Annotated in this window: 33 protein-coding genes and 1 riboswitch (1 of these 34 running past the window's edge); of the genes, 8 read left to right on the plus strand and 25 right to left on the minus strand. The window is 73.6% G+C overall.

The window, feature by feature from the left end; translation table 11 throughout:
* Nucleotides 1-1258: cellulase family glycosylhydrolase (locus tag ACWEQL_RS09350; protein WP_452149590.1), on the minus strand; the 1258-nt coding region annotated here is incomplete at its 3' end.
* A gap of 403 nt (nucleotides 1259-1661) precedes the next feature.
* Here ACWEQL_RS09350 and ACWEQL_RS09355 point away from each other — a divergent pair.
* A complete protein-coding gene (locus ACWEQL_RS09355) occupies nucleotides 1662-2510 on the plus strand; it encodes a class I SAM-dependent methyltransferase (RefSeq protein ID WP_452149591.1) in 849 nt (282 codons plus the stop codon).
* A 66-nt stretch (nucleotides 2511-2576) separates the two neighbouring features.
* Here ACWEQL_RS09355 and ACWEQL_RS09360 read toward each other — a convergent pair whose 3' ends face one another.
* Complete coding sequence (locus ACWEQL_RS09360) at nucleotides 2577-4025, minus strand: DUF6777 domain-containing protein (protein ID WP_452149592.1); 1449 nt, start codon at nucleotides 4023-4025, stop codon at nucleotides 2577-2579.
* Nucleotides 4026-4410: 385 nt separating this feature from the next.
* Here ACWEQL_RS09360 and ACWEQL_RS09365 point away from each other — a divergent pair, with 385 nt between their 5' ends.
* Nucleotides 4411-5811, plus strand: coding sequence for a streptophobe family protein (locus ACWEQL_RS09365; RefSeq protein WP_452149593.1), 1401 nt, complete (start codon nucleotides 4411-4413; stop codon nucleotides 5809-5811).
* 41 nt (nucleotides 5812-5852) lie between these two features.
* Here ACWEQL_RS09365 and ACWEQL_RS09370 read toward each other — a convergent pair whose 3' ends face one another.
* The 7 genes from ACWEQL_RS09370 to ACWEQL_RS09400 all read right to left on the minus strand — a co-directional run bounded on the left by ACWEQL_RS09370 (nucleotide 5853) and on the right by ACWEQL_RS09400 (nucleotide 20330).
* A complete protein-coding gene (locus ACWEQL_RS09370; protein ID WP_452149627.1) occupies nucleotides 5853-6851 on the minus strand; it encodes a serine/threonine-protein kinase in 999 nt (332 codons plus the stop codon).
* 311 nt (nucleotides 6852-7162) lie between these two features.
* The gene (locus ACWEQL_RS09375; protein ID WP_452149594.1) at nucleotides 7163-7732 is read right to left on the minus strand and encodes a hypothetical protein; all 570 of its coding nucleotides are present in this window, start codon (nucleotides 7730-7732) and stop codon (nucleotides 7163-7165) included.
* A gap of 21 nt (nucleotides 7733-7753) precedes the next feature.
* Nucleotides 7754-10096: an FHA domain-containing protein gene (locus tag ACWEQL_RS09380; RefSeq protein WP_452149595.1), complete on the minus strand. Its 2343-nt coding sequence runs from the start codon at nucleotides 10094-10096 to the stop codon at nucleotides 7754-7756.
* A 105-nt stretch (nucleotides 10097-10201) separates the two neighbouring features.
* Nucleotides 10202-12532 (minus strand): UvrD-helicase domain-containing protein, encoded by a 2331-nt coding sequence (locus tag ACWEQL_RS09385; protein WP_452149596.1) that lies wholly within the window; start codon nucleotides 12530-12532, stop codon nucleotides 10202-10204.
* On the minus strand, nucleotides 12529-19269 hold the full coding sequence (locus ACWEQL_RS09390; RefSeq protein WP_452149597.1) for a DEAD/DEAH box helicase: 6741 nt from the start codon (nucleotides 19267-19269) through the stop codon (nucleotides 12529-12531). The genes ACWEQL_RS09385 and ACWEQL_RS09390 overlap by 4 nt, the downstream gene beginning before the upstream one ends.
* 306 nt (nucleotides 19270-19575) lie before the next feature.
* Entirely contained in the window at nucleotides 19576-19857 is a 282-nt protein-coding gene (locus ACWEQL_RS09395) for a hypothetical protein (RefSeq protein WP_452149598.1), read from the minus strand.
* Nucleotides 19854-20330, minus strand: a complete 477-nt coding sequence (locus ACWEQL_RS09400) for an ATP-binding protein (protein ID WP_452149599.1) — start codon at nucleotides 20328-20330, stop codon at nucleotides 19854-19856. The genes ACWEQL_RS09395 and ACWEQL_RS09400 overlap by 4 nt, the downstream gene beginning before the upstream one ends.
* Before the next feature lie 285 nt (nucleotides 20331-20615).
* On the opposite strand from ACWEQL_RS09400, the gene ACWEQL_RS09405 reads away from it, so the two are divergent.
* The 3 genes from ACWEQL_RS09405 (at nucleotide 20616) to ACWEQL_RS09415 (ending at nucleotide 21984) form a co-directional block, all read left to right on the plus strand.
* Nucleotides 20616-21452, plus strand: coding sequence for a helix-turn-helix domain-containing protein (locus ACWEQL_RS09405; protein WP_452149628.1), 837 nt, complete (start codon nucleotides 20616-20618; stop codon nucleotides 21450-21452).
* A complete protein-coding gene (locus ACWEQL_RS09410; protein WP_452149600.1) occupies nucleotides 21449-21655 on the plus strand; it encodes a DUF397 domain-containing protein in 207 nt (68 codons plus the stop codon). Before ACWEQL_RS09405 ends, ACWEQL_RS09410 begins: the two co-directional genes overlap by 4 nt.
* A 119-nt stretch (nucleotides 21656-21774) precedes the next feature.
* Complete coding sequence (locus ACWEQL_RS09415; RefSeq protein WP_452149601.1) at nucleotides 21775-21984, plus strand: DUF397 domain-containing protein; 210 nt, start codon at nucleotides 21775-21777, stop codon at nucleotides 21982-21984.
* 83 nt (nucleotides 21985-22067) lie between these two features.
* Here ACWEQL_RS09415 and ACWEQL_RS09420 read toward each other — a convergent pair whose 3' ends face one another.
* The 5 genes from ACWEQL_RS09420 to ACWEQL_RS09440 form a co-directional block, all read right to left on the minus strand.
* Nucleotides 22068-22721, minus strand: a complete 654-nt coding sequence (locus ACWEQL_RS09420; protein WP_452149602.1) for a hypothetical protein — start codon at nucleotides 22719-22721, stop codon at nucleotides 22068-22070.
* Complete coding sequence (locus ACWEQL_RS09425) at nucleotides 22718-24010, minus strand: AAA family ATPase (protein ID WP_452149603.1); 1293 nt, start codon at nucleotides 24008-24010, stop codon at nucleotides 22718-22720. Before ACWEQL_RS09425 ends, ACWEQL_RS09420 begins: the two co-directional genes overlap by 4 nt.
* Nucleotides 24007-29454: a hypothetical protein gene (locus ACWEQL_RS09430; protein WP_452149604.1), complete on the minus strand. Its 5448-nt coding sequence runs from the start codon at nucleotides 29452-29454 to the stop codon at nucleotides 24007-24009. The genes ACWEQL_RS09425 and ACWEQL_RS09430 overlap by 4 nt, the downstream gene beginning before the upstream one ends.
* Nucleotides 29454-32597, minus strand: a complete 3144-nt coding sequence (locus ACWEQL_RS09435) for an SNF2-related protein (protein WP_452149605.1) — start codon at nucleotides 32595-32597, stop codon at nucleotides 29454-29456. Before ACWEQL_RS09435 ends, ACWEQL_RS09430 begins: the two co-directional genes overlap by 1 nt.
* Before the next feature lie 141 nt (nucleotides 32598-32738).
* Nucleotides 32739-33860, minus strand: a complete 1122-nt coding sequence (locus ACWEQL_RS09440) for a serine/threonine-protein kinase (protein WP_452149606.1) — start codon at nucleotides 33858-33860, stop codon at nucleotides 32739-32741.
* A 289-nt stretch (nucleotides 33861-34149) separates the two neighbouring features.
* On the opposite strand from ACWEQL_RS09440, the gene ACWEQL_RS09445 reads away from it, so the two are divergent.
* On the plus strand, nucleotides 34150-37815 hold the full coding sequence (locus ACWEQL_RS09445; RefSeq protein ID WP_452149607.1) for a tetratricopeptide repeat protein: 3666 nt from the start codon (nucleotides 34150-34152) through the stop codon (nucleotides 37813-37815).
* A 33-nt stretch (nucleotides 37816-37848) separates the two neighbouring features.
* On the opposite strand, the gene ACWEQL_RS09450 is transcribed toward ACWEQL_RS09445, so the two are convergent.
* The 4 genes from ACWEQL_RS09450 to ACWEQL_RS09465 all read right to left on the minus strand — a co-directional run bounded on the left by ACWEQL_RS09450 (nucleotide 37849) and on the right by ACWEQL_RS09465 (nucleotide 44573).
* Nucleotides 37849-39282 carry a leucyl aminopeptidase gene (locus ACWEQL_RS09450; RefSeq protein WP_452149608.1) on the minus strand — a complete coding sequence of 478 codons (1434 nt, stop codon included), beginning with the start codon at nucleotides 39280-39282 and terminating at the stop codon, nucleotides 37849-37851.
* The gene (locus ACWEQL_RS09455) at nucleotides 39279-41648 is read right to left on the minus strand and encodes a hypothetical protein (protein WP_452149609.1); all 2370 of its coding nucleotides are present in this window, start codon (nucleotides 41646-41648) and stop codon (nucleotides 39279-39281) included. Before ACWEQL_RS09455 ends, ACWEQL_RS09450 begins: the two co-directional genes overlap by 4 nt.
* Before the next feature lie 454 nt (nucleotides 41649-42102).
* Nucleotides 42103-43302, minus strand: coding sequence for an aminotransferase class V-fold PLP-dependent enzyme (locus ACWEQL_RS09460; RefSeq protein WP_452149610.1), 1200 nt, complete (start codon nucleotides 43300-43302; stop codon nucleotides 42103-42105).
* On the minus strand, nucleotides 43299-44573 hold the full coding sequence (locus ACWEQL_RS09465) for an MFS transporter (protein WP_452149611.1): 1275 nt from the start codon (nucleotides 44571-44573) through the stop codon (nucleotides 43299-43301). Before ACWEQL_RS09465 ends, ACWEQL_RS09460 begins: the two co-directional genes overlap by 4 nt.
* A gap of 282 nt (nucleotides 44574-44855) precedes the next feature.
* Here ACWEQL_RS09465 and ACWEQL_RS09470 point away from each other — a divergent pair, with 282 nt between their 5' ends.
* Nucleotides 44856-46172 (plus strand): YhgE/Pip domain-containing protein, encoded by a 1317-nt coding sequence (locus ACWEQL_RS09470; RefSeq protein WP_452149612.1) that lies wholly within the window; start codon nucleotides 44856-44858, stop codon nucleotides 46170-46172.
* Nucleotides 46173-46239: 67 nt separating this feature from the next.
* On the opposite strand, the gene ACWEQL_RS09475 is transcribed toward ACWEQL_RS09470, so the two are convergent.
* From ACWEQL_RS09475 to ACWEQL_RS09485, 3 genes are all read right to left on the minus strand, one after another.
* Entirely contained in the window at nucleotides 46240-46962 is a 723-nt protein-coding gene (locus ACWEQL_RS09475; RefSeq protein WP_452149613.1) for an ABC transporter ATP-binding protein, read from the minus strand.
* 4 nt (nucleotides 46963-46966) lie between these two features.
* Nucleotides 46967-49840, minus strand: coding sequence for an FtsX-like permease family protein (locus tag ACWEQL_RS09480; protein ID WP_452149614.1), 2874 nt, complete (start codon nucleotides 49838-49840; stop codon nucleotides 46967-46969).
* 684 nt (nucleotides 49841-50524) lie between these two features.
* Entirely contained in the window at nucleotides 50525-51937 is a 1413-nt protein-coding gene (locus ACWEQL_RS09485) for a phytoene desaturase family protein (protein ID WP_452149615.1), read from the minus strand.
* 304 nt (nucleotides 51938-52241) lie between these two features.
* A riboswitch (SAM riboswitch) is annotated at nucleotides 52242-52354 on the plus strand.
* A 353-nt stretch (nucleotides 52355-52707) separates the two neighbouring features.
* Between ACWEQL_RS09485 and ACWEQL_RS09490 the strand changes: the two genes are divergently transcribed.
* Nucleotides 52708-53592 (plus strand): glutathione S-transferase C-terminal domain-containing protein, encoded by an 885-nt coding sequence (locus tag ACWEQL_RS09490; RefSeq protein WP_452149616.1) that lies wholly within the window; start codon nucleotides 52708-52710, stop codon nucleotides 53590-53592.
* A gap of 55 nt (nucleotides 53593-53647) precedes the next feature.
* Here the strand turns inward: ACWEQL_RS09490 and ACWEQL_RS09495 are convergent, their stop codons facing one another.
* The 4 genes from ACWEQL_RS09495 to ACWEQL_RS09510 form a co-directional block, all read right to left on the minus strand.
* The gene (locus tag ACWEQL_RS09495; RefSeq protein WP_452149617.1) at nucleotides 53648-54070 is read right to left on the minus strand and encodes a MerR family transcriptional regulator; all 423 of its coding nucleotides are present in this window, start codon (nucleotides 54068-54070) and stop codon (nucleotides 53648-53650) included.
* A gap of 31 nt (nucleotides 54071-54101) precedes the next feature.
* The gene (locus ACWEQL_RS09500; RefSeq protein ID WP_452149618.1) at nucleotides 54102-55184 is read right to left on the minus strand and encodes an MDR family NADP-dependent oxidoreductase; all 1083 of its coding nucleotides are present in this window, start codon (nucleotides 55182-55184) and stop codon (nucleotides 54102-54104) included.
* 112 nt (nucleotides 55185-55296) lie between these two features.
* Nucleotides 55297-56454 (minus strand): hypothetical protein, encoded by a 1158-nt coding sequence (locus ACWEQL_RS09505; RefSeq protein WP_452149619.1) that lies wholly within the window; start codon nucleotides 56452-56454, stop codon nucleotides 55297-55299.
* Nucleotides 56455-56521: 67 nt separating this feature from the next.
* Nucleotides 56522-57671, minus strand: the 3' portion of a protein-coding gene (locus tag ACWEQL_RS09510; RefSeq protein WP_452149620.1) for an amino acid aminotransferase. 53 nt of this gene lie beyond the right edge of the window; 1150 of the gene's 1203 nt are visible here — the last part of the coding sequence; the start codon falls outside the window, past its right edge — the gene reads right to left on this strand; the stop codon is at nucleotides 56522-56524.

Genomic DNA, 57671 nt, shown 5'->3' on the forward strand with positions numbered 1-57671 from the left:
CGCAGGAGCGGCTGTTCTCCCAGCCCCAGCCGTCGCCGTCGGGGTCGGTGGCGCTCCCGTTCGCGCAGTACGGGTAGCCGTTGGGCGCGGTGCCGCCGGTGGAGCCGGTGTCGGCGGCGCTGCCGCGGACGACGCAGGAGCGGCTGTTCTCCCAGCCCCAGCCGTCGCCGTCGGGGTCGGTGGCGCTCCCGTTCGCGCAGTACGGGTAGCCGTTGGGCGCGGTGCCGTCGTCGTCGCCGCCACCGTAGACACCGGCGGTCTTCGAGGTGGTGGAGATGCCGTTGGCGCCGTGGAGGAAACGGTTGCCCCAGGCGGTCAGGGAGTTCCGGTCGAAGCCGTTGACCATGTCGAGGTACTCGACGCCGCCCCCGTTGCCGCTCCACGACCAGCCGAGGTAGCCCACCCGCAGGGACTGCGCGTTGGACATGATCGCGTCCTCGTCCGGGTTGCCGTCGCTGTGCTGGGCGCCGAACTCCCCGACCACGATGGGCAGGTGGTTGTTGACGAAGTGGTTCAGGTAGCCGCTCACCTCGGCGGCGGTGTCGTAGACCCCGTACATGTGGATCGAGAAGATCGTGTTGCGGTCGGGATCGGAGGCGAAGACCGAGGCGGCGTTGTCGCGCATGGTGTTGGACCAGTCCTGGCCCCAGTTGGGGGCGTCCACCATCAGGGCGTGGTGGATGCCGGCGGCGCGGAGCTTGCCGATGGCGCCCTGGGTGGCGGCGGTCCAGCCGGTGTAACCGGTGTTGCCGAAGGGCTCGTTGCCGATGTTGACGACGACGTACTTCTCCTGGCCCTCCAGCGCGCTCCTGACGCTGATCCAGTACTGCGCGGCCCGGTCGAGGGTGGTCGCGGCGCCGTCCTCGCCGTAGCCGGTGGTGTCGTGCACCTCCAGCACGCAGATGAGCTTGCTGGCCTTGCACTGGCCGATGATGGCGGAGACCTGGTCGGTACCGGTACGGGTCCACCGGTCGCCGCTGGCGAGGACGACGCGGACGGTGTTGGCACCCTTGGCGGCGATGTCCGCCAGCGCCGTCGGGGTCCGGTCCGGGTACCAGGCGTGCGCGTGGTTGACCCCGCGCATCACGAACTCCTTGCCGTCGGCCTCGTACACACGCCCGTTGCTGACGTGGATGCCGGCGGTGGCGGCCGCGGCCGGGGCGGTGGCCGGGCCGAAGACGGACACCAGCAGACCGAGGACCACGGTGAGCACAGTTCCTGCGGCTCTGAGCACACGCTTGTTCAGCGGGTCTCGCATGACTCTCCTTGAACGGGGAAGTGGGGGACGGCCCGTCCGGACCCGTCGTCACGTCGTGGCAGGACGCCGCGTGGAGGGGCGCGCGCCGACGGAGGGGAGCGTGACGGGGGAGGGGGAGGGGCCGCATCGGTCGCACGCCCGGCGTGCCGCGCCCCCCACGGGGGTGGGGTGGGGAGCGGGGAGGGGGCGGCTTGCTGCGGCGCGCCCCGGCCGATCGTCCGGGGCGAAGCCCTGCGTGTCGATGCTGGCATGCCGTCAGACCCCCGTCAACGATTCTGCTTAACCGATTAATCTCCGCATGCCACCCGACCGGACGCACCGCTGCGCGCGCCGCCCGGACGCCCGGAGTGGCGCGGGTAGCTTGATCGAGGATCCGAGGCAGTCGACGACGGGACGGACGCGCATGAACGGCGGGGAACTCGATCTCACCGGACTCCGGCGGGTGTACGGCCGCCCGGGCAGCCGGCTCTTCTACTCGCTGGTGTGCCGCAGGGCCAGGCACTGGGGCTGGACGGAACCCGGCCAGTCCAGGTGGCGGTGCTGGCGGGCGCAGCGCCAGCTCCAGGACGTCCTGGGGCGCAAGCTGGCGCTGCCGGTCGGGTCGTCGGTCCTCGACGCGGGCTGCGGTTCCGGGGTGGTGGCGCGGGCGATGGCCGCGCGCTTCGGCCTCGTGGTGACCGGGGTGGACGTCCTCGACTTCCACCTGCGCCAGGCCCGCCGACTCAGCGCCAGGGCGGCGCTGGAGGAGCGGACGCGGTTCTCCTGGGGGGACTACCACGACCTGGACTTCCCCGACGGGTCCTTCGACGGGGCGTACTCCATGGAGACGCTGGTCCACTCGTACGATCCCGCGCGGGCGCTGGCCGAGTTCCACCGGGTGCTCCGTCCGGGCGGCCGGCTGGTGCTGCTCGGGCCGGTGGGCAGTCCGCCGGAGACCATGACGCCCCAGGGGCGGGCCGTGATCGAGCGCTTCCTCGACGACATGTCGTTCCCGGGCGCCAAGCAGTACCACACGGGGAACCTGGGGCAGCTGCTGAAGTCGGCGGGCTTCCAGGTCGAGGAGGAGCTCGACGCGACCGCGAACTACCTGCCGACCGCCCACGCGCTCCACGCGTACTTCCGCGTTCCGTACACCGCGCTGAAGGCCGTCGGACAGGCGGACCGCTGGTTGAACCTGCGGTCCGTGGTGGAGATGTACCATGTCAGGGAGTACGTCTCCTGGTTCGTCCACACCGCCGTCAAGCCGGCGTGACGTCCGTCGCCCCGCCGTCCGCGACCGGGTGGCGGCGGACGGACGGGGGCGGCGGACGGCGCCGGGTCAGGCCGAGCCGTCCGAGGCGGTCGGGCAGGGTGGCAGGGTGGCCTCGGTCGCGCACGTCGGGGCGGCCGAGCGGGCCGTCGTCGATGTCGTGGTCGTGGTCGTGGTCGCGGTCGTGCTCGTGGCGGCGGACGTGGTCGTGGTCGCGGACGTCGTCGCCGACGTCGTCGCGGTCGTGGTGGTCGGGCCCGTGGTCGTGGGCGTGCCGGGTTTGGCCGTCGTCGTGGACGCGCTGCCGGTAGGCGTGGTCGGCCCCGAGGACCCGGGCGACGACGGTTTGGCGGACGACGTCGAGGCGGAGGCGCTGCCGGACGACGGGCCGGTCGAGGTCGCGCCGGAGGTCGATCCCGACGGGGAGCCGGAGCCCGTGGTGGTACCGGTGGCGGACGTGGAGCCGGAGCCGGACGTGGTGCCGGACGCGGAGGCCGAGGGCCCGATGAACGCCATCGGTGCCGCCGGGGGGATGCCGGGGGCGAGCCCCTCCTTCGGCGCCGGGACGGTCTTGTCGGCCACCTCGACGGTCGCCGTGACGCGGGCGAAGTAGCCGCCGGTCTCGACGTTCACCAGCACCAGCGCCTTCGCCGGTTCCGGTGCGGGCGTCACGATGACCAGGGCGGTGGGCTGGAACGACGTCCAGGCCTTGCCGGTGTACTTGGCGTCGGCCACCAGCTTGGGCGGCTGGAGCGGATTGCCGCACCCGCAGCGGACCCGCGGCACCCCCTGGGCGTCGACCAGGACGGCGGTGCCGGCCTCCAGGGCGGCCTGGTAGCTGGTCAGCGCGCCGTTCTTGTACCCGTGGTTGGTGACCCTGGTGTCGACCCGGAGGTTGGCCGAGGTGAGCGACCGCAGGTAGCCGGGGACGGCGCCCTGCTCGATGCCCTGCGCCGAGGCCCAGGCCTTGCCCTTCTCGCCGGTGGAGGTCATGCCGACCAGCCGTTCGACGTCACAGCTCGGCTTCTGCTCGGCGCCCGCGTAGAGCCCGGCGGAGGTCCCCTGGACGGTGCGGATGGCCGTGGTCGTGGGGGCGACCGTCGTCCTGGGGGTGTTCGGCTGGGGATTGCCCGTCTGGGCGCCGCCGGTGGCGGTCGGCTGGGCCGGCTGGGCGGATGCCACCGCCACCGTCTCCACCGACGGGGTGAACGGGTCGGGCCCCGCGTCCTGGGAGCTCTGCAGGGCGATCTCGTTGGCGGCGGGGACCGCGTCGTCGTCGTGGCCGCTGTTGACGATCAGCACCGTGGCCACGGCCGCCAGCGCGGCGACCGCGCCGACCGTGGCGATCCAGCGGGGGGAACGCCACCAGGGCGTCCGTCCGCCGGGCCCGCCCGGCGGCGGAGGGCCACCGGTCGGCGGCGGGCCGGATCGGGGGCCCGACGGCGGGCCGGACAGCGGCCCTGAGGGCGGGCCGAACGGCGGCCCGGACGGCGGCCCGGACGGCGGTTGGGAACTCATCGGGTCTCCGTTCCACGGACGGTCGGCAAGCGGCCGGTCGGCAAGCGGATGTCGGCAGCGGGCGGTCGGCGGGCGCGACCGGCACCGGATGCGTCGGGCAGATCCATTTCCGCCCCCGGGGGCCGGGGGCCGCAACAGCAGGCCGGGACCGGTGGGCCGCCCGGTGCCGTCGGCCGCCCGGGCGGCCGATCGCGTCCCGGGGACGGCGGCGCGGGCCCGCAGGAGCGAAAGGGTGCGCCCGAATGGCCCTCCGTCGGGGCGCGCGGGCCTCCCGCGGACCGCGCGTCGGCCCGCCGTGGGTGAGGCTGGGACGCGAGGGGGCCGAGCGGAATCAGGAGCCGGTATGCGCCATGAGCGGCCACACGACGCGGGTCGGGGCGGCGGAGTGCCCACGCCGGGACACCCCGGCCGGTCCGCCCCCGGCACCCCGGGCCCGCCCGGGATGCTGCGCGGCTGGCTGGACGCGCTGACGGTGGTCGCCGCGGCGTGGGCGGCGATGGCCGCGGTGGCCGCGCTCGGCCTCTGGCTGGCCCACGCCGACCGGCTGCCGGACGGCGCGTTCCCGTCCGTGCTCGCGGCCACCCTGGCGCTGGCGGTCGGCGGTTCCGTCGAACTGGACGGCGGGGCGGGTTTCCTGGCCCAGGTGGACGCCGGGATCACCGTGATGCCGCTGTCGGTCGGCCTGGTCGGCGCCCTGGTGACGGTCGAGCTGTTCCTGCGGCAGCTGCGGTTCCGGGCGGTGGCCGACGGCGCGGAGCTGCTCGGCCGGGTCCTGCGGATCGCGGTGCTCTGGCTCGTGGTGCTGGCCCTGGTCACCGCGGGTGCCCGGCACACCTTCGTGGTGGAGCTGGGCACCGACCTGCTCGACATTCCCGGCGCCGTGTTCGGGCTGACCCCCGAGGTCGGCTTCCACGCCGACGCGGCGACCACCGTCGGCCTCGGCCTGTTCTGGCTGCTGGTCGTCCTCGCCATGGCCTTCGCCGTCTCCCGGCGGGCGCCGCTGCCGCCCCGGCTGCTGCCGTACCAACAGGTCGTCCGGCCGGCGGCGTTCGCGATGCTGGCGGTGCTGCTGGCGTACGTGGCGCTCGCGGTGGTCGCCGCCCTGGTGACGGCCGGGGTGCGGGGCAACGTCCGCGAGACCATGGCCGTGGTGCTGCTGGCCCTGCCCAACCTGGCCTGGCTCGGCTTCGGGCTGGGTCTCGGTGCCGAATGGCACGGCCACCTCAACGGCGCGATCGGCCTGCCGATGCCGCCGGCCCTGGCCGAGGTGCTGCGCACGCCGGACGGCGAGGACGTCACGGTCAGCCTGGGCACCCTGGCCGAGCACGACGTCCGGGCGTGGTGGCTGCTGCCGGTCGCGGCGGTGCTGATGGCGGCGGCGGGGTTCCTGGCGGCCCGCCGCTCGTCGTCGGGGGTGCCGCTGTGGCAGCACGCCCTGCGGCTGGGGGTGGCCGCGGCGGTCACCGTGCTGCTGGTGGGTGTCTGGTCGCGGGTCTCGGCGGACTACGGCCTGTCGGTGCTGGGCGTCGGTACGGACGAGGACGGACTCGGCGACCTGCTGGGCCTGCTGCCGGGAGGCGGTACGGCGACCGGGCTGGTCAACGGCTCGCTGTCGCTCCAGCCCGAGCTCTGGGTGGCGGTGCCGCTGGCGGCGGGCTGGGGCGCGGTGGCCGGGGTGCTCGGCGCCGTCGTCGCGGCCCGGACCGGGCGTCGCGGCGAGGTCCCGGCCGAGGCACCCGAGGCACCTGCGGCGGGCGGGGGCACGGGAGGGCCGGGGGACGGCTGAGCGGGCCGCGGGCGTCCCCGGCGGCCGGGCGGGCCCGGGTCTCACCAGGCGGGCAGGCTGCCGTGGCGCAGGGCGATCGGGTCGACCACCGGGACCGCCCAGTCCGGAGGCGCGGGCACGCCGCCCGCCCGGTCCTCGGAGGCCGTGCGCGGCACCACCGCGGTCGCCGGGCCGGACGACTGCCACGGCTCGGCCGCCGTACGCCCGGAGGCCAGGACGGCGCGCAGGTCGTTGACGAACTGGAGGCAGCTGTCGTACCGGTGCTCGGGGACCGTGGCGAGGGCCCGGGTCACCACCTCGTCGACCGCGGCGGGAAGATCGGGCCGGTGGGTGCGCAGCGTGGGCGGGGGCTCGTTGACGCGGGCCCAGATCAGCGCGAGGTCGCTCTCGCGCTGGAACGGCGGAGCCCCCGCCATCATCTCGAAGACCACGCAGCCGAGGCTGTAGACGTCGCACCGGCCGTCCACCGGGCGGCCGGAGATCTGCTCGGGGGCCGCGTAGTCGAGGGTGCCGACGATCTGGCCGACGGTGGTGAGGCCGCTGAGCGACAACGACTTCTTGGTGAGGCCGAAGTCGGTCAGGTAGAGGTGCTCCGGGTGCTCGCTGTCGGTGCCCTCGGCGACCAGGATGTTGCCCGGTTTGACGTCCCGGTGGACCAGCCCGTGGAGGTGGGCGGCGTCCAGTGCGGAGGCGACCTGCACGGCGAGGCGGGCGGTCCGGTCCGCGCTGAGCGGGCCCTCCCGGCGGATCAGGGCCCGCAGGTCGTGGCCGTCCACGTAGCGCATGGCGATGAAGAGGATGCCCTCGCTCTCGCCGGCCTCGAAGACCGGGATGATGTGCGGGTGGTCGATGGCCGCGGCGGCCTCGGACTCGTGGACGAACCGCTGGCGGAACACCTCGTTGCGGGCCAGCTCGGGTGCCAGCAGCTTGACCGCGACCGTGCGGCCGAGCCGCAGGTCCTTCGCCCGGTAGACCACGGCCATGCCGCCCCGGCCGATCTCGGCCTCGAGGCGGTAGCCGGCGATGCGGCGGCCCACCATGCCGGACGGCAGCCCGGAGGCGGGCTGCGGTTCGGTGGCCGGAGTGGTGGGGGGCGCCGGATCCGAGGCGGCGGGCGGATCCGAGGTGGCGGGCGGATCCGAGGTGGCCGTCGGGGGCGTGACGGTCGGCGGGGTCGCCGCGGACGGCTCCGGCGCCGGGACGACCTGGGTGGGGGGCGGCGGCTCCGGCGCTCCGGAGGGGGTGACGATCTGCGTGGGAGGCGGCGGCTCCGGCGCGCCGGGCGGTCCCGCGGCCCGGGGCGGGCCGGCGTCGGGCGGGCCGGTCGGGTTGGCCGAGGGGTCCGGGCGCATCACGGCTCACCGGCCTGGGTGGGCTCGTTCGAATGCGGGACCGCTCGGTTCGGCGTGTGCGGCCGGCCGTCCGTCCCGGGCCCGGACCGGGAGGCGGTCGGCCGCGCCGTGGCGGCGTACGTCTGGAGCTGGAGCCCGTCGCAGTAGCACCACCGGTCGTGCACCGGGTCGTACACCCACAGCGATTCGCCGTCGACGGCCAGGCCGATCCGCAGGCCCCGGGTGCGCTCCTGGAAGCTCTCCAGGTCGGTGCCGCCCGCGACCAGGTCCTCCAGCAGCGTCCGGTAGCGGCCGAGCGCCCGCTCGACCTCGGCGAGGGCCGGCCGGGGGTCGGCGGTGCGGCTGAGCGGCTGGGTGGGTGCCCGGGGCTCCTCGGGGAGCGCGACGAGCAGCCGGCCGTCCACCCAGGCCGACCAGCCGTTGGCGCACATGACGTGACCCCAGTCGCCCTGGCGGCCGATGAGCTGGACGGGCAGCAGCGGGTCCAGCCTGGCCGAGGGCTCGGACAGGTCGGGCACCGTCCACGTGGGGAGGCCGTCCTGCGGCGCCACGTGGGTCGGGCGGAACACCAACGCGACCATGGTTCCCCGTCACTTCCGCATGATCGCGGGCTCGTGGCGGCGCAGCAGACGGAGGATCACGAAGCCGAGGGCCGCCGAGATGCCCACGAGGATGGCCATGCCCCGCAGCCAGAGCGTGCGGTCGTGGCGGAAGAACGGATCGGCGGTGATCGAGTTCGGCAGGATGGCGTGCAGGTCGATCGTCCCGGCCATGGCGCCCAGGCCCCAGCGGGACGGCACCAGCCAGGCGAACTGCTCCAGCCCGGGCACGCCGTGCAGCTTGAGCATGGCGCCGCTGAAGACGATCTGGACCACCGAGAGGAGGACCAGCATCGGCATGGTCGCCTCCTCCTTGGAGACGAGGGCCGAGACCAGCAGGCCGACCATCATCGCGCTGAAGGAGAGGAGGGCGACCGCGATGGTCAGCTCGGCCAGCGGGTGCATGATCACCCCGTTGTCGACCGCCACGGTGAGGTCCACCCCGAGCAGGCCGACCGTGGTGAGCACCGCCGCCTGGACCACCGTGATGACGCCGAGGACCACCACCTTGGAGCACAGGTACGCCGATCTGGACAGACCGACGACCCGTTCTCGCTGGTAGATGGCGCGTTCCTTGACGATCTCGCGGACCGCGTTGGCCGATCCGGTGAGCAGGCCGCCGATGCAGAGGGTGAGCAGGCAGTTCAGGGCGTTCTCGGGGGTGAGCCGGGTGCCGGCCATCGCCCGGCACATGGCGCCGACGATGAACGGCAGGGCGATCATGACGGTCAGGAACAGCTTGTCGGCCGCGAGGACCGCCGAGTACCGGCGGATCAGGGTGCCGAGCTGGGATCCCCAGCTCTGCGGTTTGGCCGGCTTGACGTAGGCCTCGGCGGGCTGGTCCTGCCGGGGCCGCGGGGGCTCCAGGGCGGCGGCCGCGTACCGCTCGTGCAGGGGGGACTCGCGGTAGCGGCGCTGCCAGGCCGCGTGGTCCTCGTTCTCGAAGGCCTCGAAGGCCTGCGGCCACTCGTCGAACCCGAAGAACGCCAGCGCCTCGTCGGGCGGTCCGTAGAAGGCGGTACGGCCTCCGGGGGCGAGCACCAGCAGCCGGTCGCAGACGTCCAGGCTGAGCACGCTGTGCGTGACGACGACCACGGTGCGGCCGTCGTCGGCCAGGCCCCGCAGCATCTGCATCACGGAGCGCTCCATGCCCGGGTCGAGGCCGGACGTCGGCTCGTCGAGGAAGAGCAGGGACGGCTTGGTGAGGAGTTCGAGGGCCACGCTCACCCGCTTGCGCTGGCCGCCGGAGAGGCTGGAGATCACCAGGTCGGCCCGCTTGTCGAGGCCGAGCTCGTGGATCACCTCGGTGACCCGGGCGGCCCGCTCGGAGGCGGAGGTGTCCCCGGGGAACCGCAGTTCGGCGGCGTAGGTGAGGGCGCGGCGGACGGTCAGCTGGGTGTGCAGGATGTCGTCCTGCGGCACCAGCCCGATGCGCTGGCGCAGTTCGGCGTAGTCGCGGTAGAGGTCGCGGCCGTCGTACAGGACGGTGCCCTCGTCCGCGGGCCGCAGGCCGGTGAGGGCGTTGAGCAGGGTGGACTTCCCGGCGCCGCTGGGGCCGGCCACCGCGAGCAGGGTCCGCTCGGCGAGCGGGAAGCTGACGTCGTCCAGCAGGACGCGGCGGTCCTTGCCGACCCGGACGAACAGGCGGTGGACGTTGAGCGAGATCTCGCCGGTGTCGACGTACTCGACGAGCTGTCCGCCGACCAGGCAGAGCGCCGCGTGCCCGATGCCGACGATGTCGGTCGGGCCGACGGCGGCCCGGTCGACGGGAGCGCCGTTGACGTAGGTGCCGTTGTGGCTGCCCAGGTCGACGATCTCGTGGCCGCCGTCCGGCAGGGTCCGCAGCTCGGCGTGGTGGCGCGAGACCACCAGGTCGTCGAGGACCAGGTCGTTGTCGTCCGCGCGGCCGATCCGCACGGTGGCGGTGGCCAGCGGCAGGACCGCGGTCGGCTGCCGGAAGATCCCGGAGCTCTGCGGCGCCACCAGGGACGGCCGGTCGGCCAGGGTGGGCTCGGGCAGGAGGGTGAAGCTGGCACTGGGGCCGTTGGCCGAGTTGCCGAAGCGGATGAGGCTGCCCGGGCGGACGTCCTCCTTCTGGATCCGGTGCCCTTCGGAGAAGGTGCCGTTGGTGCTGCCGACGTCCTCCAGCAGCCAGTGGTCGGCGGCCGTCCGCAGGACGGCGTGGTGCCACGAGACCCGGGGATCGTCGAGGACGATCTCGCTGGTCGGGTCACGGCCGACGTGGTACGCCCGGCTCGGCTCGATCAGCTGCGAGTCGTGGTCGGTGATGAGAACCAGTGGCGGCGCGACGGGCGCGCCGGTGCGCTCTCCCATAACTGGCATCTTATCGCCGGGCGCCCGCCCCGGCCGGGCGGGCCGGTCGGCCCGGCCGGGGCGGGCGTCGACGTGATCAGGGAGCCGGAGGACCCGCCGGCCGGGTCAGCCCGGAAGGAACCGGCTGGGCTCGCCGTGCCAGGAGATGGCGAGGGAGTCGCGGGCCCGGGTGGTCGCGACGAAGAGAAGGGCCCGGGCCTTGCGGAGTTCGCGCTGGTAACGGGCGCTGTCGGTGTCGCGGAACTGCTCGATGACGGCGCGGGGGAGGATGCCGTCGCTGACGGCGGCGATGGCGAGCCGCTGGTACTCCAGGCCCTTGAAGCGGTGCATGGTCCCGACATGGACCTCGCCCTCGCCGCGGGCGCCGTCCTTGGTGAGTTCGGCGCAGGTGATGCCCGCGGTGGTGGTCAGGTGGTACATGACCTCGTTGACCTTGTTGCGGTCCGCGACGCAGACGGCGATCAGGCCTCGGGCGTCGCGTGTGGTGCGGCCGGTGTCGTCGGTGGTGAGCTCGGTGCGCCAGGCCCGGAGGGTCTCGGCCAGGGCGGAGAGCTCCTCGGACCAGGTCGGGTGTCCGGTCAGGACGGGCTCGGGCCCGCTGAGGACCGAGCGGAAGCCCGCGAGGTTGTCCTTGCCGTCGTCGAGGTCGTCGAACTCGACGTCCCGGCCGGTGACGACGGTGATGGCCCGGTTGAGGATCTCCTTGGTGGTGCGGTAGCTGAGGGTGAGCCGGCTGGCGCGGCCCCGGATGTGGATCCCGACCGCGCCGAGCGAGACCTGGTTGTCGTAGATCCGCTGGTGGGTGTCGCCGGCGATGAAGAGGTCGTCGGGGCCGTCGGCGACCATCGCGCGCAGCATCTTCCAGTGCGCGGGGCTGAGGTCCTGGGCCTCGTCGACGACGATGTGCCGGTAGCGGTGGCGCAGGTACTGCATGCCCGATCCGGCGTCGCGGTGGATGAGGTCCTGGGCGCCGATCTCGTCCTTGTAGTCGGCGCGGGCACGGATCTTGGCGGCACGCCCGATCTCGAAGCGGGCCGCGCGTTCGGCGGCCTGGCTCCAGGTCTCCAGGTTCAGCTTGTCGAGGCGGGCGGTGTACTGCTCCAGCAGCTTCCAGACGGCGCCGCGCTCCGCGCGGTTCAGCGGCCGGCCGCGGCCGGCGCGGCGGGCCTGGAGGTAGGCGGTGCGGGTGGGCACCGCCTGGCCGAGCACGACCTGCTCCCACTCCTCCAGCAGGAACTCGGGCTCCCAGGTGCGTTCGTCGAGTTCCATGAGGAGGTCCCGCAGCTCCCGCAGCGCGACCTGGTTGTCCACGCGGTTGCGGGTGCGGCCGGAGAGGCTGTTCTCGGCCAGCACCCGTGCGGTGAGCTGGTCGATGTGGGCGACCTCGACGCGGGCGAGCCGCTCGGGTTCCAGCAGGGAGGCGAGCCGGGCGCGCAGGTCGGTGGTGAGGTTCTTGGTGAAGGTGGTGAGCAGGATCGGCTTGTTCTCGCCGGGCGGCAGCTTGCGGGCGAGGTGGGCGACCCGGTGGAGGGCGACGACGGTCTTGCCGGTGCCCGGTCCTCCCGAGACCCTGGCCGCGCCGCTGTAGACCCGGTTGACCAGACGGGCCTGGGTGGGGTGGAGGAAGACCCGCCAGGCGCGGAAGTCGCCCTCCTCGATGGCGGCGCGCAGCACGTCGTCCGAGGTGACCACGGTGACGGTGGTGCGGGCCAGGGCCGCGTCGAAGTCCTCGGGGTTGGGCTGCCGGTCCAGCCGCACCGGGGCGGTGATCTCCCGGCGGACGTCGTCCAGCGGGATGCCGGCGGCGAGGCCGTAGAGCACGTCCTTGGTGAGCAGCGGGGCACCCTGGACGAGCTGGTCGAGCTCCTCGCTGGTGGTGACGAGCAGGGCCAGCTCGACCAGGGCCTCGGTGACGCCCAGTTCGCGGAGCAGTTCGGCGTCGTAGGCGGCCAGCAGTGGGGCGGCCTGCTCCGCCGAAGGAGCGGCCGGGGTTGTGGGGGCGGCCGCGGGCACGGCAGGGGGCGGGACCTCGTCCGGTTCCGGCTCGGGCTCGGCAGGTGTCAGTTCGATGCCGGCGCGGCGCAGCGCGCTCTCGCCGACCACCGACAGGTCGACGAACTCGATCTCGCCGGTGACCCGGTTGACCGCCACGGACAGCTGCTCGTAGACGTCACGGCGGTGCCGGACGGCGATGGCCAGCCAGCTCTCCTCGCCGTCGGCGCCCACGCCGGTGCGGGTGAGCAGGACCCGGTAGGAGGCGTTGAGGCGGGCGGAGAAGATCCGGCCGTCGCCCTTCAGCGGCTTGAGGCGGAGCTCGGTGTGCCAGGGGTTCTGCCGGAAGAGCCGGCTGAAGTCGTAGAACTTTCCCTTCACCTGGTGGTCGAGCTTGTAGAGCTCCTGTTCGGCCTTCTGGTACAGGCTGAGCCGGGCGGTCATCGGGAGGAGCCTTCCAGGTCGTGCGGCGCACCGGTCGACGGTGCGTCGGGGAGCAGGGCGATCAGGGTGTCCAGGTGGTCGAGCCAGTCGGCCGCGGTACGGGCCTTCCAGCCCTCCGCCCGGTACGCGGCGAGGGCGCGTTCGGTCTCGTCGTGTACGGCCTGGTCGGACCCGGCGGCCTCGTCGGTTCCCTCGCCGTCGTCGTCGCCGTCCGGTGCGGCCGGCGGCGGGACGGGCAGGACGGCGACCTTGACGGCCTCGTCGGCCCAGACGAAGTCCGCGGGCCAGCGACTGCTGCCGAGCTCGTACCCGAACTCCGTCGGGGCCTGCTTGCCGTGGTCGGCGATCCGGGTCGCCAGGTCGAGCAGGGCGGCCTCCTCTCCGGCGTCGATCTCGGGCAGGAAGTCGCTGTCCCAGGCGCGGTCCCGCAGCAGGCCGGCGATGTGCTCCTCGAACGGGGACTCGGACGGCTCCGCGGCAGCGCTGCACACGGTGAGCGCTTCGAGTGGGTAGCCGCCGGCGAGGCCGGTCGTGAGCTGGACCGCGTCGCCCGTGGTGCGGGGCAGGAACTGGAGCAGGTTGGACCAGTACAGCCAGCCGCGCCACCGCAGCCGGTGCTCCTCGGTGCCGAGCGCCGCGGTGTCGTCGTCGAGGCAGGCCAGCACCGTCCAGGCGGGGGCCTCCCGCCCGTCGTCGCGTACGGCGAGCACCAGGTTCACGCCGTTGCTGTCGGTGCTGCGCAGGACGTGCGCGGGCACGATCGGTGCGTCGTCGTCACTGCCGGGCTTCGACGGCGGCACACCGAGCGCCGTCCGCAGGGTGTCCAGGAGCGGGCCGCGCCGGTCGGCCGATCCGGCGAGGGCGGTGCGGGGGTGTGCGGTCAGGCCGCTGACGAGCGCGGTGGCCCGGCGCGCCCAGAGTTCGGGTGAGGGGTCGCGCAGGTAGCCGATCAGCGTGTCGACCGGGTTGGCGAACATCGTGCCCATCAAGTGGTGCCGGCTGCCGCCCAGTTCCTCGTAGACGCCCTTGGCCGCCTCCTGGGCGGCCCATTCGTAGGGCGGCCAGACGGGGACGCTGCGGGTGGTCCGCTTCTCGAACAGGTCGATGTCGTCCCAGGTCAGCTGGAAGGCGAGAGCGCCGTCGGCGCGCAGCCCGTTGCGGATGGCGGCGTCCTCGGCGAGGCGGTTGCGGTCGTCGCTCGCGTGGTTGCGGCGCCCGTCCATGTACACCTTCACCGTTCCCGGGGGCCCGCCGACCCGGGTGAAGGTGAAGTCGGTGCGGGTGCCGACGAGCCTCTGCTGGGCGGTGAGCCGCCAGTGGAGCCGCTCCTCGCCGCCGCTGAGCTTCAGTTGCCCGCTGGCGCGGCCGTCCTCCTCCAGGACGGCGTCCTCGCTCTGCTCGCTCCAGGTCCGCAGCGCGGCGAGGAAGCGGGCCTCCAGGTCGGACTCGATCTGCCCGTCCAGCCCGATCAGGGCGGTGGAGGTCACCTCGGTGGTCTCCCACGCGTCGGCGCCCTCCCGGTCGTAGAGCAGCGACTCCAGCAGGGCCAGGGCCTGGGCGCGGGAGACCTTGGACTGGTACCGCTCGGCGGTGTACCGGTACAGGCAGCGGTGGCAGGCGCGCCGGTGCTCCTCGTCCTTGCAGGGGCACTCCAGCAGCGCCTCGCGGGCCTTGAGGAGGGTGGCCCTGAACACGTCGGGGTCGGTCAGCCGGTGCAGGTAGCCGGTGCCGCCGGGCAGGCCGTCGAACAGGACCAGGTACCACCGCCGTTCGCCCGCCCTGGCGTCCGGCTTCGAGGTGAGGGTGTGTTCCAGGTGCTGGGGGTCGCCGCCGAACTGCTTGTCGACGCCGAGGCGCAGCGCCGCCCGGAAGGAGTGGATCTTCTCCTCGACCAGGACCGTCGCGGCGGGCAGCAGGACGCGCAGTGCCTCCGTGCGCAGCTCGTGCGCCAGCAGGACGGGGAGCTGATCGGCCTCCGCGGCCTTCCCGCGCCGCACCGGGCACCACGGCCGGTGGTGCTTGAGGCGGGGGTCGCGGGCGGCGGAGGCGCTGAGTTCGTCCGTGTCGTGGTCGAACACCGGCTTGCCGTCCGCGGTCGCCGCGCCGCAGCCCGTGCACACGTGGAACGGGTTGAGCCGGACGGTGTGCCCGGCGAACTCGTCGGTTGCCGGGCTGTCGTAGCGGGCCGGCCCGACGTTGACCGTGCGGATCACGGCGTTGCGGGAGAAGTCCACGCCGAAGGTCTCGGTCCCGTGGCGCCAGGAGCCGCGCTCCAGGGACTCCTCCGGGATGTCGACCGCGTGGACGATCTCGTAGGAGCGGTGGTCGCGTTCGTCCCGGTCGTCGCGGATCCTGGCGTCGTCGCGCTTGTCCCGGGCGGTGACCAGGCGCGGCTGGACGATCCTGAACAGGCAGGACCCGTCGTCCGCGATCGCGCCGGTGCGGCAGCGCGGGCAGGGGCCGCGGTCGTTCTCGGCGTCGGTGGTCCGGACGTAGCCGCACTGGGGGCAGACCCGCCAGGTCTGCCAGCCGGGCTGCGAGGCCGTGCCGATGTCGATGCCGGTGATCTCGTGGCGGTACCGGTTGACGTAGAAGGTGTTGCCCGGCGCCAGTTCGCTCAGGGCGAGGCGCTGGGGCCGCTCGTACGGGCGCAGCTCGGAGTCGTACCGGGGCCGCTCGCCCGCCGCCCGCTCCTCGGGCCAGTAGAGGGTGGCCTCCAGCACGGTGGTGGCGTCCACCAGCGCGTAGTTGGGCAGCAGTCCGAGTTCGACCAGGGCGCCCTGGCCCGGGGTCTCGTCCAGCAGCTTGCTGAGCTGCCGTCCGACGCCGCGCCGCTCGGCCTCCAGCTCGGCCTTCTGCCGGGCCTCCTCGGGGTCCGCGTCGTGCAGTTCGCCGACGGCGGCGTTGATGTGGCGGATCCGGGCGCGCAGGGTGTCCTCGCGCGCCGCCCACTCCCGTTCGGCCTGCTCGACCGTCCCCTGCAGACCGGCGGTGGCGTAGGCCCGGAGGTCGTCGGCGGCCTGCTCGCTCACCCCGGTGGGGAAGAGCTCCAGGAACGCGGAGACGGCCGCCCCGCCGTGGGCGAGGGCCGCCTCGACGAGGTCGGTCAGGTAGCCCTCCGGCCCGAAGACGTCCTTGGCCTTCCGGGGCAGGGCCGGGAGCACGCGCCCTCCGGCGCCGGTCAGCCGGCCGCGGGCGGCGAGGTCCAGCAGGTGGGCCAGGTACTGGCGGCGCAGGATCTCGACCGCCGAGAGGTGGCAGCCCGGCGGGGTGATCGGCCCGGCGATCAGGTCCTTGGGCCGGTCCAGGTAGTACAGGTCCCGCTTGCGGCGCTCGGGGATGGTGAGCAGGAAGGCGTTGCCGGTGCGGCGTCCGGCCCGGCCGACCCGCTGGGCGTAGCTCGCGGCGTTGCGGGGCAGGGAGGCGAGCACCATGGCGGACAGGTCGCCGATGTCGATGCCCAGTTCGAGGGTGGGCGTGCAGGACAGCACGTTCGGGTCGTTGAAGGCCCGGCCCTCGCCGGGGCCCCGGCGGAAGGCCGCCTCGACCGACTCGCGCCGGTCGCGGTCCAGCAGGCTGGTGTGCTCGGCCGTGACCACCTGGTACGGGCCCGCGCGGTGGTACAGCCGGCGGTAGTAGTCGTCCCGGAACTGCCGGTCCCGGGCGTGGACGTCCGACTCGCGCGCGTGGGTGCCGGCGATCAGCCGCCCGGAGGTGCAGCGGTAGGACGGGCAGGGCGCGTCGTGCCACTGCTCCAGCAGGGAGGGGTGGACGGTCTGTTCCCAGAAGCAGACCCGGCAGCGCACGTACGCCGTCTCCACGTCCTCGTCGGAGAGCAGCAGCGCGTCGATCGCCCCGGGCTGGAGGCCGTGGATGCGGGTGGCGCCGTCCTTCGCGGTGCGTGCGGAGAGCAGTCCGGCGTCGTGCAGGGCGGGCAGCAGCCGGCTCCAGAACTCCGGCGACTGCTCGCGCGGCAGACCGAGGGTGCGTCCGGCCCAGCGCTCGTGCCAGGCCAGCCGGCCGGTCACCGCGTCGAACTCGCTGCCCTCCTTCGGGCTGGACAGCAGGAAGACCGGGGCCGCCACGCCCTTGGGGAACGCGGGCATCCCGGACGGGCGCTGCCCCCAGACGAAGTAGCGGCTGGTGCCGGTCTCGGAGAGGTACTTCTCCAGCCAGCGGTGCTTGATCGCGCCGCGCCAGCGCAGCCGCTCCAGGAAGATCCGCAGGAACGCCAGGTACCTGGCGTCCTCGACCGGCTCCAGCATCTCGCCGCGCACGCTCTCCAGGTGTGCCCGGCGGACGAGCGCGACGGCGGCCGCGGGGTCGGCGAGGCGGACGTGCGCGGCGGCGGTGCGGGTCAGCTCCAGGGTGCGGCCCTGCCGGGCGCGCAGGCCGAACTCCAGCAGCGTCTGGAACGCCAGCCGTTCGCCGATCAGCTCCCAGGTGGCCCGGTCGCCGCCGCGGGACTTCCCGGACAGCAGGCGGGCGACCCCTCGCAGGTCGTGCAGGTCCGGCGGGACGACGGCGGCCAGCGTCCGGGTCGAGGTGCTGTCCGCGATCACCTCGGCGATCAGGTCGTTGAGCGCGGTGGGGCGCTCCTCCGACAGGTGCGCGACCAGCAGGGCGCGCAGCGAGAAGGTGTACGAGCGGTTGGCGACGAACCCGGCCCGGTGCGCGGCGTCCTGCACCGAGTCGTTGAACATCAGCGTCTTGCACTCGCCGGTCTCCTCGTCCAGCTCGCCGCCGGTGAACAGCCGGGTGATGGACGCGGCGGCGAGGGCCGCCTGGCCGGTGCCCAGGTAGCGGATGGCGTTGCGCTCACCGCAGGCCGGGCACCAGTCCTCCTTGGCCGCGGTGTTGGCCGTGGCGCCCTGGTTGACCAGGACGAAGGCGGAGTCGGGCACGCCGATCCGCGGCTCGCCGGTGGCGGGGTCGAAGTCCTTCACCGGGTCCGGCAGGCGCAGCCGGCGCCGGGTGCCGTCCAGCACCATCAGGTCGCCGCCCGCCCCGTGCAGCTGCCCGCCCCGGGAGTCCCGGGCGGAGGCCGGCACCGGCGCGGTGGCCGAGGCTCGCCGGGCCTCCTCGTCGGTCGCGGCGATGAGGTTGCGCACCCGGATCCGGTCCTGGCTGGTGGAGGCCCGCCGGATCTTCGCCGGGTTGACCTCCACCTCCAGGTCGTCGCTCTCCGGGGTGAAGACCGCCCAGCCCGAGCGGCCGCAGTCACGGCAGTAGACGGCCGGCAGGAAGAGGTTGGCCGCCTCCCCGCTGGTGGCGGTGGTCACCGGGGCGCTGCGGACGTTCTCCGGCCCGCCCTCCTGCGGGGCGTCGCCCGCGTCCCACTGGAACTGCGCCTTCGGCCAGGGCAGCACCCCGCGCAGCACCCGGGACACCGAACGCGCCCACTGGTGCACCTCGATCTGGACCAGCGGCCGGGGCCTGGTGTCCCTTGACTCCGGGGCGCGGGCGGCCGACAGCACGGCGACGAACCGGGCCAGCGCCTCGGCGGCCAGCTCCGGCTGCCGGGTGATCGCCTGGCCCCAGGAGTACGCGCCCGCCCGCCACAGCACCGCGAGGATCTCGTCGACGGACTTCAGCTCGCCGCCGAGCGCCAGCATCACCGCCTGGGTGAGGATGTGCTCCTTGAGCTTCGCCCCGAGCGCGTACGGGTCGAGCCCGCGCTCGCCGGTGAACGCCTCCACCAGGGCCTCGAACGCCTCCTCGCTCAGCGCCGGGTCGGCCATCGCGGCCAGCTTCTCCGGGGTCGGCACCGGCAGCAGGTCGATCTTCTCGGAGGGGATGAACTCCTCCGGCGTGAGCCGCTGTTCGCCGACCACCGCGTCCGCCGTGAACGGCGTGCCGAACACCTCGCCGGCGACGCGCAGCATCTCCTCCGCGCTGTTCGGCCCGGCGTCGGAGGAAAGGGTGGCCGAGGTCGCGACCGGGCAGATCGGGCCGAGCGGGCGGGCCCGCTCGGAGACGCCGAGCGCGGAGGCGAGGCGGCGCAGCAGCATCGCCACGTCGGTGCCCTGCGCGCCGTCGAAGGTGTGGAACTCGTCGACCACGACGTACCGCAGGTCGGCGTCGTTCCAGAGCGGGGCGTCGTCGCTGCGCTGGAGCAGCAGGTCGAGCATCTTGTAGTTGGTGATCAGGATGTCGGGCGGAGAGGTCTGCATGTTCGCCCGGTTGGTCTCCACCCGCTCGTAGCGGGTCTTGGAGACGTCCCCGATGTAGAGGCCGGCGGTCACACCGCCGAGGGCCTCGTCGTTCCCGAGGAGGTAGTCGTTGATGCGCAGCGCCTGGTCGGTGGCCAGCGCGTTCATCGGGTACAGCAGGACGGCCTTCACACCGCGACGGCCGGCGGCCTTCTCCCGGCGGCAGTGGTCGAGGACGGGGATCAGGAACGACTCGGTCTTCCCGGACCCGGTGCCGGTGGTCACCATGGTCGGCTGCGGCGCGTGCCCGTGCGCGGAGGACAGCCGGGCGAAGGCCTGGGCCTGGTGCGCGTACGGCGTCCAGCCGTCGCCGGGTGCCCAGTCGAGGTGGTCGCGCCAGCCCGGACCGGCCTGGATGAAGGGGGTGCGGATCCGCAGGAACGGGCCGCGGAACATGCCGGAGGTCTCGTCGCCGAGGAAGCTGTGCAGCGCGAGCCTGGCCCCCTCGTCCGTGAGCGCGTACGTGGTCGAGAGGTACTGCAGCAGGCTCTCCTTGAGCGCCCGCGCCTCCAGCGTCGGCCTCACGGTGTGACGGTCCCCCTCGTGGTTCTTCCCCGGGCTCCCCGTCAGGTGCTCGGGTGGTGATCGCGGAGTGAAGTGTACGGTCGGCCACGGACAGTCGCCGTGGCCGACCCCGGCGGGCCCGCCGTCGGCCGCGCTGGGGGCGCCGAAGGATCACCTGTCGGGCCCCCGAGCCTACTGCGTGGCGTGGCCTGTTACGGGCCGCTTGCCGGGGTCGTAGCGGGGTCGTAGCGGAACCGGAATCGATGGTTCGTGCCGGTGCGGGGTGGCCTGGCCGCCGGACGGGCGGCTGCTCTTCCCCGTCGGCTGCTACCGGGGGTGGGCGCTGACGCTGACGCAGTGCAGACGGTCGCCGAGGTGGACGGTGAGGTGGAGACCGCCGTCGCGGTCGAGGAGGCTGCGGACGTGCTCGGCGGCGTTCGGCCGGGTGAGGAAGTAGCGGAAGGCGGCCGCCTGGTCCGGGGTGAGCGGGAGGGTGCGGAGGGTGCGCCAGAGCGTGGCGAGGGCCTCGGGCAGGTGCTGGTGGTGGGTCGGCGGGGAGACGCCGTCGATGTGGACGACGATGGGCCCGGCGTCGACGGTCGCGTTCACGCGGAGTCGGCCCGGTCGGTGGGCGCGACCGTGCACCACACGGCTTTTCCGATGCCGCCGGGACGGGGGAAGTGGCCCCAGCTGTTCGCAAGGTACTGGACGAGGTAGAGCCCGCGGCCCGACTCGGCGTCGTGGTCGGGCGGTTCGGCGGTGGTCGCGGTCGCGGTCATGGATGCGGGGAGGATGCCGCCGGCGTCGTGGACCTCGATCCGCAACTCGTCGGCGGAGAGGGTGAAACGGACGAGGATGAGCCGGTCGGACGGCACCCGGGGGTGCTCGATCGCGTTGCTGACCAGCTCGCTCAGCAGCAACTCGCCGACCTCGGCGAAGCGTTCACTGTGGGTGGGCTGGGCGGCGAGGAAGTCGCGAAGCAGCCGCCGGGCCGCCCCGGCGGACCGGCGGCGCTTGGGGAGCCACGTCGACTGGTCGGCCGTGGTGGTGGACGGGGGCATGCCGGTGCAGGCTTCGGGCATGGCTGATCACCCTTCGGTGGTGCGTGTGGTGGAGACGGTCGGCGGGCTGGTGTGGGCGCCCGGGGACCGTGAATCGGGCATGGGGATGCCCGGGCAGCGGAGCCGATTGATCACCTTGTGTCGAGCTTCCGACTACTGCGAGTAGCATGCTCCGAGGCGAGACTCTCTGCAAGTGCTTCGGCCATGCAATTGCACGAATTGATGAACGTTCGACTTTGCTGAGGGGGTGGCAGACTGTGTATCTACGCGAGCAAGCAGGGAAGGTGACGGGTGGACAGTCCGACTGTGCTGCGGCGTAGGTTGGGCGGTGAGCTGGGCAAGTTGCGCACAGCTCGCGGTATGGCCGCCAAGGATGTGGCCGCCGCACTCGGCTGGTCGGCGTCTAAGCTCAGCCGCATCGAGAGCGGGAGTGTTCCGCTCCAGGATCGTGACGCCTCCAAGCTGCTCGCCCACTACGGGGTTGACGACCCCGCGCAGGTCAAACAGTTCATCAACCTGACGCGCCAAAGCCGCCAGCAGGGCTGGTGGCACGCGTACGGCGACGCGCTGCCGGAATGGTTCCGCGCGTACATCGGCCTCGAAGCCGACGCGACGAAGATCGAGACCTTCCAGTGCGAGCTGGTACCTGGTCTGCTTCAGACCGAGGACTACGCCCGTGCGGTCATCCGTGCGACCAACCCTGAGGAGCCCGCAGAGGACATCGACCGGCGGGTCGCGCTGCGGATGGAGCGACAGCAGATCCTCGATCGGTCGCAGCCGCCGCGATTCTGGGCGATCATCGGCGAGGCCGTCATGAAACGGGTGGTCGGATCGCCCTCGGTCATGCGCAGCCAACTCGATCACATCGCACGCATGGCCGACGAACGGCCGAACATCACGATCCAGGTGCTGCCGTTCTCGGCCGGCGCTCACGGCGCGATGGGCTCCTCCTTCTCCATCCTGTCCTTCAGTGACATTCCCGGACGCGTGGCCTACTCGGAGGTCACCACCAGCAGCATCTACACAGATCGCCCGCTGGAAATCGCGCGCCATGAGGACACCTTCCGCCGACTCACGGCGTCATCAGTCCAACCCGAGCGCTCCGTTTCGTGGTTGAGGGAAGCGGCAGAGGAGTACAGATGAAGCACGAGATCGTCGCTGTCCGGTGGCGCAAGAGCAGCTACAGCAACGGCCAGGGCGAATGCGTAGAGGTGGCAGACGGCGTCCCCGGCGTGCTGCCGGTGCGTGACTCGAAGGACCCCGAGGGGCCGACGCTGCTGTTCACTGCCGATGCGTGGGCGGCGTTCGTCGTGGGGATCAAGTCGGGTGAGTTCCCGGCCGCTTGAGTGGTGGGGAGTTTCTTCGCGAGTGCAGGTTGTGAGTGCAATGGCTGGCACCTGGCCATTCGAGAAGTCAGTTGGCTTCATCGGTTCGTAGAAGCGGGAGAGGGCATATGGAGAGCCTTGTGTCACGCATCACCGATCCGGAGCTGTTGTGGCGCGCGAGCAGTTACAGCGGGCCCGACAACGAATGCGTTGAAGTGGCCGACGGCGTTCCCGGAGTCATGCCGGTGCGCGACTCGAAGGACCCCGAGGGGCCCACGCTGCTGTTCGCCGCCGCTGCGTGGGCGGCGTTCGTGGCGGGCGTCAAGGTGGGGGAGTTCCCGACTGGTTGAGCTGTGAGGCACTGCCTTGTCGGTGCAGGCCGGAGCTGCACGGCCTGCACCGCTTTCAACTGGGTCGGGCCCCTGCGCGGGGCCTACCAGGTGCTCAGGTCGTCGAGGAAGTCGCGGTACGAGCGATTTCTTCCGGTTGCTCCCGAGGGGGCGTGGCCGAGTCGTACGGCAGCATGGACGACCAACTGGCTGTCGCTTTCCCGATAGCGCGGCGCGCCGAGTCGGCGCTGCAACTCTTCCTTCGGATTTCGAATCTGCGTGGTGTCCCGGTTTCGGAGCTGTTGGGGGACCTTCCAGGCTGTGTGAACCTCGGGGAACGCGTCGGGGAAGAGCAGCAACCAGCCTTCGGTTTCCCAGACTGCCAGGGCCAGGGCGAGCCGGGCGGGGCAGCGAATGTCGAACTCGGCCTGGAGCTTGGCGCGAACGGCGTCGTAGTGGTCGTTCGACACGTCGTCGAGGTCGAGGTGTACCGCGAGGCCGTACAGATCGGCCTTCTCCTTGGTTGCCACCGCATTGGCCTTCTGGACGATCTTCGTGACCCGGGACGAGAGGTTCGTCCCGGTGGCGTCCTTCAGGGCGACCGGGTCATTGATGGACGCGATCTTGCCGGTGAAGCTGCTCAGCTGGGCCCTGACGAGGTGAGTGATGGCCTCGCGGTCGTTCGAACTCTCGCCTGCCACAACGATGATCCGCGCTTTGCCGCCGCCACCCTTCGCCCCTTTTGACGGTTTGCTCACAGGCCGCCGCCCAGGGCGCCGGAGAACCACAGCTCGCCGAGCGGGAGTCCCTCGCTTGCCGCTCTGATCTCGCGGACCTCTTCTGCGCTCAGTGACGGGATGAGCGATGCGCCGTACCGGTCACGCTCGCAGACCACGAACTCTTCTGGTTCGAGCCGGTCGACCAGAGCTGGGGAGTGCGTCGTCACGATGAACTGGCTACGCTCGCTGGCCTCCCGTAGACGCTCCACCAGCAGTTCGAGTGCCTGCGGGTGCAAGCCGTGGTCCAGCTCCTCTACACAGGTTAGGGCCGGCGGCGTCGGGTCGTACAGCATGGCAAGCAGGCTCAGGAGACGAACCGTGCCGAAGGATGAGTCGGCAAGGAGGGTCGGCCGACGCAGTCCCCGCTCGACCAGCGCAACGGAAACATGTTCGGCCGCACCGCCGAACGTGACGAAAATGATGTCCTCCACACTGGGAAGCACTGTGCGAGCATCCTCGATCAGCCTCGCCCAGAGGGCTTCGTCCGTGGACAGCTGGGCCAGGAACAACGCCAGATTGCCCGCGTCGTCGGCCAGTTCGACCAGTCGGCTGCGCCTAGTGTGCCGGGTGGATCGAGGCCTGACCCACCGGTGGAGCTCTAGGTCTGCTTCTGGGCGGGCGAACCGGCTTGGGCGCCGGGCAGCAGCGACGTCCACGTCGAACACGCGGAAGGATGACAAGCCCCGGGCCATAGTGGATACCTCCTCGCCGCCCTCCGCAGGGGCCAGCCTTGGAAGCGTTGACAAACCACTGCTGAGCTTGCTGATGCCGAGGCTACGCTCTGCCGAGTCGTCCGGATCGCCAGCCCTGGCACCTGCCGGAGTGTCTGTGACCAGTGCCTCTTCACCCGAAACGGTGATTCGCCGCCCTCGCCCCTTCGTCCGCTTGAACCGGAACGACTCGCTGCGGGAGATTGTGAACCCCTCGACGGCCCGCTTGTCGCTCCGCCGGCGAATGGTCAGCTCGTACTCGTCGGGGGCGGCGACAGACGCGTGGGAGGTCCAACGTGCCTGCAAGCCGATTCGCATGGTCGTCGGCGGTCGATCGCCGCCCCAGAAAGCCAGTTCGTCGAATCCGCCCCGCGCGGCCAGGGCCGGGTCGAGGTCGGAATTGATGATGTCTGCCAGGAATCGGAACACCTGTAGGACGTTCGACTTACCGACCCCGTTCGGCCCGACCAGAACAGTGAGATCGCCGAGGGGCAGAGAGATCCGCTGAAGGCTGCGGAAGTTCTCCACGTCGAGTCGAAGGAGTCGGCGGTCTGTCATGGCCTGACCTTACTGTTGTCCGTGGCGGCGCGAGAAGCACCCGGCGCCTCCTGCCGCACCGGATCCCACTTGCCGCGGGCCACCTCCGCGTCCAGGCGGGCCTGGAAGACGGCGTGCGCCTCCCGCATCTCGCGCTCGCGGTCGGCCTTGTAGAACGGCGCGGTGTAGCCGTCGGGGACTGGCGTGGTGTCCGGGTTGGCCAAGTGCTTCTGCAGTTGCTCGAAGTGTTCCTTGGTCTGGCCATGGCCGAAGGTGTGGCGGTTGCCCGCGATCTTCCGGCCGTTGGCATCGAACCATGTGACGGCGTCGAAGTCCTGCGTGATGGGGAACCGGGCACGGTACATCGCTGCTAGCGCATCGGCACTGACGCCGAGCCATACGGCCACGAGTGCGTCGATCTCCACGAGCGCCGCCCGGCGAGCCTGTTCACCGCGAAGTGGGGTCTCGTATTGCCACTGTGGAGTGACCTCGTGCAGTGGCTGCAAGTTCGGCCAGTCGAGAGCCCACGGCTCGTAGCCTGGCCACCTTGAGTCGTACAGCTCAGCCCAAAGATCTGCATAGGCGGAAGTCAGGCAGTTCAGGCGCAAGGTGCGGAGGAGTAGCGCAGGGGCAAGGGGATTTCCTGAAACGGGCGCTGGCATAGAGCGTGCGCCAGAGCTTTGCAGGTCGCTTTTTCCGGTTGTGCGAATCAGGTAGTCGATGGGGATCGAGGACCAGAAGCCAGCCGTCAAACAAGTTCGCCGGGCATCGTACGCAGTCAGACTGTGAATGGCATGCACGTGGCTTGCTCCGGGTGGAATGATCGCGCTGTACAAGCTCCGCTCGCTATTGGGGGCGATCTGGCGACGCCATGCAAGTCGATAGAATTCCGTGTACGGCCTACGAGATTTCTCTCCAAGGAATACTCTAACTTCTTTGGCCGTGACAAGGTTGGGTGCGACTATCTTTTCCAGGGCCACGGCGGCTCGCGCCGCCTCAAATTCGGTGGGGTCGGCAAAAGGTCGATCACGTTCCGTGCAGTCAATCCAACGGTCTTGAGTGCTGCGGAATTTATCGTTATCGCAGGCGCGGATATACTCGGTTTCTGGTACGGCATCTATGGCGGCCTTTTCCAGATCGATACCAAGAACCTCGCCGTGTCCCTGGCTGGGTTGCTTTCCCAGGGGTGTAGCAACGCTGATCTGAGAGCCCTTGAGAATCACTTCGGACCATCGAGTAGGAAGTTGGGCTGAGTCATCCCGTGCGTCGATTTGGTTATACCTGATGAGGCCGGAGCTCTTTGCGGTTGCTTCATTGTAGCCGCTGGAAATCTGCGGCTCCAGCGTGGACAGTTTTACCGGATAGAGTGCGAGCGCAGAGATTGCAGCAGCTTCCGCTGTGCTTACGGGGGAGAGGAGGCGGGTCTGTGTGACTGGCTGATCCTCATTGCCCGTCAGCTGTTGCCAGCGTGCGAGGGTTGTCTCATTGACTCGGACAATCCGCCGAGGATCGGGCCGCTCGTCCCAAGTGCTGCCGAATCGTACGCCTGGTGCTGGCGTAGCAGGGCTGGGAAGGGCTGAAGCAGATGCCTGAAGAGTTGCGGCCGAGAACAACCACGAAAGATGGTCGAATCCGATTTTTCCGGGGCTTCCATAAATATGTACACCGAAGTGGCTGGCGCGCCCAATGGGCGGTGGAAAGAAGCGGTTTCCTGCGTTGACGAAATCAGCATGGACGCGTAGACGCTGGTAAGCCGCCTCTCGGAGAATTGCCTCTTTATCCCCGGCGAAGTGAGTATCTGGGTGGATGAGTCCTACGACGCCGCTCTGTGAGGCGTGCGACCAGGTCTGACACATGAATGCTCGGTACAGGTCCGGGCGAGTTCCCTCTAGGAAAGGATAAACTGCCCGGGACCCCAGGAACGCGACAGTGGCGCTGGTCGACGTTCTCTCCTGGAGGTAGAACGGGCGCGCGGCTGGCATCGAAAGGATGCTTGCCTTTCGCTGTGCCCACTCTTCCATCGATGCCTTTTCCGTCAGCTTGAACCACGGCTCGTGCTCCGCAAGCACAGCTGGCTCGTCCCAATCCGGCCGTACCCACGGCGGGTTGCCAACCTGGAGGTCGAAGCCGCCGTGGCGGGCGAAGATCGCACCGAAGTCCAGCTCCCAGTGCAGGAAGCCCTGTCGCTCCGCGATCCCCTGGGCGACGGTGAGCCAGGGATAGCGCTCCTCCAGCCTGGACACGGAGTCCATGCCCATGAAGCCGGGCAGGCTCTCCTCGTACGCCTCGATGCGGTCAAGTGAGTCGAAGTCGGAGACGAGCGTGCCCTCACGCTGGTCGTACGTGCCGAGAAGGGACTCGGCGAAGTCGAGCCAGTCCGCGAGGTCCGCCAGCGGGATGACCGATCGGCGGGTGGGGGCGGGGATGCGGCTTCGGGAGGTGCCGGGCGTCTTACGTGCGGGCGCCACAGGCGCCGCCTCGCTGAGCGCTGACAGCAGCGACTCCTGCTCGTTGCCCACGCTGAACAGGGATGCCTGTTCCGCGAGGAGCAGCCCCAGGTCGGGCTTCTCCTCGACCTTCGGCTCGACACCACCCACCTGCGGGAGCGCGGCGAGCGCGGCCTCCGCAAGCTCGTCGTCGTGCGCCGCGTACACCGCCGCGCTGCCGTCCAGCAGCCCGGCCTTCTCCACCGGCCAGAACCAGAGGGCGCACCACACGTCCATCATGGTCTTGAGCCGCCAGTATGGCGTGCCCTGCCGCCTGAACAGGTCCTCGTAGACCTTCTCCTTCGGCACCGCACCCTTCGGCCGGCGCAGGAAGGCGAATTCCGCCGGGTCCTCCCCATCCTGGGCCTCGGCGCCCCACACGTCTATCCGCCGGGAGATCTCCTTCTCCGAGATCACCATCCGCCGCACGACCAGTTCCCACAGGAACTCGGCCCGCCGGGCCACCGCCTGGAGGCGGGCCAGCTGCGACAGCTTCTGCCCGCGCGCCGCCTTCACCGTCGGCGGCTTGAGGATGCCCTTCTTCCACGCCCCGAGCTGCTTCTCCAGCTCCGGCGCCAGCGCCCGCGCCTCCTTCTCGCCCGCGACCGCCGCCCACCCGGGCGCCGGCAGCAGGAACTGGTGCACGGCGCCGTCCGGCAGTTCCTGCCGCGTCACGCCGTCCTCCGCCAGGAACGGCAGCGGCGTCGGGGCGAGCGCGCCCTTGGCCTTCAGCCAGAGCTTCTCCTTCGCCCCGACGTCCTCCCCGCTGAACACCGCCCGGCGGCCCCCGATCAGCGAGTTGCCGCGCCGCAGGTGCAGGCCGAACCACGGGGCCTGCATGCCGGGGTGCATGGTGTTGAGCCAGAGCGACACCTCGGCCAGCTCCACACCCGTGGCGTTGAGGTCCACCCCGTACGCGTTGTGCAGGGCGATGTACGCCTTGGCCTTCTGCTCCTCCTCCAGCGCCCGGCTGGTGGGGATCGTGACGCCCAACTCGTCCTGGCGGCGGCGCAGGTACTCCTTCGCCACCTGGTTGATCGCCTCGTTGAGGAACGCCCCGGAGCCGAGCGCCGGCTCGCAGATCCGGTACGTCAGCAGCTCGGACGCCCGTGTGGGGACGGTCTCCCCGTTCTCGTCCTTCTGCTGGTCGAGCCGGTGCTTGAGCGTGAGCTCGACGGTGACCTTGGTCAGCGACTCCGGCGTGTAGTACGACGCCGAGGTCTGCCGCTCCCTTCCCGCGAGCCGGTAGACGAACGACCCCGCCGGGTACGACTTCCGCCCGCGCAGGCCCTTCCGGTTGTCCCGCTCGTCGTACTCGACGAAGACCTCGTCGGGGTACTCGCCCTGGCGGGAGGCCGGGATCATCCAGGAGCCGTCCTTGGGGTCGCCGCCCTTGGCGACCTCCCGCAGCTCCTGGTCGGCGATGAACCCGGTGTACGACATCAGGCCCTCGTACACCGCGCCGAGCTGGTTGATGCCCAGGTTGCGGTAGGAGATGAAGCCGCCGCGCTCACCGCGCCGCGCGTTCTTCATGGTCAGTAGCCGCAGCACCTCGTGCAGGGCCGCGTTGCGCAGCCGCAGGTCCAGCCAGGCCGGGAAGTCGTCGTCCGCGCGCGGGTCCAGGGAGCCACGGCCGATCAGCGTGACCGAGGAGTCCTCGAACAGCGTGCTGTGCAAGGGCTCGAAGCGCAGTCCACGATCCTCGCTGCGGCGGGCGGCCTTGGCCTTCCGGGTCTCCTCGTCGTCGGTCGGGAGGTCGTCGTCCGGCTCGCTGCCGTACCGGCGGTGGCCGCGGTTGACCTTGTGGAACAGCACGTCCAGCGACTCGTACAGATGGAACCCGTTCCGCGCCGCAGGTTCGACCAACTCCTCGTCCCGGGCGACGAGTTCGCGCAGCCGGGCCATCGAGTAGCCGGCCTCGTAGCTGCCGTCGTCGGCGGGCAGGATGCCCAGCTCCGGGCGGGCCTCGGCGTACAGCAGGAAGAGGATCCGGTAGAGGTAGCGCAGGGTCTGGACGGTGAGGCGCTTGGCGAACGGGGTGCGGCCGTCCTCCAGGTCGGCGGGGGTGAGGCCGTTGTCGGCGAGGCGGTCCAGCACCTCCTGGGCGATGATCTCCACCGACCGCTGGAGCCCGCTGCGCAGTTCGCCGCTGACGCCGACCGCGTTGGTGGCGGAGGCCTTGAGCAGGGTGTCGAGCAGCGGGTCGGCGCCGTTGTCGCCGGGGCGCAGCATCTCCTGGCCGAACAGCGCCGCCAGCATGGCGAGTTCGCCGGTCTGCCGGCGGTCGTTGCGCTCCAGCGCGGAGTCCAGGTTGACGACCAGGTACCGGCCCTCGCCCCAGCTGTTGCGGTCGGCGAGGACGAGCACGCCGCCGATCAGCAGCAGCACGAAGCGCGGCGGGTTGCCCTCGGGCCCGCCGATCTTGCCCGCGAAGAGCCAGGAGGCGAGCGCGGCACCGTCCGTGTAGTGCTCGGCCGAGCCGGCGCGCAGCGGCCACAGCAGCCGGCCGGGGCCGGCCGGGTCGAGGGCCGCGTCGTTCTCCGCCGCCCAGCCGCAGTCCAGGGCGACGACGCCGTGCCCGTGGTAGGCGACCTGGACGGTGTGGTCCTTGCCCGCCCGGTGGACGGTCAGCTCGGTCGGGCCCCCGTCGTCGTACCCGAGGGCGCGCAGCACCTCCTGGTGCCACTCGGCGATCCGCTTCGTCCAGTCGATGTTGCCGTAGGTGCGGCGTACGTACGCGTCCTCGGCGTCCGCGCGGTCGGCCTCGGCGAAGAACGGGCGCAGCTCGTCGCTGAAGTACGCGGCACGCAGGGTCCGGACCCGCTCGCGGGCGGTGGTGCGCGGGTCGTGCTCGTCGCCCTCGCGCAGGGTCCAGGTGTCGAAGACGTGCTTCTTCAGGTCGGCCGGGAGCTGCTCGGCGAAGTAGTGCGCCGCGAAGTACTCGCCGCGGTTGCCGAAGGAGTCGTGGACGGTGCTCATCAGTACGAGGTCTCCAGGTGCGAGGTCCCGGCCGAGGGGGTGGCGGCGTCGGTGGGATCCAGGACGGCGAGCAGGCGCAGCATCGGCGGGCCGGACGTCTCCAGTGACTTGACCAGGTCGAAGCGGCGGCTCGCGGTCAGGGCGGCCTGCTGCTTACCGGCGCTGCCGCCGGTGAACAGGGCCTCCTGCTTCCAGTGGGTCAGCCGCTTGCGGTAGGGGGCGAGGGTGGCGTCGACCTGCTGCCGGTAGGCGTCCTCCCGCGACCGCAGGTAGCGGGTCGCGGCGCCGATCGCGTCCGGGACCAGCTCCTGGAGGCCCGGTAGGTCGCGCGGCGTCGACCGGCCCGGCATGCTCGGGCCGACCCCGGCCCGGGTGAGGAAGTCGTTGTCCAGCGGCTCCACCAGCGGCTCACCGGGCAGGCCGCTGACGGCCATCCACTCGACCACGGTGGGCCGGCCGAGGGCGTTGGAGTAGATCCCCTGGACGAGGAAGACCGGGGCGGGGACGGCGGCGGCGAGCACCGGTGCCTGGTGGCGGCCGACCTCGACCAGCACCTTGTCGGTGAGCCAGTCCATCACCGGGTGGATGTCCGTGAGGTAGGAGACGTTGGGCCACAGGGACTCGGAGGAGTCGCGGGCGACGTCGAGGCGCCGCCCCGCCAGCTCCTTGGAGAAGGTGACCCGCAGTCGCCCGGGCTCGTCGCGGCGGGGGAGGATCCGCTGCTCGTCCAGGTAGGACTTCGGGAGCGCGCGGAAGCGGTAGGCGAGGTCGCGCGGCGGCTCGAAGGCGATGGTGCCGTCCGGGTCGCGGCGCAGCGCCAGCTCGTCCTCCGGGTTGGTGCGGCAGATCTGCCGCAGCGCCGTCTCGAAGTAGGCGGCGCTGTCGGGGAACAGCCGCAGGACCTGGGCGCGCGGCACCTCGCGGCGGGTGGGGGCGGCGCCGACCTGGGCCAGCAGCCCGGCGAGCATGCCGCCGCCGGCCTGGCGGGACGCCTTGATCGACTGCTCGACGGTGCGCCCGGCGATGAGGTCCTTGGTGAGGCGGTTCTCCTCCTCCTGGGCCCGGTAGAGCCCGGTGGCGGCCTCGGCCGAACCGTCGATCTTGTGGGCCTCCTCCTCGCGTCGCAGCAGCTTCTCGCCCACCAGCCGGTCGTCCAGGGTGCGCGGCTCGCCGGTGACCGGGTCGGTGCGCCACGGCAGGTCGCTGGTCAGCACCAGCGCGCGGAACTGCGGCGAGCGCTTCTGCCCGTACCGGTCGATGCGGCCGTTGCGCTGCTCGATCCGGATCAGCGACCAGGGCAGGTCGTAGTGGATCAGCAGGTGGCACTGCTGGTGGAGGTTGACGCCCTCGGAGGCGACGTCACCGGTGAACAGCAGCCGGACGGGGTCGTCCCGCAGACCGAAGCTCTCGATGATCCTCATCTGCTCCTGGTCGCTGGTCGCCTCGCCGTGCATCACCTGCACCGCGTGCGTGCCGCCGCGGCCGTGGCCGTACGCGAGCCAGGGCTTGCGGTCGTCCGGGCTCGGCCCCTTGGTGAAGCCGAGTGCCGCCGGGACCGCCTCGGCCAGCCACTTCAGGGTAGGGATGCGCTCGGAGAAGACCACCACCCGGACGTCCGAGCCGGGGCCGACTCCCAGCGCGCGCAACTCGGTGACCAGCGCCCGGAGCTTCGCCGAGTCGTCGTCGCCGATCCGGCGGGCCAGTCGCTCCAGCTCGGTCAGGGCCGCGAGTTCGGCCGCGGTCTCCTCGGCGGTACGGGCGCGGCGCCCGGTCTTGGCGATGTTCTGCCCGGAGTCCGTCGCGGCCGTCGGGGCCGGGGTCTTGGCCGCGGTCAGGGTCTTCTTGCGGGTGGTGACGGTCTGGAGCAGGGCGTGGTGGGAGGAGAGGAACGACTTGAGCAGGTTGTACGCGTCCAGCTGGTTGAAGGCCGCCGACCCCTCCGCCCCCTCGCGCGGGATCCAGCGCGCGGCCAGCTCCTCGAAGACGGCGAGCTCGGCCTCGCCCGCGGCCGCGGGCACCGGGACGGACGGGCCGCGGTCCGCCCAGGAGCCCCTGAGCGAGTCGCGGACCTCGGGGGTGGTCTTGGTCCGGCGGATGTAGAGGTGCTCCAGGTCGGACACCTCGTAGCGGTCGGGGTCGACGATCGCCGCCGGGTCCAGCAGCTTGATCAGTTCGGCGAAGGAGCGGGCGTCACCGTTGTGCGGGGTCGCCGACGCCAGGATCAGCGCGTCGGTCCGCCGGGCGAGCAACCGGGCGAGGGCGTTGGTGTCCGTGCCCCGGTTGACCAGGCGGTGCGACTCGTCGATGACGACGGCGTCCCATTCCGTCCTGTCGAGGTGGTGGGCGTACTGCCCGTCCCGCTTCAGGGTGTCCACCGAGACGATCACGCGCTTGAAGTAGGCGAAGGGGTTGCGGCCCGACGGGATCTCCTGCTGGATCCGCTGGATGCCGGTCGAGTCCAGCCGGACCAGCGGGATCGCGAAACGCGTCCACAGCTCGCGCTGGAACTGCTCCAGCACGTGCTGCGGCGTGACCACCAGGATGCGCTCGCCCCGGCCGCGGCGGATCAGCTCCGCCAGGACCAGGCCGATCTCCAGAGTCTTGCCGAGGCCCACCACGTCCGCGATCAGCAGGCGCGGCTGCGGGTTGGCCATCGACAGGGCCAGCTCGGCGGGGCGCAGCTGGTGCGCCTGAGCGTCCATCAGGAAGTTGTCGGCGAGCCCGAGGCCGTGCTCGGTCTGCGGGAGGAAGGACTTGCGGACCAGCGCCTCCAGGTAGAGGCGGGCGCGGCGGTGGTTGGGGGAGTCGTCCGCGACCAGGGTTGTTTCTCGCGGGTCGAGGATCCGGATGTCGTCCAGCCGGCTGTAGAAGACCGCCTCGGTGCCGCGGACGAAGGAGGAGACGCCGGTGACCTCGACCATCCAGTAGTCGTTGGTCGTCCAGGTCGATTTGCGGACCAGCCACTGCTCGTCGCGCACCACGACCTGCGCGCCGGGCGGGAACGCCGGCCTGGAGGCCCGGTCACGGTCCGCGCCCTCGGGCGTCGGGTCCGGTTTCCAGGGCGTCGTCCAGTCGGTGGTCCCCGGTTCGGTCGCCGCCGATCCGGTCGCCGCCGTACCGCCGGACTCCGCGTCGACCGTCACGCCGCACTCCCACTCACTTGCACTCGCCATTGCCGTGTACCACCGCACCCGCCACGCCCGGGGGCGCTGACGGTGTCACCGTGCCATCCAACCAGGCCCGGGGCCCTGACCGGGACCGTTCGCGCAGTCGTCCCCAGGTCGCTAGAGCGCGGCCTTCGAGGCGTACGCCCGCCGGAGCTCCTCCGCGACCCGCTGCGAGGCCGGCACGCGGGGCCGGGGAGGCTTCGCCGCTGCCGCCGGTCGGTCCGGTGCCGCGGCCTCCGGCTCCTCGGTCGCCTCGGGCTCGTCGGCGGCCTCCGCCGGGGACGCCGGGGCCTGCGCGGCCTCCGGGGAGACCGCGGAGACCTCCTGGAGGCGGTCCTCCACCTCCACGGTGAGCCGGTCGGCGCCCGCGGACCCGCTGCCCGTACGGGCGATCAGTGCCTGCCGGGCCGCGGAGACGGTGACGCCGAGCTCCGCCATCACGGCTCGACACCCGTCCGCGACCTGCTCGATGGTCGGCCGGTCCTCGGGGGCGTGCGCGAACACGGCCGACAGCAGCGGCAGCAGGGACTCCGGCACACCGCTCAGATCGGGCGCCTGGTCCGGATTGGCCACCTGGGCGACGATCGCCTCCCACCGGGTGCCGTCGTAGGGGTAGTGGCCGGCCGCGGCGTACAGCAGGACGGTGCCCAGGGCGTAGACGTCGGCTGCCGCCGTGACGTGCGGCCGTCCCGCCGCCTGCTCCGGCGGCATGCAGCGCACCGTTCCCACGATCATGCCGCTGTGCGAGAGGGACTCGTGCGTCGCATCGGTGAAGGCGGCCAGCCCGAAGTCGATGATCACCGGACCGTAGTCGCTCATGATGACGTTCTGCGGCTTCATGTCGCGGTGCAGCAGCTCGACGGCGTGCACCGCCCCGAGCCCCTCCGCGAGCAGCGCCCCGAGGCTCGCGACCTGGACGACGGGCAGCGGACCGCGGGCGTCGACCTCCTCCAGGAGCGTGCGGCCCGGCACGTAGTCCATGGCCATCCACGGACGGTCCGCGTACGGGTCGGCGTCCAGGAAACGCGCCACCCGGCCCGTCCCCACGACCTTCCGCGCGAACTCGGCCTCCCGCTCGAACCGCGCCCGGGTCACCGGGTCCAACCGGTCCGCACGGATCAGCTTCACCGCCACCGGGTCGCCCGCGGGCGAGAACGCCAGGAAGACCTCCCCCATCCCGCCGGAGCCCAGCGTGCGTGCCACCGTGTACCGGCCGATCCGCTCGGGCAACCCCGGCATCCGCACCCACCCTCTCGCGCTCCACCGGCGTCTCCACCGCCACGGACGCCGTCGGCCAGATTAGTGGCACCGGGGCACCTGTTGTGCACGGAGGGTGCGAATGCCCCCGGGTCGTGACGGACGTACGGCGCGGGTCGGTCGCGCGGACCCGTGACGGGTATCCGGAAACGGCAGTTGTGCGGGGTACGGGAGGGCCATGCTGGGGTTGCCGCGGGCGGGGTCGCCCGGCGGTGCGGGGCAGGGGGCCGAGGGTGAGGACGGTGGGGGAGATGCGCGGGGACGGCACGTGGTGAGCGGGAAGGGTGATCCGGCGGGCGGGCGGGTGACGCAGAACGCGGTGGCCTCGGGGTTCGCGCGGGTGTTCCAGGCGGCCGGCGACCTCGTGGTGTACGAGGGTTCGGAGCCGTACCGGCTCGCCCGCTGGCCGCTCACCACGGCCGCCGCCGGGCCGGCCGTGGCGGACGTCGGGCGGCAGCAGCCCAGCGCGCTGCTGCGGGCGGGGAACGCGGCGGTGGACTTCGTGGGCCGTACCGCCGAGCGGGACCGGCTGGAGCGGTGGCGCGACGGTACGGACGCCATGGGGGTCCGTCTGCTGCACGGCCCGGGCGGGCAGGGCAAGACCAGGCTGGCGATGCGGGTGGCCGAGGAGTGGCGGGCGCGGGGCTGGGTGGTGCTGGGGGCCTTCCACCGCCGGGAGCGCCAGGCACCGGAGGCGTTCGAGGTGCCCGCCGACCTGGAACGCTCGGCGGGCGTGCTCGTGGTGGTCGACTACGCCGAGCGCTGGGAGACCGCCGATCTGCTGACACTGCTGGGCGACACCCACGTCGGTGCGGGCCGGGGCATCCGGGTACGGGTGCTGCTGCTGTCCCGGCCGGCCGGGGCCTGGTGGTTCGGCCTCGCCCACCGGATCCAGGAGGACCTGGGCCTGGCCGCCGACCGCGACGAACTCCTGTCGCTGGAGACGGATCCGGGGGTGAGCCGGGCGTCGCTGTTCACCGCCGCCCGGGACCGCTTCGCCGAACTCCTGGGCGTGTCCGGGGCGGAGACGGTCGGGCCCGCACGCGAGCTCGACTCCCGCGACGACTACCGGCTCGTGCTGACCGTCCACATGGCGGCGCTGGCGGCCGTGCTCGGCGTGGAGGACGAGGGGACGGCGCCCGGCGACCCGGTGGAGGTGTCGGCCTTCCTGCTGGCCCGCGAGCGCCGCTTCTGGCAGGCCCTCCACCACCGTGCCGAGGAGCCCGTCACCGCGACCCCCGACGCGATGGCGCAGCTCGTCTACACCGCCACCCTCACCGGCCCGCTGCGCCACCGCGACGGGACGGACGCCGTCGCGTGCATCGGCGTGGAGAGCCCGCAGGCGCCCGGGCAACTGCTCAAGGACCACGCGCGTTGCTACCCCGCCGAGGTGCCCGGCGGCGCGGCGTCCGGACCGGCCCGTCCGCTGGGGTCGGGGGCGGCGACGGTGCTGGAGCCGCTCTACCCGGACCGGCTCGGCGAGGACTTCCTGGCCCTGCTCACGCCCGGCCACGCGTACGACCACCCCTTCGACCCGTGGACGGACGAGGCCCCGACCCGGCTGCTCGGCTTCGGCACTCGCCCGGAGCCTGCGGCCGAGGAAGGCGGGCCGGTGTGGACCCGGCACGCCCTCGCCACCCTCATCGAGGCCGCCGAGCGGTGGGAACACCTGGCCGTGGACCAGCTCTACCCGCTGCTGCGCGCCCGCCCCGAGCTGGCGCTCCGGGCGGGCGGCGCGGCCCTGGTGGCCCTCGCCGCCCATCCCTGGGTGGATCCGGAGCTTCTGGAGGCCATCGACGACGTGCTCCCGGACCATCACGTCGAACTGGACCCCGCCACAGCGGCCATCGCCACCCGGCTGACCGGCCACCGGCTGGCGGCGAACGACGACCCCGCCTGGCACGCCCGTGTCCACGGCCATCTCGCCGTCCGCCTGGCCAACGCCGGCCAGTTCGACGGAGCCCTGGCCGCGAGCGAGGAGGGATTGCGAAACTGGCGGGAGCCGGCTGCCGGTGGTGGGGACGAGCAGCGGGTGACCTTCACCAGGGCCCTGAACAACCATGCGTCGTGGCTCATGCAGGCGGGACGCCGCGACGAGGCCCTGGCCGTGTCCGAGGAGGCCATGGAGGCCTGTCGCGATCTGGTCCGAGGGGATCATGACGCCCATCTTCCCGAGCTCGTCCGCGCGTTGAGCAACCACGCGGTATGGCTGGCGGCGGTGGGCCGGTTCGCCGAGGCTCTGGAGCTGTCCGAGGCCGCCCTGGAGCCCCGGCGGCAGCTCGCCGCCCGGGACCGCGAACGCCATCTGCCGCACCTGGCCATCGCGGTGGCCAATCACGCGACGTGGCTGACGGAGGAGAAGCGGTACCCGGAGGCTCTGATCTGCTCGCAGGAGGCCGTCGACCTGACCCAGGAGCTCGCGGGCCAGCGCCGCGAGAAGTTCCTGCCGGAGCTCGTCATGGCGGTCGGCAACCACGCCCTGCTGATGGCGGAGACCGGCCGGTCGGCCGAGGCCCTGAGCCTGTCCGGTCAGGCCGTCGAACTGCACCGCGAGCTGACGGCCCTCAACCGCGAGGCCTACCTGTCGGGACTCGCGACCGCCGTGGGGAACCACGTGGCGCTGCTGAGCGGCGCCGGGCGGCCCGGCGAAGCCCTGGCGTACTCCGCGGAAGAGCTGGAACTCCTGCGGGAGTCGGCGGAGCTCGACCGCGGTGCCCATCTGCCCCGCCTGGCCGAGGCACTGGAGGATCACGCGAGACGGTTGGGGCGGGCCGGCCGACAGCCGGAGGCGGTACCCGTGCACGCGGAGGCCCTGGCCCTGCGCCGGGAGCTGGTCGGCCGGGACCGCGAGGTGCATTTGCCGGAGCTGGCCGTCACGGCGAAGTGGTACGCGTTGCTGCTGGGTATGGTCGGCCGTCCGGATGAGGCGCTGCCCCGCTCGGAGGAGGCCGTCGCGGCCTTCCGGGAGCTGGCGCGTCGCGACCGTGACACCCATCTGCCCGGCCTCGTCGGTGCGTTGGGCGACTACGTGCGGCTGCTCGCGGCCACCGACCGGGACGCCGCGGCCCTGGCGTACTCGCGGCAGGTCCTGGACCTGTCCCGGGAGCTGGCCGACCGGGACCCGGACACCCACCTGCCCGGCTTCGCCGCGGCGGCGAACGGTCACGTCCTGCGACTGGTCGAGGCGGGACGACGCGCCGAGGCCCTGCCGTACTCGCAGGAGGCGGTCGATGCGTGCGAGGAGCTCATCACCCGTGACCAGGAGACCCATCTGCCCCTCCTCGCGGAGGTGTTGGTCCGGCACGGGCTGCTGGTGGCCGAGTCGGCGAGCCCGGCCGATGCGCTGGCGCCTTCGAAGCGGGCCGTGGCGGCGTTCGCGGAGCTCGTCGACCATGACGCGGACACCTATCTGCCCGATCTCGCCCGCGCTGCGGGCAACCACGCGGTGCTGCTGGCCAAGGTCGGGCAGCATGCGGACGCGCTGCAGCTCTCCGAGCAGGCGCTCTCCCTCTTCGCGGAGCTGGCGGACCGCGACGCCGTGATCTACCTGCCGGATCTCGCCGGGGCGGCGACCAACCACGCGGTGCGCCTCACCCAGTCCGGGCAGCCGGTCAAGGCGGTCGGGATGGCCCAAACGGCCGTACGGCTGCGCCGGCAACTGCTGGCGGCGGACCCGGTGGCCCACCTGCCCGGGCTCGTCCAGAGCCTCACCGGGCTGGGCGACATCCTGGTCCACTACGAGCGGTACGGCGAGGCGGTGGCCCCGCTCGTACAGGCCCTCACGGGTGCGATGGAGCTGCCCGCCGGGCAGCGGGACATCGCCGCCTCGATCGTCTCGCTGTTGCGTGACGCCTACGCAGCCGACCCGGGCGCGGTGGCCGAGCGGTTCCGGGCGGTGGCCGGGCGGGAGATGCCGGGGTGGCTGAGGTCGCGGTGAGGACAGCGGGCTGAACGCAGGGCCGGCCGGCGGTCAGGAGTCGTAGGACGTCAGCAGTTCGATCAGGGTGCGGACGCCGAAGCCGGTGGCGCCGGCGGTCCATTCGCCGTCGTCGGTGTCGGCAAGGGCGGTGCCCTGGATGTCCAGGTGGGCCCAGGGAGTGCCGGGCGGGACGAACTCGCGCAGGAAGAGGCCGGCCAGGAGCGCGGTGCCGTGGCGGGTGCCGAGGGTGTAGTTGACCAGGTCGGCGACGCGGGAGCGCAGTTGGGGGCGGTAGGCCTCGGGCAGGGGGAGCGGCCAGAGCGGTTCGCCGGCCCGGTCACCGGCCGTCCGCAGCCGGGTGAGCAGGTCGTCGTCGGTGCCCATCAGGGCGGCGATCCGGCGGCCGAGGGCGATGGCGGCGGCGTCGGTGAGGGTGGCGAGGTCGATGATGGCGTCCGGGTCGCTCTCGCCCGCCAGGACGAGGGCGTCGGCCATGATCAGCCGGCCCTCGGCGTCGCCGTGGCAGATCTCCACGGTGGTGCCGCCGCGCACGGTGAGCACGTCGCCGACCCGGATCGGGTCCGCGTTGGGCATGTTCTCGGTCAGCGGCAGCCAGGCGTCGACCGCGACCCGGCAGCCGAGCGCGCCGAGGGCGGACATCGCGCCGAGGACGGCGGCCGCGCCCGCCATGTCCGCCTTCATGCCGGCCATGTGGGCGTTGGCCTTGAGGGAGAGCCCGCCGGCGTCGAAGGTGACGCCCTTGCCGACCAGCGCGATGCGGCGGGTCCAACCGGCCGGGCGGTGGCGGAGCAGGACCAGCCGGGGCGGCACCAGCGAGCCGCGGGCGACTCCGAGCAGGCCGCCCAGCCGTTCGGCGGCGATCCGGGTGCCGTCCCAGGTCTCGCACTCCAGGCCGGTCATGGCGGCCACCTCGGCGGCACGTTCGGCGAGGACGGGCGGGGTGAGCGCCTCGCCGGGCTCGTTGACGAGGTCCCGGGCGAGCAGGACGGCCTCGGCCACCCGGCGGGCCCGTTCCAGGGCGTGGCGGGCGGCCGGGGTGTCCGGGGTGAGGAGGTCGATCCGCTGGTCGGGCGCCGGGGCCGGCCGGCTCCGGTAGCGGGTGAAGCGGTAGCCGCCGAGCAGGTAGCCCTCGACCAGCGGCCCGATGACCGCTTGGTGGTCGTCGTCCGGCGGGTGGACGGCGAGCGTGCGGTATCCGGTGACGGCCCGGGCGAGGGCGGCCGCCGCGGTGCGGACGGCGTCGCGGTCCTCGGGGCCGTCCGCGGGCGGCCGGGGGCCGACGCCGAGCAGCACGGTGACCGGTGTGCCGGGCAGTTGGAGCACCTGGCCGACCCGGCCGTCGAAGCCGGTGCCGGCGAGGAACGCGGGCGACAACCCAGCCGGCGGCTCGCCCTCCCGGACCGGCCGGACCACGGCCTCCACGTCCGTGCCCGGCTCCGCCCGTACCGACCAGGAGACGGTCACCGGGCCGGCTCCCGGGCGGCGCGGCGGGCCTCGCCCCAGGCCTCCAGCCCGGCCAGGTAGTCGCGGGCGAGTTCGGCCATGCAGTGCCCGTCCCCGTCCCCGTTCCCCTGCCCCGCCCCGCCGACGGCGGCCCAGCCGCGGGCGGCCGAGACCGCGTACGGGTCGAGCCGCAGCGCCTGGAGGTAGCAGTCCTCGGCGAGGACGGGCTCCCCGGCCCGCCGGAGGCATTCGGCGGCGGACGCGTAGCCGAGGGCCGTGGAGACCGGGCCGAGCCGGGCGGTGCGCAGGAAGCCGTCGGCGGCCTCCCGGGGCAGTCCGCGTCGCAGCAGGCTCTCGGCCGTCTCGATGTGGGTCTTGGGCTCGTACGGGTCGAGGGCGAGCGCCTCGGCGACCAGCGCGTCGGCCCGCTCGTCCTCGTCGAAGGCGTAGCACTCCTTGGAGCGGCTCTCCACGCAGGCCCGCAGGTTCTCCCGCTTGAGGAACTCCTCGTACGGCGTCGCGGCGGGCACGGCCCGGGCCAGCTCCTCGGCGCGGTCCATGTCGCGGGCCAGCCACGCGCGGTCGCGGCGCATGAAGGGCACGAAACTGACGCTGCGGTAGAAGCGGCTCTCCATCATCATCTTCTCGAACGGGCTGTACGCCTCGTCGGCCAGCAGTTCCTCCAGCGCGCGGGCGCCGGTCTCCCGCCAGCGTTCGGCCTCCTCGACCGAGCGGGTCTCGCGGGCGTGGAAGACCACCGCGAACACCGCGATGACGAACCGCAGGTGCGCCGGGCAGGCCGGGTGCCCGGCGACGGCGAAGGAGGTCTCGGGGGTGGCCACCCGGGTGCCGACGGCGGCGACGTAGCGGACCAGGTCGCGCCAGTGGTGCAGCCGCAGTTCGGCGGGGGTGCGCAGCTCCTCGACGGGGACGGCCGGGATCAGCTCCAGGACCAGCTTGGAGAAGCCGATCCGGTGGAGCACCACCGCGACCCGGTGCCGTTGTTCGGTGTCGAGGGTGTCGAACTCCTCGACCCAGGAGCACAGTCGCTCCCAGCGCGGGGTGCGCAGGTGTGCGGGCAGCTCGGCGGGGTGGGAGACGGCGAACTCGGTCAGCCCGGACTCGCGGATCAGGTTGCCCCGGAAGGCCGGTGGCATCAGCCGCTGGAAGTTGACCTCGGGCCGCTCGCCGCGCTCGGCGAACTCGTGGGCCAGGCCGGGCAGTCCGGCGTACAGGCCGGGCGATTCGGAGTCGCCCAGGTTGAAGTACGAGGCGTACATCCGGTAGTGCCAGTTGTTGGCGTACGGGCGCTGCGGCTCGCGGGTGGCGGCGCGCTCGACCAGCTCGGCGAGCGGGTGGTCGCCGTCCCGGCGGCAGGCGGCCACCAGGGCGTCGCGGGTGGCGCGGGCGCGCGGCGCGGCCCGGAAGGCCCGTTCCTCCAGCACCCGGGCGAACTCGGTGTGCCCGAGGTGGCGGGCGCGGGCGGCGGCCCGCAGCAGGGCGAAGGCGGTGCCGTACGGGCCGAGCCGGGCGGCGTGGAGGTAGCCGGCGAGCGCGGCCCCGTGGTCGCCGGCGCGTTCACGGGCCTGGGCGGCCTGCATCCGGATCTTCACGTCGAACGGGTCCAGGGCCAGCCCCTCGGCGACGGCGGCCCGTTCGGCCTCGGTGTCGCCGAGCCGGACGGCGATCTCCAGGTGCCGGTCCAGCAGCCGCCGGCGGGTCTCCAGCAGCAGGAGGGCCTCGTCCTCGTCGGGCGCGGTGAGCGCGTCGACGGCGGCCCGGGCGTCGGCGAGCAGGGCGCGGGCGCCGGTGAAGTCCTCGTGCCGTTCGGCGTGCATCACCTCGCGCAGCACGAGCCGGGTGGTGAGCACGGTGTGCTCGAAGGCGGTGAGCTCGCCGGTGAGGGCCTTGAGCAGGTCGCGTGCCCGGGCGAGGAAGAGCGGGACGGCGGAGTCGTCGCCGGCGTGCCGGGCGAGCAGGTAGCCCCAGCCGGCCACCGCCTGGACGTGGGCGACCGTCGGGACGGGGTGCTCCACCAGCGGCCGGTAGGCGGCGGTGGTGCGCTCGGAGAGACCCTCGGAGGCGAACAGCGCGACCGCGCGGGCGGCCTGAAGCCCGGCCGTCACGGGGTCCTGGCAGGCGGCCGGGTCGAGGTCGGCGGGGGCGACCTCCAGAACGGCGGCGGGCAGGCAGCTCGCGACCAGCCAGTGGGCGAGCCCGGCCCGGTCGACCGGGTCGAGCCCGGGGTGGTGGCGGTAGGCCTCGGCCATCCGGCGCCAGGCGGGGGAGGCCAGCTCCTCGGGCAGGTCGGTGGGTTCGGCGGCGCGGTAGGCGGTGAGCCGGGACTCCTCCACCAGCAGCCGGCGATAACTTGCAGGCATGGTCATGCCAAAACGTAATGCGCCGGGAGAACGCCGTTCGAAACGCCGTGCCGCGAGAATCGGCGAACGTGCCTGAATGGCCGTGGACGGTGATTGCGCGCCGTCGAAGTAGGGCCGGTGCACCTCGAAGGTCAACCAGCTCGGCGCGTTGACGCCGACGATTCCGCGACTGAAATTCCAGCGGTTCACGCGGTATTCACCAAGCCCTTTCCGAAATGGTCGGCATGCCCCGCGGGGAATTCTGTCCGCGGGGCATGCCGGTCAGCGCGAGGATCAGGTCGCGTCGTCCAGCAGGCAGGTCCAGCAGTCGGCCGCACCGGTGCTGATCTCGACCTCGTCCTCAAGGGACTCCCAGGTCTCGTAAGCCATTGCGCAACTCCTTTCATTCGGCCGGGCCGCCCGGGAATTCGGGCGTGCGAAGTGAGCTGAGCGTCATTCTCGGCGCGCCGGAGCGAGGGCGTCAAGACTTCTGCGCACCGAGCTCGAACAGAATCACCTCGACTTCTTCATCAGTCGTCCAGAAATGTGGGGAGACCCGGACCAGGCCGTCCGGCGCGGATACCTGGATTCCGGCCGCGGCCAGCCGCTCGACGAGGCCCACGGTGTCGGAGAAAGGGCTGGTGAAAGAGACGATCCCGGAGTTCCCGGCCGCGTCCGGGGGAGTGGCGAGCCGGTACCCGAGCTCGGCGGCGCCGGTCCGCAGCCGGTCGGCCAGGGCGAGCACCCGCGCGCCGACCGCGGCGGTCCCGGCCTCCTCCAGCTCGGCCAGCGCGGCGGCCAGACCGGCCATCCCGACCAGGTCGTACATGCCGCCCTCGACCCGGGCGGCCTCGGCCCGCTCGGGCAGGTCGTAGCGCAGCTGCCCGGGCAGTCCCCCGGTCACCCCGGCGGCGCCCTGGTAGCCGAACCAGCCGGTGGGCGTGGTGCGCAGCAGCTCCAGCCGCTCGGCCCGGCAGTAGAACAGGCCGGTGCCCGGCGGCCCGCAGAGCCACTTGTGGGCGCCGGCGGCCAGGAAGTCCACCGGGGTCCGGGCCACCGACAGCGGCAGGGCGCCGAGGCTCTGCACCGCGTCCACGCAGACCAGCGCCCCGGCCTCGGCGGCCAGCGCGCAGATCGCGTCCAGGTCGCAGCGGAAGCCGGTGGCGAAGTTGACGTGGCTGACCGCGACCAGCCGGGTGCCCGGCAGGATCGCCGCCGCCACGTCCGCGATCCGGTAGCCGCCGTCGCGCATCGTCACCCAGGACAGCTCGACCCCGAGCCGGCGCAGCCGCTGCCAGGGGCGGACGTTGGCCGGGAAGTCCCCGTCGAACAGCACCACCCGGTCGCCCGGGCGCCACTCCAGGCCGTCGGCCACCAGGTGGATCCCGGCGGAGGTGTTGGGGACGAACGCGACCTCCTCCGGGGTGCAGTCGAGCAGCCGGGCGACCGAGCGCCGGGCGGCGGCCCGAGCGCCGAACAGCCGGCCCACCTCGGCGCTGCCGTGCGGCAGCACCTCCTCCAGCGCGGTGCGCATGGCGGCCACGGCGGGCGGGCGCAGCCGGCCGAAGCCCGCGAAGTCCAGATAGGCGCGCAGGCCCGGGGTGGCGGTGTCCGCGGGTGCGGGGAGGCCCGGGGCTGCGGCGTCCGCGGTGTCCGCGGGGGCGTCCGGCGGCGTGCTCACGAGGCCGCCGGGCCGGCGGGAGTCAAGGGCGTGCGGGGAGTCCGGGGCGTACGGGCGGCTCGGGCGGCGGTGACCGCCATCCACCCCGCCACCAGCATCGGCACCCCGTGCAGCAGCAGCACCCAGGGCGCCAGCCAGGACGGCCGCAGCACCACGCTGGTGGCCAGCAGCCCGGACATGAAGCCCGCGTTCACCACGATCTGGGAGAGCCCGAAGGCCCGCCCGCGTTGCTCGTCGGGCAGCCGCTGGAGCGACTGCTTGTAGGTGATCTCGCTGAGCGCGTCGCCCAGCCCGGCCGCGGTCGCCGCCAGCAGCCGGGGCCACCAGCCGTCCAGCCAGAACACCCCGATGAAGCCGAGCGACATCACGACGGTCGCCAGGCAGTACACCAGCGCCGGCGCCCGCTCGACCAGCCGCCGGGCGAGCGGGCGCAGCACGAAGCTGCCCAGCAGCAGGCCGGTCGCCCAGCTGCTCCACACCGCGCCGGAGACGAACGTCGGTTCGTCGGGCCGCAGTTCGGTGCCGAGGATCGGCAGGCCGACGTGCTGGGAGGAGGAGCCGAAGGCGTCGATCCCGCGCAGCACCACCAGGCCGGCCAGGCCCGCCCCCACCAGCGTCGGCCAGGCGGCCGGTCCGTCCCCGGCACGGCCCCGGCCCGTCCCCTCCTCGCGCATCCGCAGTCGCAGCGCGAGCAGCACCAGGGCGGAGAGCACATAGCTGCCGGCGTCCAGGGCGAACACCCCGCGGTAGCCGAGCAGCGGGACCACGACGGCGGCCAGGCCCATGCCGATCATGAAGGCGACACCCTTGAGCCCGGCGATCGCGCTGTTCACCGCCTGGGTGCGCGGGCCGGCCAGCACCGGGGTTGCGGCGGACAGCGTGGCCTCGAAGACCGAGCGGCCGGCGCCGACCAGCAGCACGGCCGGGTACAGCCACCAGCCCTGCACCCCGGACGGCAGCACCGCGAGCAGCGCCAGCACCCCGGCGCGGACCAGGTCGGCGCCGATCATCGCCCGCCGGCGGTCCCAGCGGTCCCCGAACCGGTGCCCGAGCCGGCCCCCGGTGATCGCGCCGGCGTAGAGCGCCACGCTGACCAGGCCGGTGGCCAGGGCGGAGCGGCTGTGGTCCCAGACGAAGACGGACAGGCAGATGAAGTCGAGCGCGTAGCCGATGTCCGAGACGGTCTTGGCCCCGAGGAACACGGCCAGCTGCCCGCGGCCCGCGGACGCCGTGCCGCCGTCCGCCCGCGTACCGGTCGCCACGGCGCTCATATGTGTACGTTCCCCCGTCGTCCGGTGAAGGTCCTGCCATGATTCACCGGCCGCGACGGCCCCGACAAGGGGGAGGATCAAGGAGATTGGCGAACCGTCAGACCCGTCCGGAGGGTACGGGCCGGGCCCGCTCGCCCGCTCCGACGGACGGGCGCCGTGAGCGGCGTACAGCGGCCGTGTGCGGCGTACGGGTCGCCGGCCCCGCGAGGCGCCACGGCTGCGCGGGGCCGGGCCGCTACGGTCGGGCGGGGGGCACAGCGGCCGAACACCTTACGGAGAGTCATGACGTCCAACCGGCCCGAGGGCGGCGTACGGGCCCGTCAGGTGCTGCGCAACCCCAAGGTCTGGGTGGTGCCCGCCGTCATCCTCGGCGTGGTGTCCTTCCTGCTCTCCCTGCTGTACGTCGGCGGCATCGTCAACCCGCGCCAGGACCTCCACCGGCTGCCGATCGGCCTGGTCAACTCCGACCGGGGCGCCGTGATCGCCGGCCAGCAGCAGAACCTCGGCGCAGGGATCACCGCCGGCATCGTCGCCGGGCCCGACCCGCAGGACCAGGTCGACTGGCGGGTGCTCGACCGGGCCGCCGCCGACCAGCAGCTCGCCTCCGGCAAGCTCGCCGGCGCGCTGGAGGTCCCCGCCGACTTCACCGCCGCCGTCGCCGCGATGGCCGCCCCGGCCCAGCCCGCCCCGCCACGGCCGACGATGACCGTCCTCACCAACCCCGGCGTGGGCAGCCTCGCCTCCTCGCTGGCCTCCTCGATCTCCCAGGCGGCGGCCGTCCAGGCCTCCGCGGAGCTCGGAAAGACCCTCACCGCCCAGGCCCAGGCACAGGCCCAGGCCCAGGCGCAGCCCGCGGCCGCCGGCGGGGCGACCAACGCGGCGGCGCTCCAGCTGGCCGACCCGGTGACCGTCGAGACCAGGGTCGGCCACCCCATCGGCCCGCACAGCGGCCTCGGCCTCACCGCCTTCTACTACACGCTGCTGCTCGTGCTCTGCGGCTTCCTCGGCGCCAACGTCATCAGCAACGGCGTCGACGTGGCGCTCGGCTACGCGGCGAGCGAGATCGGACCGCTGCGCACCCAGCGCCCGCCGGTGCCGATCAGCCGCACCGCCACCCTGGCCGTCACCTCCGTGATGTCGGTCGGCCTGGCCGTGCTCACCTCCAGCCTGGTGATGCTGGCGACCGTGGTGGTGCTGGACATGGACGCCTCGCACCTGCCGCTGCTCTGGGTGTTCTCGGTCTGCGCCAGCGCGGCGGTCGGCCTCGGGACGCAGGCGCTGCTCGCCGCGTTCGGCGGGATCGGGCAGCTGGTCGGCATGTTCGTCTTCATCGCGCTCGCCCTGCCGTCCTCCGGCGCGACCATCCCGCTGGAGGCACTGCCGGACTTCTACCGGGGCCTCGCCGAGTTCGAGCCGATGCGCCAGCTCAGCGACGGCGTACGGTCGATCCTCTACTTCGACGCCCGGGCGGACGCCGGCCTCACCCGGGCCTGGGCCGCGATCGGCATCAGCACCGTGGCCGCCCTCGCCTTCGGGTTCGGCATGACCCGCTACTACGACCGCAAGGGCCTGCACCGCTTCCACCCCGAGACGGACTGACCCTCCGGCGGCGCACACACCGGCGGGGCAGGGGCGGCGGGACCGGGCGTCGGGTGGGGCGCACGGCTCAGGCGCCGCCGGTGTCGGTGCGCCGGCCGTCGCGGAGGTGGATCCGCTCGTCGCAGCGGGCGGCGAGGGCGGGGTCGTGGGTGGCGACGACCATCGTCGTGCCGTACTCGGCGCGCAGGCGCAGCAGCAGGTCGACGACGGCCTCGCCGGTGCGGGAGTCGAGGTTGCCGGTGGGCTCGTCGGCGAGCAGCACGGACGGGGAGTTGACCAGGGCTCGGGCGATGGCGACACGCTGCTGCTGGCCGCCGGAGAGCTTCGCGGGCAGGGCGTCCTCACGGCCGGCGAGCCCGACGGCGGCGAGGAGTTCGCGGGCGCGTTCGCGCTTGTCGAAAGTGGTGCGCACGGGCAGGACGGGGGCGACGACGTTGTCCAGGGCGGTCAGTGCGGGCAGCAGGTGGAAGCGCTGGAAGACGATCCCGATGCCGCGGCGGTAGTCGGCCAGCCGCCTGCGGTCCAGCGCGGTGATCTCCTTCCCGGCCACCCGGACGGTGCCGCCGTCGGGCCGTTCGATCGCGCCGAGCAGGTGCAGCAGGGTGGACTTGCCGGAACCGGACGGGCCGGTGAGCGCGACGGTGCGGCCGGCCTCGACGGTGAGGTCCACGCCGTCGACGGCGACCAGCTCCTGCCCCGGCCCGGTGCGGAAGGTCTTCCGCAGACCGGTCGCGGCGATGGCGGGGGCGACGCCGTCGGGGGTGGGGCGGGATGCGGTGTCACGGGCCATGGGGTCACTCCTCGGTGAGCAGCCGGCCGATCGGGGCGCGGCGCAGCAGGGCGGCGGGGACGAGGGAGGCCGCGGCGGTGAGCAGGACGCCTCCGGCGGCGACCGCGGCGGCGGTGACGAGCAGGGCGGCCGGGAGCGCACCGGCGAGGACGGCCGTGGCGGCGAGGCCGAGCCCGGCGCCGGCGAGCGCGCCGAGGGTGCCGAGCAGGACGCCCTCGGCGAGCACGAGCCGGCCGAGTTCGCGGTCGTTCCAGCCGGCGGCGGCCAGCGCCGCGAACTCGGCGGCCCGTTCGCGGATGCCGAGGTAGAGGACGTCGGCGACGGCGAGCGCGCCGAGCAGGACGACGGTGGCGACGGCCGCGTAGTCGATGCCGCGTACCTGGAAGGAGACCGCCTGCCCGAGCAGCGATCCGACGACGGCGCTGTGGAAGGCCCCGGCGACACCGGCCAGCACGGTGAGCGCGCAGGTGCCGACGGCGACGCTCAGTGCGCCGAGCAGGCTGCGCCCGGGGGTGCGGCGGAGGTTGCCGGCGGCGAGGGAAGAGATGCGCCGGGCGCGGGTGGTGCCGGCGTTCCCGGCGACTGCGGGGTGCACCGCGGCGGCGGGCCGGGTCCGCGAGGCCCGTACGACGGGCGGGGCGGCGGCGAGGAGGGCGAGCAGGACGGCGCCGGGGACGGCGGCGAGGGCGCGCGGGGCGGTGACGTCGAGCCCGGACAGCGCCCCGACGGGCCAGGCGGCGGCCGCGCCGAGCACACCGGCGGCCAGGCCGAGGAGGGCGACCTCGCCGAGCAGCCCGGCCAGGATCCGGTCGGGCGACCAGCCGAGGCAGGCGAGGACGCCGAGCTCGGTGCGCCGGGAACGCACCGCTGCCGCAACGGAGTTGGCGACGAACAGGGCGCAGACGGCGAGGACCAGGACGAACAGGGCGAGGCTCTTGCGGTCCAACGCGTCCAGCACGGTGAACGCCACGCCCATCCGCACCCAGTTCTGGGTGACCGTGATCTCCGGCCGCCCGAACGCCCCGGCGGGAACGGTCAGTTCGGTCGGCCGGGGGGAGGATCCGTAGGTGACGTCGACCTGCAGGCCGGTGCGTCGCTGGATCTCCTGGGCGACCAGGCGCACCCGTTCGCGGCTGACGGCGTCCGTGCCGCGGATGTCGGCGACCCGTACCCGGACGGAGCTGATCGGGTCCGCGGCGTGCAGGTCGCCGCGGAAGGCGCCGTCGGTGAGGGCGGGCAGGGCGTCGAGGGTGGTGATCAGCTGCGGGGGCTGGGCGAGGAGACCGCCGAGGTTGCCGTCGGGGCGCAGGGGTCCGCCGCCGAGCGCGGTCCGGGCGGCGGCGTCGGCGGGCCGGGTGTCGGGGGCCTCGTAGGCGCCGAGGGGGACGGCGGTGAGCGGGTTGAAGGAGGGCAGCCGGCTGCGGTCGAAGACGCCGACGGCGACGGGCGCCGGCAGCGGGACGCCCCCGGAGTCGGTGCCGGTCCTGGCCAGGTGCTGGGTGACGGAGCGTAGCTGGGTGTCGGCGTTGGTCGGCGGGACCCTGAGCCAGGGCGAGTTGGAGGCGAGGGAGGCCCAGGTCTCGGGCGGGTTCCGCACGGTGTCGGGGCGCAGCCGGCCGTCCGGGCCGGTGCTCCAGTGGAGCGGGCCGACGGTCCAGGAGGCGGCGAGGGAGCCGAGGGAGGTGCCCCTGCCCGCGGTCGGCGCGCCGGGGTTCGCGGGGGCGGGGGCGCCGGACGCCGCCGGGTCGGTCGGCCCCGCAGAGGAGCCCGGGTGCGCGGTGTCGGCGGTGATCTGGTCGAGGAGCTGCCGATAGGCGTCCTGGGCGGTGATGGTGCGGGTGACGACGGTCGGCCCGGCGAGGTCGGCCAGCCGGTCGGTGCCGATCTGCAGCGGGGTGCGGCCGTCGGCGGCCGGCAGCAGCTGCACGCCGACGTCGACGGCGGTGCCGAGTCCGCTGTCGGAGGCGGCCAGGACCGGGAAGGTGGTCTGCTTCACGGTGACGGCGGTGGTGCCGTCCGGCCCGGAGACCGCTCCCTCGGCGTCCCGGGTGGAGGCGCCCTGGTGGGCACCGAGGTAGCGGCCGGAGACGAGGGCGGTGTCCAGACCGGAGAGCCTGGCCTCGGCCTGCGGGTCGACGGCGGCGACCAGCAGGGGCACCGGCACCTGGACGCGGTGTCCGGCCGGGCCGGCGGGCACGGTGGTGGAGACGGTCTGCCCGTCCAGGACGCTGCGGGTCCCGGCGGTGGAGTCGCAGCCGATCCGGACCGCCGGCGCGAACGGTCCGGCAGGTACAGGCGGGGCGGCCGGGCATGCCTCCACCCGTGTACCGGACGGGAGTTGCTCGGCGGGACCGGACCCGGCCGCGCTGCCGGTGCCGAGGTCGACCACCAGGGGGTTGCCGGTCAGGTACTGGTAGCCGGTGGCGGCGGGCGTGCGGGTGGCGCCGCCGTCGGCGGTGGTCGTGGTGGTGACGCGGAAGAGCCGGCCGGTGCGGTCGGCGGGCAGGTGGGCGGACAGGTCGACGGGGACGGACGCGGAGGGCATCACGTAGCCGACCATGGCCAGCGGTGCGGCCGCCTCGACACCGGGGATTCCCTCGATCCGGTGCCACTCGTCGGTGGTGATGCCGCCGAAGATCCCGGAGAGGAACCCGGCCTGGACCAGGTCCTGTTGACGCTCCGCTTCGGTGCGGCCGCCCCGGGGACGGACCAGGATGTCGTACGCCGAGCGGTGGTTGCCGTCGACGGTGGCGCGCACCTGCAGCTCCTGCGTCCGGGCCGCCCCGGTCAGGACGGTGAACGCCGAGGTCGCGACGGCGACGGCGGACACCAGCGCGACCGCGCGCCCCGGCCGGTGCCGCAGCTGGGAACGGACCATCGGAAACACCTGCGGACTCCCCCGTACCTGTCGGAACGCCGTGTGCGGTGGTGCTCGGCCCGGTTCGGCCGCGGGGCCCGGCACCGCCGGATGCCTCGGAGGCCACCGAGGTCGCCGGGGCCACCGGAGCTCGTCGCGGCGGGCGGAACGGACCCGCCCGGGCGTCCGGAACCACCGGAGGGAGGTACGGGAGCGCCGGGGGGAACACCTCGGGTGCGGCGGTGGTAGGCCTGCTGACGAGGTGTCGCGTGCCGCAACGTATCCGACACGAACGGATGTTGTCCAGACCAATTGCCGTCCGGGTGGGTTGCCGCCCGTACCGGTCGCGTCCGGACCGGTCACGGGACGCCGCCGCCCCGGGCACACCACTCCGGCACGGTGATCCGCAGCAGAGCGGTCACGAACGAGGGGTGACGGATCATCGAGTCCGGGGGCTTCGGCGACTACGCGCTGTCCCTGCGGGAGGCCACCGAGGACGAGCCGTTCAGCCGAACGCCCTGGTGTACCGGGTGCTCGGCAGGATGTTCGCGGTCGTGCGGGCCGGCAGCGAGGACCGGCCGTGCCGGGTGACCCTCAAGTGCGCCGAGCCGGCCGCCCATCTGCGCGGCCTGCGCGCGGCGGCGGTGGCGCTGCACGGGCGGGTGCGGGGCCGGTCGGGCCCTGTGCGCGGCGGCGTGGGGCGGGTCAGAGCCGGCGGAGGGCGTACGCGGCGGCGTTGGCGCCGCACATGCCGTGGACGCCGGGGCCGGGCGGGGTGGCCGCGGAGCAGAGGTAGTGGCCGGGGAGGCCGGTGGCGTAGGGGGTGAGGGTGGGGCGGGGGCCGAGGAGCAGCTGGGGGACGTCCTTGGCGCCGGTCATGATGTCGCCGCCGACGAAGTTCGGGTTGGCCGCGGCGAAGCCGGCCGTGGTGGTCACCGCCCGGCCGAGGACGCGCTCGCGGAAGCCCGGGGCGAAGCGTTCGATCTGCGCGGTGATCGCCCCGGTGGCGTCGCCGGGGTAGCCGGCCGGGACGTGCGCGTACGCCCACACGGGGTGGACGTCGCCGGCCGAGCGGCCCGGGTCGGCCAGGTACTGCTGGCCGACCAGGACGAACGGGCGCCCGGGCATCCGGCCGGCGGCGACGGCCCGTTCGGCGGCGGCGACCTCGGCGAAGGTGCCGCCGAGGTGCACCGTGCCGGCGCGCCGGGCGGGTTCGGCGGTCCACGGGACGCCGCCCGCCACCGCGAAGTCGACCTTGAACGCACCCGGGCCGTGCCGGAAGCGCCGGTAGGCCCGGGCGATCCGGGGCGGTAGCCGGTCGCCGAGGATGTCCGCGACGGCGCCCGGCGCCAGGTCGTACAGGGTGACCGCGGCGGGCGGCAGCCGGTCGAAGGAGGTGACCCGTACGCCGGTCTCGACGGTGCCGCCGAGCGCGGTGAGCTCCGCCGCCAGCGCCCGGCTGATCGCCCCGGAGCCGCCCGCCGCCACGGCCCAGCCGTGCCGGTGCCCGGCGGCCAGCAGGCCGAGGGCGACGCTCGCGCTCAGCGGCCGGTGCAGCGGCCGGAACGCGTGCGCCGCCACCCCGCCGAACAGGGCCCGCGCCCGCTCCCCGGTGAACGCCCGGGCCAGCGCCGAGGCCGGCAGCAGCGCCGGCGCCCCGAACCGGGCGAGCCGCAACGGGTGGCGCGGTACGCGCAGCAGCGGGCCCATGACGTCCTCGGCGAGCTCGTCCCAGCAGGCGGCGGACGGCCCGAACAGCCGCCGCCAGCGAGCGCCGTCCGGCGCGCCGAGGCCGGCGGCGGTCTCGGCGACGGAGCGGTGCAGCACCCCGGCCGTCCCGTCGTCGAGCGGGTGGGCGCAGTCGATCTCCGGCCACCGCCACTCCAGCCCGTGGCGGCGCAGGTCGAGGCCACGCAGGAAGGCCGAGCCGACGCCCATCGGGTGGACGGCCGAGCAGTGGTCGTGCACCAGGCCCGGCAGGATCGCCTCCGAGCTGCGGGCGCCGCCGCCGACCTCCCCGGCGGCCTCCAGCACGGTGACCCGCAGGCCCGCCCGCGCCAGCACGACCGCGGCGGCGAGCCCGTTGGGCCCCCCGCCGACCACCGTCGCGCCGCTCATCGGGGGCCTCCTCAGCTCGCCGGCTCGCCGCCGGAACCGTCGGTGCGGCACCCGCCACGTCGGTCCCCGGCCACGCTACCGGCCCGGCCGCCCGCCGGCCCGCCGGGCCCGCCGTGCGGTCAGCCGGCCGCCCGGCGGGCCGTCCCGGTGAAGGGCGCGGCCACGGCGGCCTCCTGACATGCCCTCGGCGCGACCGCGAGGACGGCCCCCACCACCTCGCGGTCGTGCCGTCCTCGTTATTGACGACCCCTCGGGCGCTCGACCAGACTGCTGGGGACGGTCACGATTGTCAGCGCCCGCCGCGGGTCTCCCGCGCGGGTCATCGGCTCCGGCCCGCTGGCAGGCAACCCTTCCACCGCGACGGGGTGCCCCGGGTGACGACCGGGTCCCGCCGATGCGGCGGGACAAGCGTGGTCCCGCCCCGGCGGGTCCCGAGGGATCGGACGGGTGGACGTGGGCGGAACGCGGAGGCAGCCGGGCGGCGCCCGCCGCCCGCTGCGCCCGGCGAGCCCCCTGACCAGACGTCTGCACATCGACCTGCTGCGCGTCTGCAGCGCGAGCGGACCGAGGGCCTGACCCGGCCGGCCGCCCCGGGACCACCCCGTCCCGGAGCCACCCGCCTGACGGCCACGTCCCCCCGGACCACCGGACCACACCCCAGCCCGTGAGCCGCGGCGCCGGTCCGGCCGGAGGCGGGGTCCCCGCGTCCCCTCCCGCCTCCGCGTCCCCCCCCATCAGATCACCGGGGCTCCCTCACCCATTGGAGAGTCATGCCCGAGCTTTTCGTTCCCGCCTCCGACCCGGCGTCCCGTACGCCGCAGCCCGACCCCTGTCACCCCGCCGAGCCGGTCCCGGACCACGCGCACCGGTTCCGCGGCCGCATCGGCGCCCGCCGCGGCGGCGGCTTCTACCCCGCCTCCCAGCGCTACCGGGTGTACCTCTGTCCCGGCTGCCCGGATTCCCTCCGGGTCGCGATCACCCTCGACCTGCTCGACCTGCGCGACACGGTCTCCGTCGTCCACCTCGCCACCCCCGAGGCCCACCGGGAGCTGCGCCTCGCGTACGAGACGGCGCTCCACCACTACGAGGGACCGCTCACCGTGCCGGCGCTCTGCGACCGGTGGAGCGGGCGCATCGTCAGCAACCACACCCCCGACATCCTCCGCGACCTGGCCGAGCACCTGGCCGACCGCACCCGGGACGACCTGCCCGACCTGCGCCCGGCGGACCTCGCCGAGGCCGTGGACGCGATCGCCGAACTCCTGGCCGAGGCCGTCCCGGAGGCGGCCGGGTGGCGCGAGGGGGCCCCCGAGCAGCTGTCCCAGGCACTGGACCTGGTCGACCGCCGGCTGGCCGCGGACCCGTACGTGCTGGGCGCCCGCCCGACCGCGGCCGACGTGGACCTGTGGGTGGCCCTGGTCGAGCTGGACACCGTCCACCGGCCCCGGATGGACCCCGCCGAGGCCGCCGCCGTGGCCGACCGGCACCGCCTCTGGGCCTACGTACGCCGGCTGCACCGCCTCCCGGCCTTCCACCGCAACCTCCCGGCCGAGTTCCTGACCTCCCCCCGGCGCCGCTTCGGCCGCTGCCTGGACCTCGACGAGATCCCCGACGGCCCGGCGGCCCCCGTGGACCGCGCGAGCCACGCGGCGTGACGACGACCGGGCGGCCGGCCCCGGGTGACCGGAGCCGGCCGTTCGGCCGGGGTGATCAGCGCCGGGTGACGGCGGTGGTCGGGCCGGGTCGGCCGGCCTCCCGTCCGGGGAGGCCGGCCAGCCGGGTGGCGAGGCCCTCGCGCAGCGCGGTCAGCCGGGCGATCTCGGCGTCGAGGGCGGCCAGCCGCCGCAGCGCCACGCCGACCGCGGGCGTGGCGGGTTCCCCGCTGCCGCAGCGGACCGGGTCCACGTCGGCGCCGGCCAGGTGCAGCCGCTCGGCGCTCGCCCGGAGGTCCTCGACGGTGAGGCCGAGCGCCAACAGCTCGCGGATCACCCGGACCCGGGCCACCTCGGCCGGGCCGTACTCCCGCTGGCCGGAGGCCGTCCGCCGGGGCGGCGGAAGCAGCCCGCGCTGCTCGTAGAACCGCAGGGCGCGGGGTGTCGTCCCCGCTGCCGCCGCCGCGTCGCCGATGCGCATGCCGCCCGCCCTCCGCCCGTCGGGTGCCGGGTCACAGCGCGACGACGACCGTCCCGACGTGCTGACCGGCGAACACCTCCTCCAACGCGCGCGGGGCGCCGTCCATGCCCGCGATCCGGACCACGGGCAGGTCGATCAGGCCCTCGTCGAGCCAGCCGGCGAAGTGCTCCCGCCACTCGGGGAGGGTCTCCGGGTGGTCCAGCGGGCTGACCCCGCGCAGGGCGATCCGCTTGACGACGAGTTGGACCGAGTCCAGCCCGACCGGCGCCGCGGTCCCGCTCCCGTCCGGGGACAGCTGCCCGGACAGCGCGCCCACCAGGGCGAACCGGGCCCCGGGACGGGCCGCCCCGACCGCGGCCGCGAGCTGCTCGCCGCCGACGGTGTCCACCAGGACGTCGATCCCCTCCGGCGCCGCCTCGGCGAGCTGCCCGGCGATCGGGCCCGCGCCGCGCACCACGGCGGCGTCGTAGCCGAGTTCGTCGACCAGCCGGCGCGCCTTGGCCGCCGAACCGGCGCTGCCGACCACCCGGCCGGCGCCCAGCAGCCGGGCGATCCGGCCGGCCGCGGTGCCGACCGACCCCGCCGCGCCGGTGACGAACACCGTGTCACCGGGGCGCAGTCCGGCGCCCACCGTGAGCGCGACGTAGGCCGTCCACCCCTGCGTCAGATGGAGCGCGGGGTCGACGAGCGGCGCCCCGCCGAGCCGGGTCACCCCCTCGGCGGGCAGCACCGCGTACTCGCGCCAGCCGAGCCAGTGCGAGACGAGCTCGCCGACCCGGGGCCCCTGCCCGTCGCCGCCGTCGTCGGGCCCGGCGGCGGTCACCACCTCGCCGACCGCCGCGCCCAGCAGGGTGTCGCCGGGGCGCAGGGCGGGCAGCGGCGCCCCCGGTACGCCGCCCCCGATCAGGGTGCGCACCGCGGCCCCGACGTGGAAGTACCGGTTGCGGACCAGGATCTCCCCGGGCCCGGGGACGGGCAGCGGCACCTCGACGACGGCCAGGTGCCCCGCATCCGGCAGCCCCTCGGGCCGGGTGAGCAGGCGCACCTCCCGGGAGGTCGCGGGCAGGGCGGCGGACGGCGCGGCGGACGCGGGGACGGAGGCGGTGACGGACACGGCGGAGCTCCTGGGCGGGTCGGGATCGGTACGACGGAGGACCCGCGCACCGGTCGCGGAGGAGCGGCCGCGCGGGGTCGGGAGACGCTAAACCCTGCCCCGCGCGTCAGGGTCAAGCGCCGGCCGCGCCCCCGCCGCCGCTGGCCCCGGCCGTCAGGGCGGTCGTCAGGAGGTCCAGGTCGGCGGCCAGCGCGCGGCGGGCGGCCGCGCCCATCAGCCCGGGGCGCAGGGGCAGCGGCAGGGCCCACCAGTCCTGGGTGACGGTGTGGGGGCGGTGCCCGGCCGCGTCGGGGTGGACGGGTGCGGCGAGGCGGGCGGACTCCGCGCGGGCCGCGAGGTAGGCGGCGAAGCGGGCACCGGCGGGGACGGCGGTGGCGGCCTCGCGCTTCAGCCACAGGTTGAGCGGGGACGGCGAGCTGACGCCCCAGTGCTCCGGGTCGAAGCTGACCAGCACGGGGCCGACCGCGGCCACGGTGAGCTCGAAGGAGTAGTACGGCGCGACGGTGCGGTACGACCGCCACTCCGCCCTGGAGACCGTGGCCCCCGCGTCGCGCAGCAGCTCGCGGGCGGCGTCCACCGTCCGGACGGCCTTGGTGAAGGTCGCCCCGGCGCCGCCGGTGCGCAGTTCGGCGAGCGTCCACGGCTCCAGCTCGTGCTCGAACCTCTGCACCAGGCCCTCCAATTGGTCGGCGTCGCAGGCGAGTGGGTGGTGCCCGTCGGCCGGCCGCGGGGCCAGGACGGCGAGCAGGTCGGTCCAGGCGATCACGCCGAGCCGTTTGGCGTCGCGCAGCTCGCGTCGGCGCAGGCCGTTCTCGTCCTCGGCCCAGTCGGGCGCGTCGGGGTCGGCGAGGCCGGCCGCGACGGCGCGCTCGAACAGTTCGTGCTGGAGCTCGCGCAGGCGTCCGCGCGGGCAGACGACGATCAGCGCCCCGCCGCGGGTGAGCCGCTTGAGGTAGCCCTCCGGCTGGGTGCCGGGCTGCAGCGGGGCGCCGAACTTGCCCTCGACGATGATCCAGGTGCCGTCCGGGCCGCGTCCCTCGACGTCGGTGTAGCCGGGCTTGCCGTCGACGGTGGCGAAGACGTCCGGCTCGAAGTGGATGCCCGCGGTGACCTCGGGCGGCGGGCCGGCCGGCCCGAGGGACAGGGCCGCCATGGCGGCGCGCGCCTCGGGGTGGGTGTCCAGCAGGTAGCAGAGCGCGGTGGTGGCCAGTCGCTCGCGCCGGTCGGTCAACTGGTCGGCCAGATGGGCGAGCAGCCCGGAACTCCGCACGGATTCCCCCTCCTCGGATTGCCGGCGCCAGGCTACCGGCCCCCGGCGCCGGGAGGGGGAGGTGTGGTCAGATCACCCCGGCCGTGAGGACGGCGGCGATGCTCCGGGCCAGGTGGGGGACCTCGGAGGCGGCGACCCCGGCGATGTTGATCCGTCCGGCGGTGGTGCCGTAGACGGCGTGCCGGGTGCGCAGGTCCAGCATCTGGCCGGGGGTCAGCGGGAGCATCGAGAACATGCCGCGCTGCCCGGCGAGCAGGCGGGCCACCCCGGGGTGGCCGAGCGCCTCCAGCCGGGTGACCAGGTCGGTGCGGACGGCGGTGATCCGTCCGCGCATGGCGTCCAGCTCGGCGTGCCACTCGGCCCGCAGCCGCGTGTCGTCCAGGATGGCGGCGACCACGGCCGCGCCGTGCTCGGGGGGCATCGAGTAGACGGTGCGGGCGAGGTTCTGCAGGGCGGTCTCGGCGCGGCCGGCGGCCTCCCGGGTGGGGGCGACGACGATGGCGCAGCCCGTGCGGTCGGCGTAGAGGCCGAAGTTCTTGGAGCAGCTGACGGCGATCAGCAGCTCGGGGAGGACGGCGGCGAGCTCGCGGGTGCCGGCCAGGTCGGCGTCCAGGCCGTCGCCGAGACCGTGGTAGGCGAGGTCGACGAAGGGGACCCAGCCGTGCCGGGCGGCGTGCTCGGCGAGCAGCGGCCAGGCGGAGGCGGGCAGGTCGACGCCGGTGGGGTTGTGGCAGCAGCCCTGGAGCAGGACGACGTCGCCGGCCCCGGCCGCGTCGAGGTCCCGCAGCACCGCGGCCGTGTCCACCGTGCCGTCGGAGTCCAGGTGGCCGAGGTAGCCGTAGGTGCGGACGGTGAGGCCGGCCGCCTCCAGGATCGGGCGGTGGTTGACGTACGCGGGGTCGCTGATCCACACCGTGGCGCCGGGGCGGGTACGGCGGACCAGGTCGGCCAGCAGCCGCAGCGCGCCGGTGCCGGCCACGGTCTGGATCGCGGTGGCCCGGTCGGGCAGCGCGCCCTCGCCCAGGACCAGCGAGGTCATGGCCCGGTTGAAGGAGAGGTTGCCGGACAGACCGCGGTACTCCTTGGAGGCGCAGCGCTCGGCGAGCAGCCGCTCGGCCTCGCGGACGGCGGACATCACGGGGGTGATGCCGGTCTCGTCGCGGTAGACGCCGAGCACCAGGTTGAGCCGCTCGGGGCGCGGGTCGGCCTCGATCTCG

Source organism: Kitasatospora sp. NPDC004240 (genome assembly GCF_053603215.1).

Coding starts and splice junctions, on each gene's coding strand:
- ACWEQL_RS09475 (WP_452149613.1), bottom strand. CDS start 46,962: ATGGCCCGTGACACCGCATCCCGCCCCACCCCCGACGGCGTCGCCCCC.
- ACWEQL_RS09465 (WP_452149611.1), bottom strand. CDS start 44,573: ATGAGCGCCGTGGCGACCGGTACGCGGGCGGACGGCGGCACGGCGTCC.
- ACWEQL_RS09425 (WP_452149603.1), bottom strand. CDS start 24,010: ATGACAGACCGCCGACTCCTTCGACTCGACGTGGAGAACTTCCGCAGC.
- ACWEQL_RS09455 (WP_452149609.1), bottom strand. CDS start 41,648: ATGACCATGCCTGCAAGTTATCGCCGGCTGCTGGTGGAGGAGTCCCGG.
- ACWEQL_RS09485 (WP_452149615.1), bottom strand. CDS start 51,937: ATGAGCGGCGCGACGGTGGTCGGCGGGGGGCCCAACGGGCTCGCCGCC.
- ACWEQL_RS09410 (WP_452149600.1), top strand. CDS start 21,449: ATGAAGCACGAGATCGTCGCTGTCCGGTGGCGCAAGAGCAGCTACAGC.
- ACWEQL_RS09480 (WP_452149614.1), bottom strand. CDS start 49,840: ATGGTCCGTTCCCAGCTGCGGCACCGGCCGGGGCGCGCGGTCGCGCTG.
- ACWEQL_RS09490 (WP_452149616.1), top strand. CDS start 52,708: ATGCCCGAGCTTTTCGTTCCCGCCTCCGACCCGGCGTCCCGTACGCCG.
- ACWEQL_RS09400 (WP_452149599.1), bottom strand. CDS start 20,330: ATGCCCGAAGCCTGCACCGGCATGCCCCCGTCCACCACCACGGCCGAC.
- ACWEQL_RS09440 (WP_452149606.1), bottom strand. CDS start 33,860: ATGCCGGGGTTGCCCGAGCGGATCGGCCGGTACACGGTGGCACGCACG.
- ACWEQL_RS09360 (WP_452149592.1), bottom strand. CDS start 4,025: ATGAGTTCCCAACCGCCGTCCGGGCCGCCGTCCGGGCCGCCGTTCGGC.
- ACWEQL_RS09370 (WP_452149627.1), bottom strand. CDS start 6,851: ATGGTGGGCCGCCGCATCGCCGGCTACCGCCTCGAGGCCGAGATCGGC.
- ACWEQL_RS09430 (WP_452149604.1), bottom strand. CDS start 29,454: ATGAGCACCGTCCACGACTCCTTCGGCAACCGCGGCGAGTACTTCGCG.
- ACWEQL_RS09495 (WP_452149617.1), bottom strand. CDS start 54,070: ATGCGCATCGGCGACGCGGCGGCGGCAGCGGGGACGACACCCCGCGCC.
- ACWEQL_RS09385 (WP_452149596.1), bottom strand. CDS start 12,532: ATGACCGCCCGGCTCAGCCTGTACCAGAAGGCCGAACAGGAGCTCTAC.
- ACWEQL_RS09380 (WP_452149595.1), bottom strand. CDS start 10,096: ATGGGAGAGCGCACCGGCGCGCCCGTCGCGCCGCCACTGGTTCTCATC.
- ACWEQL_RS09470 (WP_452149612.1), top strand. CDS start 44,856: ATGACGTCCAACCGGCCCGAGGGCGGCGTACGGGCCCGTCAGGTGCTG.
- ACWEQL_RS09355 (WP_452149591.1), top strand. CDS start 1,662: ATGAACGGCGGGGAACTCGATCTCACCGGACTCCGGCGGGTGTACGGC.